Below are 53,870 nucleotides of genomic sequence, written 5' to 3'. Positions count from 1 at the left end.
ATCGATTGTCCGACGCCGACGCCAGCGTGCAGTCGATGGCCGATGCCAGCCCGGCGAAATGGCATCTGGCGCACACGACCTGGTTCTTCGAAACGTTCGTGCTGCGCGACCACGTGGCCGGTTACGCGCTCCACGACGAACGTTTCCCATTCCTGTTCAACAGCTATTACGAGGCAGAAGGGCGGCGCCACGCGCGCGACCGGCGCGGCATGGTGACGCGGCCGACGCTGGACGAGGTCCGCGCCTATCGCGCGCACGTCGACGCGAGCGTTGAGGCGGCATGGCCGACGCTGCCCGCCGCGGCGCGCGAGCTGGTGGCGCTCGGCTGCCATCATGAGGAGCAGCATCAGGAACTGCTCGTCACCGACCTGCTGCACCTCTTCTCCGAGAACCCGCTGGAGCCGGCGCTGTTTCCGGCCGAGCGCAAGGTGCCGGTGGCGATGCCGGGGCCGATCGGCTGGATCGAGCGCGGCGAGGAGATCGTCGAGATCGGCCATGCGGGCGACGGGCCCTCGACCGGGCTCGGGACAGGCTTTGCCTTCGACTGCGAGGGGCCGCGGCACCGCGCGCTGCTGTCCCCCCACGGGATCGCCGACCGCACCGTCACCAACGGCGAATGGGCCGCGTTCATCGCCGATGGCGGCTATCGCGAGCCGCGCTGGTGGCTGGCGGACGGCTGGGCCTGGGTAAAGGCGGGCGCGATCGGGGCGCCGCTCTACTGGGAAGAGCAGGGTGGCGGCTGGACGCGTTTCGGCCTGGACGGGCGGCGGCCGATCGATCCGGCGGCGCCGGTGACGCATGTCAGCTTCTTCGAGGCGGATGCCTATGCCGCCTGGGCGGGCGCCAGGCTGCCGACCGAGTTCGAGTGGGAGGCGGCGGCGAGCGCGTTCGAGGCGGCTGACGGCAACCAGCTCGACGCCGCGGGCGCGGTCGAGCCGCGACCGGCGGAGGGTGGCGCGGCGTTCTTCGGCGACGTGTGGGAGTGGACGGGGAGCGCGTACCGCCCCTATCCCGGCTTCCGACCGCAGGAGGGCGCGGTGGGCGAGTATAACGGCAAGTTCATGAGCGGCCAGTTCGTGCTGCGCGGCGGATCGTGCGCCACGCCGCGCGGGCACGTGCGGGCGAGTTATCGCAATTTCTTCTACCCGCACCAGCGCTGGCAGTTCACCGGCGTGCGGCTGGCCAAGGACCTTTGATGCTGAAGGGGGAGGGTGACATACCAAGCGGGCTGGTCGATCCGGCATTCCGGGCGGACGTGCTCGCCGGACTGGCGCGGCGCCCGCGCGCGATCCCGGCGCGCTGGTTCTACGACCGGCGTGGGTCGGAACTGTTCGAGGCGATCACCGAGCTGCCCGAATATTACCCGACCCGGACGGAGATCGGCATCCTCGAACGGATCGGCGCGGAGGTGCGCGATCTGGTCGGCGAGGGGCGGGCGGTGGTCGAGTTCGGGTCGGGATCGTCGACCAAGACGCCGATCCTGCTGCGCGCGGTGGCGCCGTCGGCGTACGTGCCGATCGACATTTCCGGCGATTTCCTGCGTGAATCCTCGCGCGTGCTGGCGGCGCAATTCCCCGACCTGCCGGTGCTGCCGTTCGAGGCGGACTTCATGCGGCCGCTGGCGCTGCCCGGCGCGATCGGCGGGTCGGCCAAGCTGGGCTTCTTTCCCGGATCGACGATCGGCAACATGACACCGCTCGCCGCGATCGACCTGCTGCGCGCGATGCGGGCGTCGCTGGCGGAAGGGGCGATGCTGCTGATCGGCATGGACCGGATCAAGGATGCGGCCGTGCTGGAACCCGCGTACGACGATGCGGCCGGCGTCACCGCGGCGTTCAACCTGAACCTGCTGGCGCGGATCAACCGGGAGCTGGACGGGACGGTGCCGCTCGACGCCTTCGCGCACGTCGCGCGCTGGAACGACGATCGGGCACGGATCGAGATGCATCTGGCAGCGACGCGGGACGTCGACTTCACCGTCGACGGCCGTCCCTTCGCGATGGCGACGGGGGAGACGATCCACACCGAGAACAGCCACAAATACGGCCCCCGCGACGCGCGCATCCTGCTGCGCGGCGGCGGCTGGACGCCGGTGGCCGAATGGACCGACCCCGCCGGGCTGTTCGCGGTGATCCTGGCCGAGGCGCAGGCGGAGCGGCCGGCGCCTTAATCCATCCCGGCCCGGATCGCGGCACCCGCCGCGAACGGCGCGCCGGCGACGAGCAGCAAGCTGGCGGCGGCGAGGAGTTTCAGCGCGCCGCTGCCGCTCTCCACCGCGCCGGCGCCGAAGATCAGCAACGGCAGCGCGAGCGGCAGCATGACGAGGCCCGCGACGGCGCCGGCGCCGCGCAGCCCGGCGGTGAGCGCGCCGGTGGCGACCGCGAGCGCGGCGAGGCCGGGTGTGCCGAGCAGCAGGCTGAGCTCGACCAGCATCAGCGTTCGCGACGGCAGGCCGAGCAGCGCGGCGGCGATGACGCTCGCCGCCATCAGCGGTGGTGCGAAGGAGAGCCAGTGCGCCAGCGTCCTGGTCGCGGCGACCGCGGCGAGCGAGTGCCCCCGCACCGCGAACTGGTCGATCACCCCCGCCTCCAGATCGGGCGCGACGAGCCGCTCGACGGGCAACAGCGCGGCGAGCAGCGCGGCGGCCCACACCACCCCGCCGCCGACCCGCGCCAGCAGCGCCGCATCGGGGCCGACCGCGAAGGGAAACAAGGTCGCGACGAGCAGGAAGAACGCGACCACCAGCGTCGGCGAGCCGCCGGCATAGGCGCGGCGGACGTCGCGGAGCAGGAGTGCGATCACGCCGCCCCCCCTAGCGCGATCGTCGCGCCACCCGGCAATGCAAGCGGCAGGTGCGTCGCGACCAGCACCGCGCCACCCGCCGCGCGATGGTCGGCGACCAGCGCCTCCAGCCGGGCGATGGAGGCGGTGTCGAGGCCGTTCGCCGGCTCGTCGAGCAGCCACAGCGCCGCGCCGCTCGCGACCACGCGAGCGAGCCCGGCGCGGCGGCGCTGGCCGGTGGAGAGCAGGCGGACGGGCACGTCGGCGAGGGGAAGGAGGTCCACCGCGGCGAGGGCCGGCTCGACCCGGTCGCGCGTGCCGTCGAGCGTCGCCCAGAATGCCAGCGCCGCGGCCAGCGCCCGCTCGCCGTCGAGCGCGCATTGTTCGCCGAGCAGCGCGCGCGATCCCGTCTCGATCCGGCCCTCGAACGGGCGGAGCAGGCCGGCGCACAGGCGCAGCAGGCTGGACTTGCCGGCGCCGTTCGGGCCGGTGACCACGCCCGCGTCGCCGCGACCGAGGGTCAGGTCCAGGTTCGCGAACAACAGCCGGCCGCCGCGCGCGCAGGCGACCTGGTCGAGCCGGAGGATCAATCGGTCCCCATATCGTCTTGGGAATCTTCGAGCGCGTGCATGTCGTCGTCGGACAGGCCGAAATGATGGCCGATCTCGTGAATGGTGACGTGGGCGACGAGGTCGTCGAGGCGCACGCCCGTCTCGCACCATTCGGCGAGGATCGCCTGGCGGTAGAGGTGGATGCGGTCGGGCAGCGTGCCGAAATCGCCGACGGAGCGGTCGCCGATCGGGCGGCCGTGATAAAGGCCGGTGAGGTCGAGCGGGTGGTCGAGGCCGAGGGCGGCGAGCGTCTCGGCATCCGCCTCCTCGTCGACGGTCAGCACGACGTCGCCGAGGTGCCGCGCGAACTGCGCCGGCAGCCGGGCGATCGTCGCGCGGGCGATCGCCTCGATCGCGGCGGCGTCCGGGGCGGTGCCGAGGTCTTGCCGTTCCATCCCGCCCGCCATAGTCCGCTGCGGGAGAGAACGGCAAGCAGGGGGCGAGGATGATCGAGGCGCTGAACGAGACCGACCGGACCGAGGCGCTGGCCGACCTGCCCGAATGGGACCATGACGAGGCGCGCGACGCGATCACCCGGCGGATCGTGTTCGCCGACTTCATCGAGGCGTTCGGCTTCATGACGCAGGTGGCGCTGATCGCCGAGCGGATGAACCACCATCCCGAATGGTCCAACGTCTACAACCGGGTCGACGTGCTGCTGACCACCCACGACGCCGGCGGCCTGTCGGCGCGCGACATCGACATGGCGCAGGCGATCGACGCGATCGTGGGGGAGGATTGAGGAGCTAGGGCGGATTGACATTCAACGCTGGGCCTCATCGTCCACCCCGGCGAAGGCCGGGGTCCAGCTGGGAGACGCGAACGGTCGGTCGTCGTACCTCTTCCACGACCTTCCCGACTGGACCCCGGCTTTCGCCGGGGTGGAAAAATGCCGCATGTCGATCCGGCCTAACCCTCGCCGAAGCCGCGCCGCATGCGCTTGCGCAGGGCGCCGGGGAACCAGCGGGCGGCGAATTTCAGCTTGTGCGCGGTGCGGCCGACATAGGTATGGACCGCGTCGCCGTGCACCGCGTCCCACGCGGCTTGCGCGACCGCCTCGACCGGGGTCAGTTCCATGCCGGCCTCCGTCACCCGTTCGCGGATGGTGCGGTTGCCGCCGCCGGCCATGCCGGACAGGAGCGGCGTCTCGACGAAGCTGGGGACGATCGAGCGGACCTTGATACCGGCTGACGCCCATTCGCCGTCGAGCGCCTCGGTGAGTGCGCGGACGCCGAACTTGGTCGCCGAATAGGGCGCGAGGCCGGCCGAGCCGTAGATCGCCGAGGCGGAGGCGGTGTTGAGCAGGCACGATCCCGGCGTCTTCGCGAGATAGGCGTAGCCGATCCGCGCGCCGTTGAGCACGCCCACCAGGTTGATCGCGACCGTGCGGTCGATATCGTCGAAGCTCATCGTGGCGAGCGGGCCGCCGGTGCCGATGCCGGCATTGTTGTGGAGCACGTCGAGCCGCCCGCCGCTGCCCGCGGTGAAGCCGTCGAGCGAGGCGACCCAGGCGTCGCGATCGCGCACGTCCATGTGGAAGGTGTCGACCATGCCGACCGGCAGCATCGCCGCCGTCTCGGCCAGGCCGGCGGCGTCGACGTCGGCGAGCCCGACGCGCCAGCCGCGGGCGGCGAAGAGCTGCGCGGTGGCACGGCCGATGCCCGACCCACCGCCGGTGATGAAGATCGATCGTACCGTCGCCATGGCTCCCCTCCGTTTGACGGGTGTCGGCGCATCCCGCATGTCGTGTCCATGCCAGCCGCCGCCCCCGCCGTCACCTTCGAAGACGTCGCCCGGCGATACGGCGCGGTGGCGGCGGTCGACGGCGTGTCGTGCCGGATCGAACCGGGCAGTTTCGTCGCGCTGGTCGGCGCGTCGGGATCGGGCAAGTCCACGCTGCTGAAGACGGTGAACCGGCTGGTGAGCCCGAGTGCGGGCCGCGTGCTGATCGACGAACAGGACGTGCGCGACGAGCCGGCCCCGGCGCTGCGGCGGCGGATCGGCTACGTCTTCCAGTCGATCGGGCTGTTCCCGCACTGGACGGTGGCGGAGAATATCGGCGTCGGCCCGCGCATCGCGAGGCAGGCGCCGGCCGACGTGGCGCGGCTGCTCGACATGGTCGACCTGCCGGCAGGCCTGGCCGGGCGGATGCCCGACGAACTGTCGGGCGGGCAGCGGCAGCGCGTCGCCATCGCCCGCGCGCTGGCGCCGGGGGCGCGGCTGCTGCTGCTCGACGAGGCGTTGGGCGCGCTCGACCCGGTGACGCGCGACGCGTTGGGCAGGCGGCTGCGCGCCTTGCACGACGAACTGGCGCTGACCACCATCCTGGTGACGCACGACATGGCGGAGGCGCTGCTGCTGGCAACGCGGGTGCTGGTGATGAAGGCGGGGCGGATCGTCGCCGACGCGAGCCCGGCGGAGCTGGTGAACGGCGGCGGCGGCGCGGACGCGCAGGCGCTGGTGCGGGTGCCGCGCGATCAGGCCGAGCGGCTGCGCGAGTTGGTCGGTTGAGCGCCTTCGCCGACGCTCTGTCGCGCGTGCCGCCGCTGCTCGCCGCGCACGTGCTGCTGTCGGTCGCGGCGCTGGCGCTGGCGGTGGCGATCGCGCTGCCGCTGGCGGTGTGGTCGGCCCGGCGGCCGCGCGTCGCGCGGGTCGCGCTGGGCTTCGCCAGCCTGGTGCAGACGATCCCGTCGCTGGCGCTGCTCGCGCTGTTCTTTCCGCTGTTGCTCAGCCTGCAATGGCTGCTGCCCGTCTCGCCGCTGGGCTTCGCGCCGGCGCTGTTCGCGCTGACGCTCTACGCATTGCTCCCGCTGCTTCGCAACGGCGTCGCCGGGCTCAACGGCATCGATCGCGGCGTTGGCGAGGCGGCGGACGCGGTGGGGATGACGACGTGGCAGAAGCTCGCGCTGGTCGAGGCGCCGCTCGCCGGGCCGGTCGCCATCGCAGGGCTGCGCACCGCGGCGACGTGGACGATCGGCGCGGCGACGCTGTCGACCACGGTGGGGCAGGCGAGCCTGGGCGACCTGATCTTCGCGGGCCTCCAGACGCAGAGCTGGTCGCTGGTGCTCGCCGGCTGCCTGGGCGCGGCGGTGCTGGCGCTGTCGGTCGACGCCGGGATCGGGCTGGTCGAGCGCGGGCTGGCGACGCGGCGGCGGCGCCTGTGGCTGGGAGCGAGCGTGGCGCTCGCCGCCGGCCTCGCCTTGGCGACGATGCCGCTGTGGCGCCAAGCCTTGCGAAGTGGCGGCGAGCGGCCGGTGGTGGTCGGCGCCAAGAACTTCGCCGAGCAGTATATCCTGGCGCGGCTGATCGGCGATCGGTTGGAGCGTGCCGGATACCGCGTCGAGTACCGCGACGGGCTGGGATCGGCGGTGATCTTCGGCGCAGTGGCGAGCGGGGCGGTCGACGTCTACGTCGATTATGCCGGCACGATCTGGACCAACGAGATGCGGCGCACCGACGTGCCCGACCGCCTCGCGATGCTGCGCGCGATCGGCGACTGGACGATGCGCACCAAGGGCGTGCGGATGGTGGGGGCGCTGGGGTTCGAGAACGCCTACGCCTTCGCGATGAAGGAAGGTGAGGCGCAACGGCTGGGGATCGCGACGCTGTCCGACCTGGCGGCACGGTCGCCGACACTGCGGCTGGGCAGCGACCTGGAGTTCCTAGAGCGGCCCGAGTGGGCGGCGGTGCGGCGTGCATACCGCATGCGCTTCGCCGCGGCGACGCCGTACAGCCCGACCTTCATGTACCAGGCGCTGGCGAGCGGGCGGGTCGACGTGATCTCCGCCTTCTCGTCGGACGGGCGGATCGCGGCGGATCGGCTGCGGGTGCTGAGCGATCCCGAGCGGGCGATCCCGGGATACGACGCGATGCTGCTGGTGGCACCGGCACGGGCGAGGGACGCGCGCTTCCTGAGGGCGCTCGCACCGCTGGTCGGGCGGGTACCGGTGGCGGCGATGCGCGCGGCCAATTACCGGGTGGATCGGGCGGAGGCGAAGGAGACGCCGAAGCAGGCGGCGCGGTGGCTGGCGGCGCGGGTCGGGCTGTAGTCTACTACCTCGTCACCCCGGCGGGGGCCGGGGTGGGCGATGGGCTGTGCGGAGCGGTCGGCGAATCTTCCTTATTTGCTGAACCAGTGCTGGCGGACGAACCAGATTACCACGCCCGCCGCGATCAGCGCGCAGGCACCGGCGATCGCGTCGAAGGCCCAGGGTTCCTGCGCGTAGGGCAGGTTGGCGACGTTCATGCCGTAGAGGCCGGTCAGGAAGGTCAGCGGCAGGAACACCAGCGCGGCGATCGAGATGACCAGCGAGCGGGTGTCGAGCTGCTCGGCGCGCAGGTCCGACAGCGTCTCATGCATCAGCGCCGATCGTTCACGGATCGATTCCAGCTCCTCCGCCATGCGCGCGGCGCGATCGGCGGCGGCGGCGATGTGGAGGCGGTCGTCGTCGCCCAGCCAGTCGCCCGGCAGCGCCGCGAGCTTCTCCAGCGCGGCGCGCTGCGGCGTCAGGAAGCGGCGATAGGCGATGGCGGCGATGCGCACCTTGCTGACGGTGCGGCGCAGCTCGAAGACGCGGCTGGCGTCCAGCTGCTCCTCGCAATCGTCGAGCTGGTCGCCGAGATCGGCGACGTCGGGGTCCAGGTCGGTGGTGATGGCCGCGGCGAAGGCGGTGATGAGGTCGCCGGGATCGGCGACGTGGCCCGCGGCCACCTCCGCCTTGACGGTGGAGACGGCGATCATCGGCTTCCTCGTCACCGAGATGACGCGGCCTTTCTGCGCCCAGATGCGGACGGAGGCGAGCAGGTCCGAATTGTCGAGCTCCTCCTTCGACCGGCCGCGCAGGTTAAGGAAGGCGCCCTGGTCGATCTTCTCGCAGCGGGGCCGCGTCTCGGTGGCGGTGAGGGCATCGACGACGTACCCGTCCAGTTGCGCGCGGTCGCGCAGCCATTCCTTGGTTTCGTCGTCGATCTGCGGAAGGTGGACCCAGACCATGTCCGGCCCCGCGGCGAGCGCGTCGGCCAGATCGATCGGGGTGCCGCGACCGGCGGCGACGCGGAAGCAATAAGCCTTCATGACGCGCGCAGAACGATCGACAGGCCGGGCATGATCCTTGGGCTTCCCACGATCCGCGCGGCGTCAGCACGGGCGCGGTCGAGGATGGCGGGGGGAACGTCGGCGTCGTGGAAGACGCGGTCGGCCGAGGCGAGCAGGCGCGCCTCGCGCAGCGTCAAATCGTCGGGATCGGCGGAGCGGAGGACGATCGTCTCCGTGCGGTCGCCGGCGGGTGCGGCGGGGTCGGCGAGCCAGGCGGCGGGGTCGCCATCGCCAAGCGGATCAAGCGAACCGCCGGGGGCGAGCGCGGCGGCGATGGCGCGGCGGCGCTCGCCGGCGTCGGGGAAGCGGGCGCGCAGCGTCCCGCGCCCGGCCTGGAGCGCGTGGGCGAGCGCGCCGAGCGTCGATGGCAGCAGCGCCTCGAGCCGCTGGCGCAGCGCCGCGGCGAGACCGGCGGACACACCGCCGGTGCCGATCGCAACGATCACCGGATCGCGGTCGACGATCGCCGGCAGGGTGAAGTCGCAATGATCGGGGCGGTCGACGGCGTTGACGAGCAGCCCGCGCGCCTTGAACCGGGCGACGGCGGCGAGGGCCTCTGCCTCGTCGTCGATCGCGACGATCGCGAGCGCGGCGGGCGCGTCCTCGCCGACGATGGCGGCACCGGCTCGGGCGAGCAGGCGGCGCTTGGCGTCGGCGGCGTCGCCCTCACCCAGCAGGATCACGGGGCGGCCGTGGAGGCGGACGAAGAGGGGGAGGCTGTGGAGGAACGGCATCACGCGTCGCCTCGGCCTAAGCCGGGACTTTTCTGAAACGCCGTCGTGCCTGCTTCTTCCGTCATGCCGGGCTCGTCCCGGCATCCAAGGCCACGATCGGCAGCGCTGCTTGGCCCTGGATGCCGGGACGAGCCCGGCATAACGACGGGTTTGTCGCGAAGGTTCTGCCTTGCGCTGAAGTTCATGGCGCCGCGGGTGTGGGCGCAAGAGGCTCGAAACGCTCGCCTCGCCGCGGGATAGGCCCCGGATCAAGTGGGGGGTGACGGGGAGCGGGCGTCACCCGCCCAGCCATTCGGGCACGCGTTCCGCCGCGATCAGCGCCTCCGCCGCGACGCGGTCGGCGACCACGGCGTAGCGGTTGCCGTCGACCAGCACCTCGGGCACCAGCGGGCGGCTGTTGTAGGTCGACGCCATGGTCGCGCCGTACGCGCCGGCGGTGCGGAACACGGCGAGGTCGCCGCTCTCCACCCGGTCGATGTCGCGGCCCATCGCGAAAGTGTCGCCACTCTCGCACACCGGACCGGCGACATTGGCGGTCATCCGCTCGCCGCTGGGCTCGACCGCAGCGAAGTCATGCCACGCGTCGTAGAGCGCGGGCCGCGCGAGGTCGTTCATCGCCGCGTCGACGATCACGTAAGGGTGGACGACGCCGGGTTTCACCCACACCACCTCCGTCATCAGCACGCCCGCGTTGCCGGCGATGACGCGGCCAGGCTCGAACATCAGTTCCGCGTCCCAGTCGGCGGTGACGCGCGCGACCATGGCGCCGTAGTCGGCCGGGCTCGGCGGCGCGTCGCCGGCCTTGTAGGGGACGCCGAGGCCGCCGCCCAGGTCGACGTGGGTGATGTGGTGCCCGGCGGCGCGTAGCTCGCCCACCAGTTCGCCGATGCGGACATAGGCGGCCTCCAGGGGAGCGAGGTCGAACAGCTGGCTGCCGATATGGACGGCAATCCCGCGCAGGTTCAGGCCGCGCAGCGCGGCGAGGCGATCGAACATGGCGGGTGCCTGGTCGATCGGCACGCCGAACTTGTTCTCGCGCCGGCCCGTCGAGATCTTGGCGTGGGTGCCGGCGTCGACGTCCGGGTTGACGCGCAGGGTGGCGGGGGCGGCCAGGCCGCGCTCGGCGGCGAGGGCGGCTAGGACGACGCCTTCCTCCTCCAGCTCCAGGTTGAACTGGCCGATGCCGGCGTCGAGGGCGGCGGCCAGCTCCGCCCTGGTCTTGCCGACGCCGGAGAAGACGATGTCGGCGGGCGCCATGCCGGCGGCGAGCGCGCGCTTCATCTCGCCCACCGACACCACGTCGGCACCGTAGCCCTCGTCGGCGAGGACGCGGAGCACGGCGAGATTGGGGTTGGCCTTGATCGCGTAGGCGAGATGCTTGCGCGGCACGCCGGCCAGCCCCTCGCGGAACACGCGCGCGTGACGGCGCAGCGTGGCGGCGGAGTAGACGTAGACGGGGGTGCCGACCTCGCGCGCGACCGTCGGCAGGGCGACGTCCTCGGCATGCATCACGCCGTCACGGTAATCGAAATGGTTCATGGTCAGCCCGGTGGCAGGTCGAACTCGTCCGACCGGCGCTCGTCGGAGCGGCGGAGGAGTTCGTCGGAACGTTGTGGCCGCTGCTGTGGCGTCGGGGTGAGCAGCTCGGCGGGGGTCGGCGTGGCGTTGGCGCCGCGCGGCGCGACGGGCAGCGACTGGCCGGGCGCGGGCTGGAGCCCGGCGGCCGAGCCGCAGCCGGCGAGCAGCAGCGCGCCCGAGAGGACGAAGCGCTTCACGCGGTTTCCCCGCGTGCGGCGGCAATGGCGGCGCGGACGTTGGCGGGGGCGGTGCCGCCGAAGCTGGTCCGGCTGGCGACAGAGGCGTCGACCGACAGCACGTCGTAGACACGATCGTCGATGCGCGGATCGATCGCGCGCAGGTCGGCGAGCGGCAGCTGGTCGAGCCGGACGCCCTCCGCTTCCGCGCGCGCCACCGCGCGGCCGGTGATGTGATGCGCCTCGCGAAACGGCACGCCGCCCTCGCGCACCAGCCAGTCGGCGAGGTCGGTGGCGGTGGAGAAGCCCGATTCGGCCAGGGCACGCATCCGGTCGGGGCGGAAGGTCGCGCTCTCGACCATGCCGGTCATCGCCGCGAGCGACAGGGCGAGCAGGTCGTGTGCCTCGAACACCGGTGGCTTGTCGTCCTGCATGTCCTTGGAATAGGCGAGCGGCAGGCCCTTCATCGTCACCGTCAGCGACACGAGGCAGCCGGTGATGCGGCCGGCATGGCCGCGGACCAGCTCGGCCGCGTCGGGGTTGCGCTTCTGCGGCATGATCGAGCTGCCGGTCGACCATTGGTCGGAGAGCGCGACGAAGCCGAAGGGCTGCGACGCCCACAGCACGAACTCCTCGGCGAGGCGCGACAGGTGAAGCGAGCATTGCGTCGCGGCTTGCAGATAATCGAGCGCGAAGTCCCGGTCGCTGACCGCGTCGAGCGAGTTGCGCGTGGGGCCGTCAAAACCGAGCGCGGCGGCGGTCGCGTCGCGGTCGATCGGGAAGCCTGTGCCGGCGAGCGCGGCGGAGCCGAGCGGACAGCGGTTCATCCGCGCGCGCGCGTCGGCGAACCGAGACACGTCGCGCGCGGCCATCTCGTAATAGGCCATCAGATGGTGGCCGAGCGTGACGGGCTGTGCCGATTGCAGGTGGGTGAAGCCGGGCATGACGCTGGCGGCGTGTTCCTCGGCGCGGGCGAGCAGTGCCTGCTGGAAGGCGGTCAGTGCCGCCAGCACCTGGTCGATCGCCGCGCGCACCCACAGGCGGAAGTCGGTCGCGACCTGATCGTTGCGGCTGCGCGCGGTGTGGAGGCGGCCGGCGGCGGGGCCGATCGCCTCGGCCAGCCGCGCCTCCGTCAGCATGTGGATGTCCTCCAGCGACAGGTCGTCGGGCACGCCGTCCGCCTGATAGCCGGCGGCGACCTGCTCCAGTCCGGCCGCGATCGCGTCGGCGTCGGCGGGCGAGACAATGCCGGCGGCGCCCAGCATTGCCACGTGCGCGCGGCTGCCGGCGACGTCCTCGCGCCACATCCGCTTGTCGAAGGGCAGGCTGGCGTTTATCTCCCGCATCACCGCGGCAGGCCCTTCGGCGAAGCGCCCGCCCCACATCGCGTTCGAGGTACCGTTCATGTCGTCGCGCGTCGCGATCGCCTGTCTCCTGGCCGTATTGACCGCCGCCTGCGATAGGCAAAGCGCCGGTGGGGAGCAAGCCAACGTCGCGGCTCCCTCCACCGACGAGGCGGCGCCGGCGCCCGACGAGGCCGCACCCGCTGCGCCGGCGACCGCGCCCGCCGGCAAGATCGATCGCAGCCACAAGGGCGAGGCGGCGCCGACCGCGTCGTTCGCCGATCCGTCAGGCAAGCCGGTGACGCTGGCGGCCTTCCGCGGCAAGCCGGTGCTGGTCAATCTGTGGGCGACGTGGTGCGCGCCGTGCATAGCCGAGATGCCGACGCTCGACGCGCTTGCCGGGTCGGGCGCGGTGCGCGTCCTCGCGGTCGCGCAGGACTTGCAGCCGGAGAAGGTGGCGCCGTTCTTCGCGACGAGGAAGTTCGCGCATCTGCAACCGTATCAGGACCCCAAGCTGGGGTTGAGCACGGGACTGGGCGCCAATCTGCCGACCACGATCCTCTACGACGCGCAAGGGCGCGAGGTGTGGCGGGTGACGGGCGGGTTCGACTGGGCGTCGGCGGAGGCCAAGGCGTTGGTGGGCGAGGGGTAGGAGGGGCGGAAACCCGCCGCTGACGATCCTGCTTGCAAGGAGATTCTTTGCGAAACTCCTCTCAGCCTCCCCGGCGAAGGCCGGCGCCCAGTTGGGAAAGGCTCGTAAGTAGTTCGAACCGTTGCCCAACTGGGCCCCGGCCTTCGCCGGGGAGGCAAGAGGGCACAGGCTACGTAACGCTCCCCCGCAAGAAGAGGATTATCCCGTCGCGGTGGCCCAGGCGGCGGCGATCTCGGCCATGGTGTCGGCGGTGGAGCGGAAGGGGGCGGGATCGTCGCCGATCGAGGCGGACACCACCTCGCTCCGCGCGCCGGCGTAGAGGCGGGCGAGCGTCTTCGACACCTCGCCGCCCTGCTCGAAATCGAGATTCGCCTCCAGCGCGAACAGGATCGCCGTGGCGCGGGTCACACGCTCGCTCTTCACGCGAAACGCCCTGGCTTCGACCGCGCAGGCCGCCGCGCGGAGCGCCGCGACCAGCTCGGCGTAGAGCAGCTGGACCAGCGCCGGGCCGGTCGCGGCCTGCGCGGTGCGGCCAGCGATGTCGATCTCGCGATAGGTCGCCCACGGATCGCGCAGCAGGGTGGAGGCGTAGGCCATCAGCTGTCGCTCTTGTTCCAGGCGGCGATCTGATTGGTCAGGAACGTCTGGGTCGATTTATAGGCCGCCACCCGCGAGTCCATGCTGGCGAACTGCCGCGTCATCCGCTCGGTCGTCGCGGCGGTCGCGTCGGCGAGCTTCGCCTTGGCGGTGGCGAGGTCGCTCTGCTGCCTGGTGTAGCGCGTGGTCGCCGCATCGAGGCCGAAAGTCTTGTCGGTCAGCCGCGTCGCGATGCTCGACATCGCCGCGGACAGGCCGCCGCCGCTCGCGCCGGTGCCGTCGGCGAACAACGCCTCCACCGCCGCCGGATCGCCGGCGAGCGTGCGGGTGAGGCGGGCCGTGTCGACCGACAGCGTGCCATCGCGGTTGGTGGCGACGCCGATGTCCGCCAGCGTCTGCACCGTGCCGGCGCCGGTCAGCTTGGTGGTCGTCAGCGTAGACAACGCGCGCGCGATGCCGGTCGCGGCGGCGTCGCTGCGGAGCACGCCCGTGGTGGCGTTGGTCGCCTCCTTCAGCACGGCCTGGAGCTCGTTATAGGTGGCGACGAAGTCCGACACCGCCTGCGACAGCGCCGCGGTCGGCCGCGTCGCCGCGATCGTGGTGGTGCCGGTGCCGGTCAGATCCAGCTTCACGCCCGGCACCAGATTGTTGATGCTGTTGCTGGCGCGGGTGTAGCGGGCGCCGTCGACGGTGACCTGCGCGTCCTGCGCGACCGTGCCGATCTTCAATCCCGCATCGCCGGTCGCGAAGACCGACAGGCCGGTGCCCGCGGCGGTGCCGTCTGTGTCGGTGGCGGCGATCTCGAACGCCTGGGAGGCGCCGGTGGCGCTCTTCACCGTCAGCCGCGTGCCGTCGCCATCGGCGACCAGCGCGGTGGAGAAGCCGGTCTCCTTCTTGATGAGCGCGGCGACGTCGGCCAGGGTCGCGCCCTGCGGCACGGTGATCGACTTGGTGACCTTGGTGTCGGAGCCGGTCGTCACGTCGAGCGTGCCGCCGCGGAACGTCTCGCCCGGCACGACGATGCGCGAGGTGGCGGCCTGAGCCTGCGCGATCCTGTCCACCGTCAGCGTGGTCGCCGCGGTCGGTGCGGTCGCGCCGGCGATCAGCGAGGCGCCGAGCACGGCGGCGTTGGAACTGGTCGGCTGCGTCGCCAGCGAGCCGCTCTTGACCAGCGACTTCAGCGCCGAGTCGAAGCCGGTGATCGCGCTCTTCAGCTTGGCCACGCCGGAGATCTGCGCGGTGAGCGTGTCGGACTTGGTGGTGAACTGCTTCGTCTTGGCGGCATATTGCGCGTCGACCAGGCTGGTGACCAGCGCCTTGAGGTCGATGCCCGATCCCGATCCGAGCGTCTTGGTGATCGAGTCGACGGCCATCGTGTATCCTCGTGCTTGCCCCCGTAAACGGCCACATGGGCGCGAATTTTAGGATTGTTTCGCGCCGTTCTCGTCGAAGCGCGCGCCCGGCGGCACGTCGACCGGCGGCAGCGCGGCGGGGAAGGGCGGGGTGCCGGTGCCGCCCGCCGCGGCGTTGAGGCCGAAGACGAAGGCGAGCACGGTGGCGATGGCGACGTAGAGGTCGTCCCGCACCTCCTGCCCCTCGCGGCTGGTATAGTAGACGGCGCGAGCGAGCTGCGGATATTCGAGCACGGGCACCGCAACCTCGGCCGCGATCTCGCGGATGGCGAGCGCGGTCGCGCCGCGACCCTTGGCCACCACCACCGGCACCTGGTCGCGGCCCCGGTCGTAGCGGAGCGCGACCGCGAAATGCGTCGGGTTGGTGAGCACCACGTGCGCCTCCGCCACCGCCTTGCGCGCGCCGCCCGATAGCATGGCGCGAGCGCGGGCGCGCATATGGCCCTTCATCTCGGCATTGCCCTCGCCCTCCTTGTGCTCGTCCTTTACCTCCTGCTTGGTCATGCGCAGCTTGCTCAGGCGCTGGATGATCTGGAGCGGCACGTCGATGCCGGCGATAACGACCAGCCCGAAGCTCATCGCGAAGAGAATGCCGGTGAAGGTGCCGCCGATCTCGTCCAACGCGACTGTCAGGTTGGACGACGACAGGCCGAGGGTGGCGCGCGACGCCTTCCACAGCATCCAGCCGCCGATCGTGCCGAGCAGCACGACCTTCAGGATCGACTTGGCGAGTTCGATCCAGCCGTTGGTGCCGAAGATGCGCTTCAGGCCGGAGGCGGGATTGATGCGACTGGCCTTGGGCGCGAACAGGCCGGCGTTGAAGCCGACGTTGCCGAGCATCATGCCCGACACGATCGCGGCGGCAAGGCTGATCGCGAGGAGCGAGCCGACCGGCATCGCCAGCCGCCACCCGGCTTCCGCGAGCGGGCGCCAGGGGGAGAATTCCTCCACGTCGCCGCGCCCGAACTGGAAGCTCGCCGCCATGACGTCGCGGCATGCGGCGAGCAGCGCCGGCCCCATGAACACCAGCCAGGCGACGCCGACCAGGACGACCAGCGCCGTCGCCAGGTCGCGCGAGCGGAGGACATTGCCGTCCTCGGCCGCCTTGTCGCGGCGCTTCTGGGTTGGGGCTTCTGTCTTTTCGCCACCCTCCGACATCCTGCCAGCCCCTCAGCCGAGCACGATGGTCTGCGCGGCGCCGAGCGCCTCGCGGATGATGACGAGCATATAGTCGCCCATCGCCGGAAAGCCGATCGCCAGCGCGATCACGCCGACCGCAAGACTGGCGGGCAGGCCGACCGAGAACAGGTTCAGCGACGGGGCCGCGCGGCTCATCATGCCGACGACGATGTTGAGGCACAGCAGCAGGAAACCGACCGGCAGCGCCAGCAGCAGCCCCGCCAGGAAGGCGTAGCCGCCGAAAAAGGCGATCGCCTTCAGCCGGTCCGGCCCCATCCAGGCGGCGCCGGGGGGCAGCGCGTCGTAGCTCTTCACCAGCATGTCGACCAGGACGAGGTGCCCGTCGACCGACAGGAACAGCAGCGTCAGCATGATCGACATGAACTGGCCGAGCGCCGGGGACGAGCGGCCGTTCTGCGGATCGATCGACGAGGCGAAGCCGATCCCCATCGATCCGCCGATCAGCTCGGACGCGATCAGCGGCGCGGCAAAGGCGGTCTGGAGGATGAAGCCCATCGCGAACCCGACCAGTGCCTCCGCGGCGATGGCGATAAAGGTGGTGACGGCGAACACGGTCGGCGGCGGCACCACGGGGTGCGCGGCGAGGACCAGCACGCCGATCGCGCCGGACAGCGACACGCGCACGATCACCGGCAGCGACACCGCGCCGAACACGGGCGCCGCCACGAACGCCGCGCCGATCCGGACCATGACGAAGATCAGGGCCCAGAGCTGCGGTTCGATGGAGAGGCCGAAGCCGAGCACTAGACGTCACCCCGGGCTTGTCCCGGGGTCCAGGGCCACGAACGATGGCGCTGCTTGGCTCTGGATGCCGGGACGAGCCCGGCATGACGGTGATTCACTTCACCAAGTCCGGGATCCGCTCGAACATCGCGGTGGTGAAATCGGTCAGCAGCCCCAGGATCAGGCTGCCGAAGATCAGGATGGAGAACGCGACCACGACGAGCTTCGGCACGAAGGTCAGCGTCTGCTCGTTGATCGAGGTTGCGGCCTGCACCATGCCCAGGATCAGCCCGGCCAGCAGCGCGGGCACCAGGATCGGCGCGGCGGCGAGCGCCAGCACCCACATCGTCTGGTTGGCGATGGTCAGGAAATAATCGGCGTCCATCGGGGCTTTCTCTCAACCGTTCGTCCCGGGCGATGTCGAAGGACATGCCAGGGCAGAACCGTTCGGGGCTTGTGCTTCGACTGCGCTCAGCACGAACGGGGTGGGGAGCGACCGGGTTCAGGTCGCGAACGAGTTCGCCAGGCTGCCCATCGTCAGCGCCCAGCCGTCGACCAGCACGAACAGGAGGAGCTTGAAGGGCAGCGAGATGATCGTCGGCGACAGCATCGCCATGCCGAGCGACATCAGCACCGTCGCGACGACCAGGTCGATGACGATGAAGGGCAGGAAGATCAGGAAGCCGATCTGGAACGCCGTCTTCAGCTCGGAGGTGATGAAGGCGGGGAGCAGCACCGCGAAGGGCACGTCCTGCGGCCGGGCGAACGGGCCGGTCTTCGCCAGGTCGGCGAACATCGTCAGGTCCTTTACCCGCGTCTGCTTGGTCATGAAGGCGTGCAAGGGGGCGCCGGCGGTCTGGATCATCTGCGTGCCGGCGAGCTGCCCGGCGGCATAGGGCTGGATCGCGGTGGCGTTGATCTGCGAGATCGTCGGCGCCATCACGAACAGCGACAGGAACAAGGACAGGCCGATCAGCACCTGGTTGGGCGGCGTCTGCTGGAGGCCCAGCGCCTGGCGCAGCACGGCCAGCACGATGATGATCCGCGTGAAGCTGGTCATCATCAGGAGGATGCCCGGCAGGATCGTCAGCAGGCCCATGATGATGAGGACCTGGAGCGACAGCGACAGCGGCGCGGATTGCCCGCCCGCCTGCCCGCCGAGCTGCCCCAGCGCGCGGTCGACCGCGTCGCCGACGCCGGGGGCGGGTGCGGCCGGCGCGCCCTGCGCGAAGGCGGGCGCGGCGACGACGATCGCCAGCAGCAGCGCGAGCAGCACCCAGAGGAACTTGTACGGCGCGCCCGACGGCGCCGCGACCGGCGCGGCGTGGCCGCGGATCAGCGCGGGGCCGTGGCCCCTGCGGGTGACGGACACGTTCACGCGAGCGGCCCTTCCACCTTGTCGACCAGGTTGACGCCGCCGCGCCCGACCGAGACGAGCAGGCGCTTGCCCTCGAAATCGAGCACCGCGAGGCGCAGGCCCGGCGAGATCATCATGGTCTCGCGCACGGCGATCAGCCGCGTCGTGGTCTTGCCCGGCATCCGGCTCTCCAGCTTGCGCCACAGATACAGGCAGCCGATCATCAGGCCGCAGACGAGCGGCAGCAGCACGACCAGTTTCAGGATGTACGACCAGAGCATGTCAGCGAGCCCCGCCCGCCTTGTCGGGCGAGACCAGCTCGGTCATCTTGACGCCGAAGCGGTCGCCGACCGTCACCACCTCGCCGCGGCCGATCAGCGTGCCGTTAACGAACACGTCGAGCAGTTCGTCCGCCTGGCGGTCGAGTTCGATCACGCTGCCCTCGCCGAGCGCGAGCAGTTCGCGCAGGCTCAGCGAGGTCGAGCCGATCTCGACCGTCAGCTTGACGTCGACGTCCTGGAGCAGCCGGAAATTGGCGGCCACGGCCGTATCCACCGGAAAGGCGCCGGTCATCTGGTTCATTCGTCGAGTCCTTCGGGAACGCTGAGAGAGGTGAGGCGGATCGCGGCGCGGCCGTTGGCGGTGCCGACGGTGCCGTGCCCAAGCCGGTCGCGGCCGACCATGACCGGCACGTTGGCGTCGATCGAGATCGGGATCACATCGCCCGCCTTCAGGTCCATCAGCGTCGCCAGCGGCACGATCGGCTCGGCCAGAACGGAGCGGACGGGAAAGCGGACCTGCATGGTGGCGCGGGTCAGGTTGTTGCGCCAAACGGGATCGGGCTCGGCCTTGTCGAGCACCTTGCCGGTGAGCGACGCGCCGTGGGCTTTAAGCGCCGCGACCGAGTAGACGAGATCGACGAACACCGGCGCGGCGGTGCCCGCGGCGATGCCGAAGCGGGTGACGATCACCGCGTCGTCGCCGTCGATGTCGGCGCCCGTCTCCACCGTGCCGGGCACGAAGGAGGCGTGGGTCAGCGGTTCCCAAGCGGCGCCCAGCGGCCCCGCCACCTGCTGGCCGATGCGCGCGGCCATCGCCTCGGCCGCGGGCGAGAACTCGGCCGGCAGCGGGCTCGGCACCGCGCCGGTGCCGCCGAAGAACAGGTCGAGCAGCTCCAGCACCAGCGCGGCATCGATCACCAGCCAGGCGGTGCCGTTGGCGGGGCTCATCGCGAGCGGCACCCAGGCGGCGAGCGTGTCGCCGCGCTCGATCCGATAGTCGCCGAAGCGCTGCACGCCGAGCGGTTCGGCGAAGGAGCGCACGTCCTGGCGGAACAGCGGCTCCCACACCGCGCGCAGCGAGCGGGCGAGGCGCGCACAGACGTGTTGCAGCGTGTGGAGATCGCCGAACGGGTTCAGCTTGGTGGTGCCAAGCGTCGCCGCCTGCGCGACGGCGGGCTCGCGCTCGCGACGGCGGCGATCTCCTCCGGCAGTGTTTCGCGGCGCGTTAACCATGCCTCACTGAACAACGAAACTGGTAAAGTAAACGTTACCGATGCCGCCGAATCCCTCCTTCTGCTGGAGCGTGTCGTTGATCGCCTTGACCAGCCGGCGCTGGAGCTGCTGCTTGCCCTGGCTGGTGAAGACCTGCTCCTCCGGCGTGTCGCCGAGCGCCATCAGGATCGCCGAGCGGACCGCGATGTCGTTGGTTTTCAGGTGCTCGATCACCTTCTCGTCGTAGGGCGTCGACACCGCCACGCCGACCTGGAGGAAGTGCGCCGAATTCTGGAGGTTGGAGGTGAAATCCTTCTCCATCGGATAGTAGGTGGAGGCGTATTTGTCGCCGCCCTCGCCCTCCGGCGTCGGCTTGCCGCCGTGCGAGGCGGTTTCCTCGCCGCCACCTTCGCCGCCGCCGTGGCCGCCGCCCTCGCCACCCTCGGCAGCCGGCTTTTGCTCGCTCTTGGGGACGAGCTTGGGGGTGTCCGGGTCCTCCGTCCCGGCATGGCCGCCCATCATGCCCGACTGCGCGGCGTAGACGCCGGCGCCAACGCCGCCGCCGATCAGCACGAACAGCGCGACGGCGCCGATCATCAGTTTCTTCTTGCCGCCCTTCTTGGCGGGGGCGGGATCTTCCTTGGCGTCGCTCATTCAATTGTTCCTTCAGGCGAGGCGGGTGTCATCATCGTCGGCGAGGCCGGCGGCGGTAGGGGAAAGGGGCGCGCGGGGCGGTGCCGTGGGCACGGGCGAGCGCTGCTGCTGCTGGCCCTGGCCGGCGGTGCCGTCACCCTGGCCGCCGCCGACGCTCGACTGGCCGAGACGCAGGCCGCGCGCCTCCGCCGCCTCGGCGAGGCGGGGGGCGGCGTCGGCGAGCAGCGCGCGGGTCTGCGGCTGGTCGGCCTGGAAGCGGACGTGCAGCGTGTCGCCGTCGCGCCGCACGTCGACGTCGATCGCGCCCAGCGCGTCGGGGACGAGGCGGATGCGCGTGTCGACCTCGTTCGCGGCGTCGCGGATCATCTCGATTCGCTCGATCATCGTGTGGGGCCAGCGTTCCTGCGTCACGTCGATCGGCGCCTGGGGTGGCGGGGCAGCGGCGGCGGGGCGCTCCAGCGGCGCCGCGGCGAGCGGCGCGAGGCCGATCGGCAGCGCCGGCTCGTCGCGATCGTCCGCGGTCTGCGCCGCGAAGCGCGCGGCACCGAAGACGATCCCGGCGGGCGCCGCGGTCGGGATCGGCGCGGGCGCCGGGAGAGGTGCGACGGCGGGCGCGCTACGGGTGGGGACCGGCGCCACGTCCTGTTCCGCGGGCGAGGCGTTCGCCGACGTGGTCGCGGATTGCGGCGGCTCGGCCGGCAGCGCCGGGGCGGCGATTGCTCCGACCGGCGGCGGGGTGGTGATCGCCGTCGGAGCAGGGGCGATCGGCGGGAGTTCGCGCCGGGTAGCCGTGTCGGGTGCGACGGGCGGGGCGGCGGCGGCGGGCCAGGTCGATGCGAAACGACGCGGGATCGAGATCACGGCCGGTGTGGTCACCGCCCTGACGGCCGAGCTCGTGCCGGTGGCGAGCGACGTCGTGACGGCAGGGGGCGACACGATGACCGGTGGGATGGGACTCGCATCGGCCGGCGGTGACACCGCCGGGGCGATCGTCCGGGTCGAAGCCTTGGGCACGAAAGTTGTCGTTTGCGGTGCGGCCATCGGCGATGCGGGTGCGATCGCCTGTTCCGGCACGACCACCTCTTCCGGTGTGGCCGCCTGTTCCGTTGCGACCGCCGGCACCTCGGCCGCGGTCGTCATGACGGGCGACGTGACGGGGGCTGCGAGCGGCGTGCTTGGCGTGGTCGCGGTTTCCATCGCCGCGGCAGGAACGATGCGCGGCGCCGTCGCCGTCGTTTCCGCACGCGAGGGGGAGCGGGCAGGCGAGATGCCTGACGGCGTCCGCTCGGCAGCGGGGATGTTCGGCGGGGACGGCGGATCGATCGGCCGGTCGGCGGCGGTGATCGCGGAAGCGGGCATGACACCCGCCGGCAGCGATGCCGTTTCGATGGCGGGCGGGGTATCCTGCGCTGGTCCGTCGTCGGTCGTCGCGTCGTTCTCGGGCAACGGCGTCGCGTGGCTGGACCAGGTCGACGAGAAGCGACGCGGCACGGAGATCGCGGCGGAACGGACGGTCTCGGCAGCGACGGAGCGGGTGTCATCCCGCTGTGTCGGCTGCGTCGGCTGCGTCGGCTGCGTCGGCTGCGTCGGTGGTGGCGGCATGACGGCAGTCGGCGGAGCGGCGACGGGAGTGGTCGGGAGCGTCTGCGATGGTGCCGAACCGGACGGCGTGATCGTGGGTGTCGGCGAGCGATCCGCGGGAACGTCGATCGGCAGCGCCGGGTCCGGCAGGACAGGGGTGACCTCGCGTTCCGGCGTCCCGCTCGCGTGTGCGGTTGCCAGGGGCACGACGGAGGACGCGACCGGCTTGATCGGTGCAGCCGCGGTCTGCGCGTCGGCGATGGGAACAGCGGTACGCAGCGGCCTCGCTCCCGGCGCCGCCATCGTCGGCATGGTCGAGGGCGAGCGGGTGGGCAACGTATCGTGCGGCTTCCGTTCGGTACCGGTGATGCGCGGCGGCGTCGGGGCCGTGCTCGGCGAGGGGGCAGGCTCGATGGCGGAAGCGATGTTCCCGGCCGGTTCGTCGCTCGGGGCGGCCTCGTCCACGAGCGGCTGCTCGCCGACGAGCGCGATTGAGGCGGCCCCGACCGGGGCAGGAGCGGTGCGGGTGGGCGCGATCGGTGCGGACGGCCGCGCGTGCCCCGCCGGCGGTATCGGAGGACTGGCCGAAGGAACCGGCGCGGGCATGGGCGCCACCGGCGGGAGGAGCGGCGACGGCGCGAGCGGCGTCGCGGCGGTGGTCGGCAAGGCATTGCCGGGGGCGGCATCGTCGTGCCGCTCGCCGGTGCCATACTCGCCGCCGGCGCCGGCAAGGAGCATCGCGGCCGCCTCGCCGTCACCCGGCAGCGCGAACGCGGTGCTCTCGCCCGTCGCGCGCGGCGCGGCGCGACCGACGGGTGGGGTGAGCAGGGACGGGGCGACGGGCTGGATCATGAAGCGGGCGGTTCTCTCGAAAGGTCCGCCCGACGATTAGCAAGGATCGTGCCGGTTTCTCTTCGGCCGCGGCGGTGCATCCTCCAGCGCGCGCATCTCGCGGACCAGCGCGGTGGCGCGGGCGCGGGCGAGCAGCTTCTCGACGGCGCTCTGGTCGCGCTTGGCGGCGCGGCTCGCCTCGGCGGCGGCGTCGACGCGCGCGCTGGCCGCCTCGACACGGGCGGCGGCGGCGAAGGCGGATTGCTGGAGCCGGTCGCGGTAATGGGCGCTGGCGGCGAGGTTGTGCGCGCCGAGCAGTTCGGCGGTCGGCGCTACCGCGTCGACCAGCCCGGCGATGCGGTGGTTGAGCGCCGTCTCCTGCCCGAGCGCGTCGTGGCGGCGCATCTCCTCGGCGCGGGCGAGGCCGAGCTGGAGCGTGCGGACGCGGTGGATGCGGCCCAGCGTCCGCTCCTTGTTCACGGCTCAGGCGCTCACTGGCCGAACACCGCGACTAGTTCGGCGGTGGCGGTGTCGAGCGACACCACCTCGTCATGGTCCTGGCGGACGTAATCGGTGATCGCGCCGTGATGCGCGATGGCGGCGTCGATCGCCGCGTCGGCACCGGCGCGGTAGGCGCCCATCAGGACGAGGTCGCGATTCTCCTCGTAGGTGGCGAGGTGGCGGCGCAGCTGGCGGGCGGCGAGCTGGTGGCCCTTGGGCACGATGTCGGTCATCACGCGGCTGACCGAGGGGCCGACGTCGATCGCGGGATAGACGCCGCGCTCCGCCAGCGCGCGGCTGAGGACGATATGGCCGTCGAGGATCGAGCGGGCCGAGTCGACGACGGGGTCGTTGCCGTCGTCGCCGTCGGCGAGCACCGTGTAAATGGCGGTGATCGATCCGGTGCCGTGCGCGTCGGCGCCGGCGCGCTCGATCAGGTTGGGCAGCATGGCGATGGCGGACGGCGGATAGCCGCGGGCGGAGGCGGGTTCGCCCAGCGCCAGGCCGATCTCGCGCCCGGCGTGCGCGACGCGGGTGAGCGAGTCCATGATGAGGAGCACGCGTTTCCCTTGCGCGCGGAACGCCTCGGCGATGGCGTGGGTGCGCAGCGCGCCGCGGATGCGCAGCACGGGCGAGTGGTTGGCGGGGACGGCGACGACGACGGAGCGCGCACGCGCCTCGCCCGCCACCTTGGTGTCGAGGAAGTCGGCGACCTCTCTGGAACGCTCGCCGATCAGGCCGATTACCACCACGTCGGCCTTGGCGGCGCGGACCATCATGCCGAGCAGCACCGACTTGCCGACGCCCGAGCCCGCCATGATGCCGATCCGCTGCCCTTGGCCGACCGTCAGCAGCCCGTTGATCGCGCGCACGCCGACGTCGAGCGGCTCCAGCACGCGACCGCGGTCGAGCGGCCCTTGCAGCTTGCCGGCGAGCGGCCAGCGGTCGGCGCCGCGGATCGGGCCGAGGCCGTCGATCGGCTTGCCGGCGCCGTCGACCACGCGGCCGAGCAGCGCCTCGCCCACCTCCGCCTCGCCCGGAGGGCCGACCGGGCGGACGCAGGTCTTGGGCAGCAGCGGCGCGGGGCCGCCGAGGTTCATCAGGATGGTGCGGCCGTTGCGGAAGCCGATCACCTCCGCCTCGACTTGGTCGCCGACGCGGCAGACGGTGCCGACCGGCAGGGTGAGGCCGATCGCCTCCATCAGCAGGCCGTCATAGGAGGACAGGCGGCCGGCGACCTTGGGGGTCGGGCGGAAATCGGCGTTGGCCAGCGTGTCGAGATAGTCGGCGGTGAAGCGGTTCAGCATGGGGTGCGATCGATCTCGAAAAGTTCGTCATGCCGGACTTGATCCGGCATCCATGGAGCCGCGAATGCAGGTGTTCGTGGAGGGATGGACCCCGGATCAAGTCCGGGGTGACGACGGGGCATCACGCCGGGAGCGGCACGCGGTCGATCGCGGCGGCGAGCTGTTCCATCCACAGCGCGGGGCCGTCCTCGACGACGGTGGACGCGCTCTCCAGCACGAAGCTGCCGCGCGACACGCTGGCGTCACCGACCGCGAAGATCGTCGCGGGCAGGCGGTCGTCGAGCAGCGCCACGTCGTCGGGATGGACGCGCAGCATCGCCGATTCGGCCGCGTCGGCGAGCAGATCCGCCGCCACGTCGACGCGCGCCGCCAGCCGGTCGGCGGCGACGCCGACATCGCCGACGATGCGGGTGACGAGGAGCAGCACCGTTTGCCGCAGCTGCGCGGCCATCGCCTCGCGGTCGATACGGCCCTCGCCGAGCGCGGCGCCGATGCCGGTGAGGAGCGCGGCGTCGCGGTTGGTGCTCACCTGCGCGGCGGCGACGGCGGCGGCGAGCCCCTCGGCATAGCCCGCGGCATGTGCCGCCTCGATCGGGTCGACCGCGGGCAGCGGGTCGACGAAGGGGGAGGGCGGCGCGGCCGCGTCGAGCGGGTCCCAGCCGGCGGTGGGGTTCGCGGTGGGATCGGCGGGGCTGAAGTGCCTCGGCCCCCCGCCCGATCCGCCCCGCGGCTCGCCGACGCTGCGCGGCGCGAAGCCGGAGGGCGGCGCGAACGCCTGCTGGAGCAGCGAGGCGGCGACCGCGTGGCGCGCCGCGAAACCGGCGACGAACCCGTCAGACATAATCGTCCTCGCCCCCGCCCATCTGGATCGTGCCGTCCTTGGCGAGGGTGCGGGCGATGGCGATCATCGCCTTCTGCGCCTCCAGCACCTCGGCCATCTTCATCGGCCCGCGCGCCTCCATCTCGTCGCGAATGCCGTCGGCGGCGCGCGCCGACATGCAGCCCAGGAAGCGGGCGCGGGCGGCCTCGTCGACGCCCTTCAGCGACTTGACCAGGATCTCGCCGTCGACGTTGCGGATCAACGCGCCCAGGTTCTTGTCGTCCATCTCTAGGAGGTTGTCGAAGACGAACAACGCTTCCTCGATCGCCTTGGCCACGTCCTTGTCGATCTTGAACAGCTTGGGCATCACCCGCGCCTCGGTCGCCTTGCGCGCGCCCGACAGGATCTTGGCCGCCTCGCGCGTGCCGCCCAGCGTCACGCCGCCCTGCGGCCCGCCGCTGCGACTGGCGAGCAGGCCACGCAGCGTGTCGACGGCCTCCGGCGTGATCGGCCCCAGCTTGGCGATGCGGTGGAGGATGTCGGGCTGCGCCGCGTCGGGCAGCAGTTCGAGCACCTGGCCGCCGATCGCGGGGTCGAGATTGGCGATCAGCACGGCGGCGATCTGCGGATGCTCCTTCTCGACCATCGCGGCGATCTCGGGCGCGTCGAGCCAGTCGAGCAGTTCCAGCTCGCACGCGGCCTCCGGCGGGGTGATGCGGGCGAGCACGCTTTCCGCCTTTTCCGGGCCCAGCGCGCGGTTCATCACCGCCTCGACCTGCGGGCGCGGGTCGAAGGTGATGCCGGTCCGCTCGCGGGCGCGGCCGACGAAGTCGTCGAGGACGTCCTCGACCTCCTGTTCGGAGACGTCGGCGACGTTGAACATCGCGGCGCCCAGTTCGCGCACCTCGTCGGGCTCCAGCTTCTGGAGGATGGCGGCGGCCTCCTCCTCGCCGACCACCATCATCAGCACGGCGGCGCGCTCGATCCCGGTATAGCTGCGGGGGGAAAGCTCGCTCACTTCTCGGCCTTGATCATGTCGCGCACGGCCAGGGCGGCGCGGGCAGGATTGTCACGGGTGAAGCCGCGCACCGCGCCGATCCGCTCGTCATAGCCGCGGCTCTGCTCGAGCTGGTCGAGGCTGACGGGGGCGGCGACCTGCGGCATGCCGGGCTCTCCCCCGGCGAGCGCGGCTCCCTCCCCGTTCAGGGCGGCGTTCGCGGTCGTGCCGAGTTCGCCGGGGCTCGCCTCCTCGCGCTTCTTCATCAGCGCCTTGGCGAGCGGGCGCACGCCCAGCAGCAGGACGAGGAGCGCGATCACGATGGCGGTGGCGTTGCGCGCCAGCACGGGCAGCCAGCTGTTGTCGTACCAGGCGGGGCCGGCCTCCGCGTCCGGTGCGGCGCCGGCGAACTTGCGCGAGATCACCGTCACCTGATCCTGACGATTGGCGTCGAAGCCGACCGCGCTCTTCACCAGGTCGGTGATCTGGTTGACCTCCATCGCGGTGCGGCGACCCTTGTCGGGTTCGCGCAGCACGACGGCGACCGACAGCCGCTTGACCGATCCCGGCGCGGCGCGCGTCACCGACACCTCGCGGCCCAGATCGTAGGCGCGCTGATAGGCGTCCGACTGTTTCTGCGGATCGGGCGGGGCGGCGCCGGCGACCGGCTGCGGCGAGCCGGAGGCGCCGACCGCGGGCGTCGGCACCTGCAGCATCGAGGCGGGGGGCGGCGTGTTGGACAGCGCGCCGGGGATGCCGCCGGGGGTCGTTCCGCCGCCCTGGTTGCCGGTCCAATTGCCCTGCTCGGCACGGAGCGACCCCTGCTTGTCGTAGCTCTCGCGCGTCGCCTGAGTCTCATCGAGATTGACGTCGGCTTGCACCTCGGCGGAGAAATTGCCGGCGCCGAGCAGGGGGGTGAGCAGCTGCTGGAGCTGCTGGCGATATTTCTCCTCGACGCGGTTCTGCACGTCGAGCCGCTCGTCGCTCGCCGCACCGGCGGCGTCGCGGCCGCCGGGCTTGGTGAGGAGCGCGCCCGCCTGGTCGACGATGGTGACCGCGTCGGGCTTCATTCCCGGCACCGACGAGGCGACGAGGTTGATGATCGACTGCACCTGCGCGTCGCTCAAGCTGCGCCCGGCGTTGAGCTTGACGATGACGCTGGCCGACGGCTCCGCCTTGTCGCGCACGAACACCGATGCCTCGGGCGTGGCGAGGTGGACGCGCGCCTCGGCGACGGCGTCGATCTCCTGGATCGAGCGCGACAGCTCGCTCTCGCGCGCCTGGCGCAGGCGTTCGCCCTCCACCGCGCGGCTGACGCCCATGGGCAGCTGGTCGAGGATTGCGTAGCCGCCGGGCGCCGCCTTGGGCAGGCCTTGGCTCGCCAGCAGCATCCGCGCGCGGCTGTACTGGTCCTCGTCCACCGTGATCGAGTCGGTGGCGTCGTCGACATGGCCCGCGATGTTCGCCTGTTCCAGGCTCTGCATCACCGCCGCCTTGTCGGCGTCGGCCATGCCGGTGAACAGCGTCTTCTGCGTCGGCGTCGACAGCGTCGCATAGGCGAGGCCGGCGGCGGCGACCAGGCCGACCATCAGCGCCATGGGTGCCGAGCGGCGCACCGCCGGCTGCGCCATGACGCCGCGGATCTGCTGGAGGGGGTTGGCGAACCGCTCGGGGATCGCGCCGCCTGTGGTGGTGAGGGCTGTGCTCATGATCGATTAAACCGGCATGCTCATGATGTCCTTGTAGGCGGACAGCAGCTTGTTCCTGACCTGCAACGTCGCCTCGAAGCCGACGGAGGCCTGCTGGCGGGCGAGCATCACCTTGGCGATGTCCACCGTCTCGCCGCGCTCGTAGCTCTCGGACAGCTTGGACGCGGCGTCCTGCCCCTCGTTGACCGACTTCAGCGCGGTGTCGAGCGTGTCGGCGAAGCTGGACGGCCCCTTGGCCTCGGCCGCCGGCGTCGGTGCGGCGGAAGCGCGGGCGAGGGCCTGGTTCTTCTCCAGGATCTGCGCGCGCAGCTGCATCACGCGGTCGATGCCGCCCGCGCCACCGATGCTACCCACGCCGATCACGACGCGATCGCCCGGACGAGGTCTTCACCCTGCTCGCGCGCCTTGGCGAGGCGGTAGCGCAGCGTGCGCTCGGAGATGCCGAGGCGGCGCGCCGTCTCGATCCGGCTGCCGCCGCACGCGGCCAGCGTCTCGCGGATCGCCTGGAATTCGCTCATCTGCACGACGTTGCCCAGGGTCTGCGGCTCGACCGGCTGGGCGGCGGCCGGCGCGGGGAAGGGGACCACGGAGCGTGCGCGGGCAGAGCCCGCGTGGCCGGGCTCGAAGCGCAGCGTGACGGGGCGGTCGAAGACGATGTGGCTCGCCTCGACGCGCTCGCCGCCCGCGAACAGCAGCGCGCGCTGGATCACGTTCTCCAGCTCGCGCACGTTGCCGGGCCATTCGTGGCGCTGGAGCACCTCCACCGCCTCGCGCGTCGGCCATGGCACGATCGCCCGGTTGCCGGCGTGGCGCAGGATCATGGTGGCGGCGAGCGCGGCGATATCCTGCGGCCGGTCGGCGAGGCTGCGCGTCTCCAGCGGGAAGACGGCGAGGCGGTAGTAGAGATCGGCGCGGAAGCGACCGGCGGCAACCTCCCCTTGCAGGTCGCGGTTGGCGCAGGCGACGACGCGCACGTCGATCGGCTGCGGCACGGAAGCACCGATCGGCACCACCTCGCGCTCCTGGAGGACGCGGAGCAGCTTGGCCTGGAGTGGCAGCGGCATCTCGGCGATCTCGTCGAGCAGGATGGTGCCGCCATCGGCCGCGCGGAAGAACCCCTCGCCGCCCGACGAGGCGCCGGTGAAGGCGCCCTTCTGGTGGCCGAACAGCAGCGCCTCCAGCATCGTCTCGGGCAGCGCGGCGCAGTTGATCGCGATGAACGGCTTGGTCGCCCGCGCGGAGCCGTGGTGGATCGCGCGGGCGAGCACTTCCTTGCCGGTGCCGGTGGGGCCGTTGACGAGGACGGTGATGTCGGCCTGCGCGACGCGGTCGGCGAGGGCGAACAGCGCCAGCGTCTCCGGATCGGCGGCTGTCGGCATCGCCTCGCCGCCGAGCAGCTTGGCGACGAAGGCATTGCCGACGGCGGCATCCTCCGGCGCGAACGACACGCGATGCGGCGATCCGTCGCGGCCCGGCACGACGCGCGCGCCCTCCGCCCCGACGATCAGCGTGCGGGCGGGGGCGGCCACCGCCTCGCCCTCGGCGATCAGGAACAGGTCGCCCGACGCCGGCTTCGCGTCCTCGGCGGCGATCGTGAAACCTTGCGCGCGCAGGGACGACAGCAGCGCGTAGCGATGGCTGCGGATGGAAGAGGAGGCGTGGATGGTGCGCATCGGTGAGCAGGAACCCCGTTGAGGATTCGGGCAATGCGGCCAGGCTGGTAAACGCGCGGTTAAACCCTGCCGCCTTCCGGCAACGTTTTTCCGGGCGCGCGTTCGAGCGCGCGCGGGCGTTGCACGCGCGCCACACGGGCGGGGCGTTCCCCGCGCGCACGAGGGCGGCGGCCCCCTCGATTTTTCGCTTAAGCCACGGGCCGCATGGCCGTTCCTTGTGCTGACGGCTCGGCCCTCCGCTCCGGGGGCGGCGGGGAAGCCGTAGTTTCGGAAAGGATTTCCACCATGACCGTGATCGGAAGCAACACCTCTGCGATGCGCGCCGCCAACGCGTCGATGAGCGCCACCTCGGCGCTGTCGACCGCGATGGAGCGCCTGTCGACCGGCAAGCGCATCAACTCCGCCAAGGACGACGCCGCCGGCCTGGCGATCTCCAGCCGCATGACCAGCCAGATCAAGTCGATGGGCGTCGCGATCCGCAACGCCAACGACGGCATCTCGATGGCGCAGACCGCGGAAGGCGCGCTGGGCGAGGTCACCTCGATGCTCCAGCGCATGAAGGAGCTGGCGACCCAGTCGGCCAATGGCACGCTCGGCACGTCGGAGCGCAAGGCGCTTCAGTCGGAGGTCACCCAGCTGACGAGCCAGATTGATGACATCGCCAAAAATACAAACTTTAACGGGCAGAACCTGCTCGACGGGTCGGTCAAGAACCTGAAGCTTCAGACAGGAAGCAGTGCTAACGATACGATCAGCGTTACGGTCGGCAGCATGTCCACGTCCGCGTTGAAGCTCTCGTCTGGCGGCGCACCGGGCCAGATCACCACGGGGCGTGTCGGCGATCTCAGCAACGTCGGTGCCTCCTATGTTCAGTTGAACGGCGTCAATGCGATCGCCAAGAATTTTGATGCCGGGGTAACGACCGACACCGCAAGCAAGCTCGCCGCTGCAATCAACGAGAACAGCGACAAGTCCGGCGTGACGGCGACCGCCTCTAACAATGTTTCCAGCTCCAAGTTGACACAGGAAACCTTCAAGGCAGGTGACCTGAACATCAATGGCAAGAACGTGGCGGCTGCTGGATCAGCCGAGCAGCTCGTCGCAAATATCAATAATAACGACTACGGCGTGACCGCTGTTCTGAATGACGACAAGACGATCACGCTGTCAAACAGTGATGGCAAGGACATTACCGCCACCGGCCTCGGCTTCTCGGGCACTGCCCAGAAAGGCTTTGTATCTCTTAACCAGAAGGACGGAAAGAACATCGCCGTCTCCGTGTCCGACTTCACACCGGACGACGGCGATGCCGCAACGCCCGCGGCAGCGGGCGTGGACGATGTTGATCGTGCTGCAGTCAAGAAGTTCGGCCTCAACATCTCGGATGGAACGAGCTTCTCCGGCACAGACGTCACCGCGGCGACCGCATTGGCGGCCGGTGACCTCAAGATCAACGGCGTGGCGGTTCCCGCCACCACGGGCAAGGATGCTGGCGGCACCAATTTGACCACTGCCGCCTTGACGGCCAGTCAGATGGCGGATGCGATCAACTCCGTAAAGGATCAGAGCAAGGTCGAGGCGAGCGTTACGGGCGGGAAACTCACGCTCAAGTCGATGGACGGTTCGTTGGTTCGTCTGGAAGGCGCCAGCGTCGCAAAGACCGGTTTGACCGGCCAGGGTGGCTCACCGAACATGAATACCGGTGTCGACATCTCCAGCCAGACCTCGGCGTCGCAGGCGATGAGCGTGATCGATAAGGCGCTGGATCAGATCTCCGCCACCCGCGGCGACCTCGGTGCCGTCCAGAACCGCCTGCAGGTGACGGTCAACAACCTGACTACCACCACGACCAACCTGTCCGACGCGCGCAGCCGGATCGAGGATGCGGACTTCTCCGCCGAATCGACGGCGCTCGCCAAGGCGCAGATCCTGAGCCAGGCGTCGACCGCGATGCTGGCCCAGGCGAACCAGTCGCAGCAGTCGGTGATGAAGCTGCTCGGTTAATCAGTTCGGCGCCGGCATCGGCCCCCGAAGAGGGTGCCGGCGCCGGCCCTCCTCCTGCCTTCAGGCGGAGGGCGACGAGGACCCCGGTGGCTCTGCGAAGGGTCGCCGGGGTTTTTCGTGCGTGGTCACCATGGCGGTGGCGGATTGTCGCGCCACCGTTCGTACCGAGACCGACCCATATTCACCGATCGTCTCCGTCATGCCGGGCTCGTCCCGGCATGACGGGAGATGGAGGTCTCGGAAACCCTTGACCCGCGCACGCCGCAAGCGCGCGGCAGTGAGAGCAAGCGATCGTCGGGCTCTTCGTTTGGACCGGGCTCCATGAGAAAGGGCGCCGTGCGGGTAGTACGACGCCCTTTCTCATGGGATGGTGATGACTGGAGGTTCCTGTCTCGTCGGCATTGCCCTCACCCTTCCGCGCCCTCGGTGCTCCCTTCCTCTCCCGGTGGGAGAGGGACAAAGGGCTAGCCCGCGCGCATCGCCTTTTTCAGCCGCGCGTGCGCTGCGGCCTTGATCTGGCACACGCGCGCGGCGCCGATGCCGAAGACTTGGCCGATCTCCTCCAGGTTGAGTTCCTCGACATAGTAGAGCTGGATCACCTGCGCCTCGCGCTCGGGTAGCGAGCCGATCGCGGCGATCAGGCGGGCGCGCGTCTCGCCCTCGGCCAGTTGCGCGAAGGCGTCGGGCCCGTCGTCGGCGAACCAGGGCGCGTCGTCGGCGTAGACCTCGTCGATCGAGTCGAAGCGGATCGCCTCCGCCGACTGATAGTCGGTGCGCAGCACGGTGACGGTGACGCCGAGATGGGTGGCGAGCATGTGATCCTCCGGGGCGCGCCCGAGCTGTTGCGTCAGGGTGCGGACCGCGTCGGCGTACTGGCGGCGGCGGCGCATCGCGCCGCGCGTCGTCGTCGCCTGGCGGCGCAGTTCGTCGATCATCGCGCCGCGCAGGCGGGTGACGGCATATTGCTTGAAGCTGACCGCCCCGCGATCCTCGAACGCGGTGGCGGCCTCGACTAGCGCGACGAGGCCGACCTGGATCAGGTCCTCCACCTCGACCAGCGTGCTCATCGATCCGTGGACGTGCCAGGCGATCCGGCGGACGAGCGGCAAATGCTGGCGGACCAGCGCGTCGCGGTCGCGGCGAACGGCGGGGGAGTAGGTGAGGGGGGTGGCGTCGGCGAAGGCGGCGCGCATCGGCTCGGCGCTCATGCGGCGAGTGCCGGCTGCTGGCCGCCGATGATCGCGACGACCTCGACCGCCTTCTCTTCCGGCACCTCGAAGAAGGACAGGACCGGCGTGTCGGGCAGGCAGGTGCGCACCAGCTTCCTGATCGCGACGCGGATGCCGGGCTGGACGACCAGCGCGAAGGGCTTGGCCTCGGCGATCAGCGGTTGTGCCGCCTGTTGCAGCGCGTCGACGATGCGGCGGCCGAGGTCGGGTTCGATGACGTGGCGGCGGCCGTGATCGGCGCGCATCGCTTGCCCGAGCAATCCTTCCAATTGTCCCTCCAGGGTCATGACGCGCAGCGGCTCGCGTACGCCGCACAGTTTCTGGATGATGAGCGGCCCCAGCGTCGGACGGATCAGTTCCATGATCTCCTCGGCGTCCTGCGACCGTTGCGCGGCGACCGCGATGGCGGAGGCGATGCGGCGGAATTCCTTGAGCGGCACGTTCTCGGCGAGCAGACCTTTGAGCACCTGCGTCAGCGTGGTGAGCGGCAGCGGCTGGGGCGAGAGCGAGGCGACGAGGTGCGCGGCGCGCTCCTTCAGCCCGTCGAGCAGCGACTGGACCTCGTCGGGGCCGAGCAGTTCGGCCGCGTTGGCGCCGAGCAGGTGATTGAGGTGCGTCGCCATCACCGTGCCGGCATCGACGACGAGATAGCCCGCGCCGGTCGCGGCATCCGCGTCGCCCGAATGGATCCACGTCGCGTCGAGGCCGAAGGTCGGGTCCTTGGTGCGCTTGCCGGCGAGCGCGCCGAATGCCTGCCCGGTGTCGAGCGCCAGCATCTCGTCGGGCGAGACCTGATCCTCGCCGACGCAGACGCCGTTCACCATGATGCGATAGGTGTAGGGGTCGAGCGAGATGTCGTCGCGGACGCGGCATTGCGGCACGACGAAGCCGAGCTCCTTGGACAGTTGGCGTCGGACGCCGGTGATCCGGCCCATCAGCGGCGCACCGCGACGCTCGTCGACCAGGGGGACGAGGCCGTAGCCGATGTCGAGATTGACCTGGACCGCGTCGGTCACCTCCTCCCAGCCGATCCGCGACGGGTCGACCAGCTCGGCGGGCTCGGCGGGGGCGGCGGCGATCACCGGGCGTCGCTCGATCTGGCGCAGCTTCCAGGCGGTGAAGCCGGCGACGGCGGCGAAGCCGAGGATGATGAGGTGCGGCATCCCCGGCAGCAGGCCGAGCAGGCCGAGGATGACGGCGACCGGCGTCCAGGTGCGCGGCGACCCGAACTGGCCGCCGATCTGGCCGGCGAGATCCTTGTCGGACGACACGCGGGTGACGATCGCGGCGGCGGCGATCGACAGCATCAGGCTGGGCAGCTGCGCGACGAGCGCGTCGCCGATCGCGAGCAGGATATATCCCTTGGCCGCCGCGGCGATCGTCATGCCGTGGCTGACCGGGCCCAAAATGAGCCCGCCGATGATGTTGGCGGCGAGGATCAGCAGCGCGGCGACCGCGTCGCCCTTCACGAACTTGGACGAGCCGTCCATCGAGCCGTAGAAATCGGCCTCAGTGGACACCTCGACGCGGCGCTTCTTGGCCTCGTCCGGCGTGATGAGGCCGGCGTTGAGGTCGGCATCGATCGCCATCTGCTTGCCGGGCAGCGCATCGAGGGTGAAGCGCGCCGACACTTCCGACACGCGGCCGGCGCCCTTGGTGACGACGATCAGGTTGATAATCATCAGGATGGCGAAGACGAAGATGCCGACGACGTAATCGCCGCCGATCAGGAAGGTGCCGAACGCCTCGATCACGTGGCCCGCCGCGCTCTCGCCCTCATGGCCGTGGACCAGCACGATGCGGGTGGAGGCGACATTGAGGCCGAGGCGGAACAGCGTCGCGAACAGGAGGACGGTTGGGAAGGAGGAGAAGTCGAGCGGCTTCTGCGCGTTGAGCGCGACCATCAGCACCGCGAGGCTGATCGCGATGTTGGCGACGAAGAAGATGTCGAGCAGCGGCGCCGGGATCGGCACCACCATGACCACGACGAGGAGCAGGATGGCGAGCGGCAGCGCGGCGCCGCGCCCTTGCGCGAGGAGCTTGCCCATCTCAGCCACCCATCCGGCTGAGCATCATATAAGCGAGGCGCGCATTGTCCGGCGTCGGCCGGTAGAGCTGCTGGAGCCCGGCCCTTTGCCCAAGCTGCTGTTTCGCCCAGGCGAGCGCGTCGGTGGCGCTCTCGTTCGAACCGGTGACGACGGTGGTGTCGTCACCCATGTCCAGGGCCTGCGCGGCGAAGGAGAGGTTGGCGGCGCGTGTTTCCGACACGCTGTCGGCGCCGTTGCCGAGCTTGGCGGCGAAGCGCTGGTAGACTTGGTTGACCGAGCGGGCGTTGCCGGCGCCGTCGTAGAAGACGTTGCGGTTGGCACGCGCGGCGGAGGGAAAGAGCGCGGCGGCGCTGGTATCCGGATTGTTCTTCAGCGCCGACAGGAACTTGGTCGCGCCGCCCAGCCCCAGGAAATGCGCCATGTACAGGTCGGTGCCGGTCGCGGCGCGGCCCATCGCGCCCTCGATCGCGTCCTTGTTGTCGCTGGCGTGCTCGGCCGCCATCAGCGAGGCGGCGGCGGGATCGTTGCGCAGCGCCAGGATCGCCTGGCGCGTGCCGGCGTCCGACACCCGGTTGCCGGGACCGATCGCGTTCGCCGCCCAGCCCAGGCCGTGCTCGGCGCCGTGCTTCTTGACGACCGCGAGCCAGCTCGATTCGATGAACTGGTACAGGCCGGTCGCCGACGAGGTGCCCGCGCGCGCGGCGGCGTTGAGGCCGCTCTCCGCCTTGGCCTGACCCATCAGGTAATCGAAATCGATGCCGGTCGCCGACGACGCGTGCGCGATCGCCTGCTGGATGCGGCCGGTGGAGATGGCGTTGACGGTCACGTGATCTTCCCTGTTCGGGTCGGATCACAGCAAGGGTCGTGCCATTTTAGGAGGAGGTCCTATCGATCCCGTCACCCCGGACTTGATCCGGGGTCCATTTCGCGGCGAGGAGTGCGGCTTGAGCCTCTTGCCGCGCGCTTGCGGCACCATGGACCCCGGATCAAGTCCGGGGTGACGCAGAGTTACACCGGCACGACGACGTAGAGTTACGCGTACGCCGTCATCATCGGGCGGTGGCCGGCAAAGCCGTCGCCGGTCAGGGTTTGCAGGCGGCGGCGGGTATTTGCCGCCATCAGGTTGACGTAGATGCGGCAGGTCTCGTTCAGGCGGTTCGCCTCGTCGGCCAGCTCGCGCAGCTCGGGGCCGGCGGGACCGGTGCCGAGCTGGCTGAGCAGGTCGATACCGCCCAGCTTGTCGGCGGTGGCGCGTTCCAGCGCGGCGACGTCGTTGTCCTTCAGCGCGGCGATCTCCGCGTGCAGCGCGTCGATCACGCGGACGAGTGCGTCGCGCCTACTCATTGCCGTTCCACTCCAGCTTGAAGGCGAGCAGCCGGTCGGCGATGGTCGACGGCAGGATGGGGAACTTGCCGGCGGCGATCGCCGCCTTGATCCGCGCCACGCGCTCCCCGTCGACGGGCGCCTCGGCGGACATCTGCTGCGCCACGCTGGCGCTGGCGCTGGCGCTGGCGCCGGTACTGGCCGGGTCGATCTCCGCGGCGCGGATCGGCGTCGCGATCGATGCACCCGTTGTCGGGGCAGTCGACACGCTGCTTCGCGCCAGGGGCGCCGTTGCCTTCCATCCGATCGGGTCCACCATGGTCCGCACCTTTCGGTTCCTCGCTGACACAGGCGGAAACGACCGGCACGGAGAAGCCTTTAGGAATTTTTATTCGCCCCATCCGGGCAGGGTGGCGCGGCCCTGCGCGACCGCCACCGCCTGAACCGGCGCCCTGGCATCCTCGACCCGCACGGTGAAGCGCGCGCCCGGCGCGGCGTCGGTCAGGGCCACGCCCTCGCGGCTGATCGAGAAACCGGCGGAACCCGCCTCGATCACCACCGGGTCGCCGCGGCGGATCACCGGCTCGGCCTTCACCGCCGCGGCGAGACGGGGGGCCGTGGCGGCGGTCGGTGCTGCGACGGGTGCGAGCACGGGGACGAACAGCCGCCAGTCGGGGCCGGTGCAGCTCACCACCACCGCGTCGTGCGCGTCGGAGCGCCACGACAGCGCCACCGTCGCGCAGGTGCGCAGGCGCAGGCGCGCGTCGATCGCGGTGCGCGCGCCGCCCTCGGCCCCCTGCGGGCGGCCGGTAAAGGCGGCGACGGCGCGGTCGAGCGCGGCGATGTCCTGGAACTGCGGCACCGCCGCGGCGGCGAGAAGAAGGGCGATCATGAGCTGGTCCTTTCGCCGGCGAAGCCGAGCGTGACGGTGACCGCGCGCGCCATGGCGGCATGGGGGTCGGTCGCGGTGGCGACGCGGACGCGCGACGGGGAGAGGGGAGCGATGGTCGCGGCGACGGCGCGCGCGCGGTCGGCGGCGAGGAGCACGCCCGATCGGGTGAGGGGGTCGACGTCGCCGGCCGAGCCGTCGACGGTGCCGGTGACGGTGAGCACGACGCGCGGGTCGCGAAACTGCTCGGCGGCCCAGCGACGCAGCTGGGCGGGGTCGGCGGGGAGGGTGGCGCTGCCTGTCGCGAAGCCGGCGACGCGCTCGGCGGCGAGGGGGATCGCCTCCTCTGCGGACGCGGGGTCGCCGAACCGGGCGTGGAGCGCCTGGGCGAGGGCGCGGTGGTCGCCGCGGACCTGCAACAGCACGAAGAAGCCGACCAGCAGCAGCGCCAGGTCGGCGAGCGTCACCAGCCAGAGCGGGCGGGAGGGGTTCACGCGACGCTCTGCAACGGCCGGCGCGGCGCCTCGCGCCGGGCGAGCGCGACCAGCGGAGCGACGAGCGTCGCCCGCTCGGCCGCCTCCACCCGTGCCGCGGCGCGCAGGCGCGCGGCGATCGGCATCAGCAGCAGATTGGCGGCGAGCGCGCCGTAGAGCGTCGCGAGCAGCGCCACGCCCATGCCGGCACCGACCGCGGCGGTCGACTCCATCTCGGCGAACATCCGCGCCAGGCCGACCAGCGTGCCGACCATGCCCATGGCGGGCGCGGTCTCCGCGGCGGCGGCCCACACGTCGGCGGCGACGGCGTGGCGCGCGGCCCGCTCGGCCTGCGCGGTGTGGAGGCGCGCCTCCACCTCCTCCGGCGCGGCCCCGTCGACCACCGCGTCGACGCCTGCGCGCAGGTCGGGATCGGCGACGACGCTGCGATCGAGGGCGATCACGCCGTGGCGCTGCGCGATCCGCGACAGCGCGGTGAGCTGCGCCAGCGCGGGCGCGGCGGCGAACAGCGTGCGCGGCAGCACCTTCAGCGCCTTTCCCGCTCGTGCCAGGTCGCGCGCGGGCGTGCGCAGCGCCGCGGCGAGCAGTGTGCCGCCGCCGACGATGGCGAGTGCCGCGGGGTCGATAAAGGCGGTCGGGTCCATGCGCGGACGTTGTGCAAGAGGCGGGCCAGTTGGTTTGGGGAGCGGAGAAGGGAGGTGTTCGCGCGAGGACGCGAAGAAGATGACCTTCCATCAAACCGTTCGTGCTGAGGAGGCATTGAGCTTGTCGAAATGCCGTCTCGAAGCACCTGTCCTTCGAGACGAGGCTTCGACTTCGCTCAGCCTCTCCTCAGGACGAACGGCAGTGGGTCGACCTCACGTCATCCATCTCTAGAGTCTTCGTGCGAATGGACGTCCTCCCGGCAACCACCTTGCCGCGAACCCGGCAACGGTTTGCCGCCTCCCTTGCCGCCACCCGGCAATCGACGCCTTCGCGCCGGTCGCGACGAAACTGGCACGCCGGTTGCTTATCCCGAACCGAGCGCAATGGGGCGCATCGGAGGCCTGCCATGGCGGGAGACAGTCTGTTCGGGGTTCACGGCGCGGCACTGGCGGTGCGCTCGCAGCGCATGGGCGTGCTGGCGTCGAACATCGCCAACGCGTCAACCCCCGGCTTCAAGGCGCGCGACGTGGATTTCCAGGCGGCGCTCCAGTCGATGGAGGGCGGCGCCGACGGCGGCATCGCCGCCGCCACCAAGTACCGCGTGCCGACGCAGACATCGATGGACGGCAACACCGTCGAGCTCAGCGCCGAGCAGACCGCCTTCGCCGAGAACGCCGTCCAGTACCAGACGACGCTCTCCTTCCTGAACGGCCGCATCGGCCAGATCACCCGCGCGCTGAAGGGCGAATGATGTCCACCCCGATGACGATCTTCCAGGTGGCCGGCCGCGCGATGAGCGCGCAGCTGGTCCGCATGAACACCACCGCGTCGAACCTCGCCAACGCCGGCAACTCGGCCGGCTCGGCGGAGGCGGCGTACAAGACGATGAAGCCCGTCTTCCGCACCGCGTTCGACCAGGCGTCGGGCATGGCGACCGTCGACGTGGAGCGCGTCGTCGCCGCCGGCGAGGCGCCGGTGAAGCGCTACGACCCCGCCAATCCGATGGCCGACAAGGACGGCAACGTCTTCGACGCCGCGGTCGACGAGAGCCGCGAGCTGGTCGACATGATCGAGACAGCGCGCGGATACCAGAACAACGTCGAGGTGATGCAGACCGCCAAGTCGCTCATCATCGACACCCTCAAGATGGGGCGCTGATCCATGTCCGTCATCGACACCACCTACGCGACGCAGCCGGGCATCGACGCCTACTCGGCCAAGATGGCCTCCAAGGTCTCGTCGGCGGGCGCCAAGTCGTCGCTCGACCAGTCCGATTTCCTGAAGCTGATGACCGCGCAGCTCAACAACCAGGACCCGTTCAACCCCGTCGACAACACGCAGATGGTCGCCCAGATGGCCCAGTTCTCGTCCGTCGCCGGCATCAGCGAGATGAACGTCACGCTGAAGGGCTTGGCGACCAAGCTGGGATCGACCAGCGCCACGGATGCGATGGGCTTCGTCGGCAAGACCGTGCTGACCGAGGGCGACACCGCCTACGAGCGCGCGTCCGGCGGCATCACCGGCGCCGTCGAGCTGGACGGCGAGGCGACCGACGTCAACGTGACGATCGCCGACAAGAACGGCAACGTCGTCCGCTCCATGCAGCTCGGCAGGCAGGCCCAGGGTGCCGCGACCTACGACTGGGACGGCACCGACGGCGCCGGCAACAAGCTGAACGCCGGACCCTACACGGTCACCGTCGACGCCGCCAACGCCGGCAAGACGGTGACCGCGCGCGGCCTGGTCTGGGCGCCGGTCGACTCCGTCTCCGTCCCCGCCAGCGGCGACGCCACGCTCAACGTGACCGGCATCGGCACCGTCAAGACCTCCGCGATCCGCTCGATCGCCTGACCCCCTTCACGCAGGAGTTTCCCCAATGTCCTTCTACACCGCGCTCTCCGGCCTCCAGGCCTCGCAGACCGACATGGCGACGATCAGCCACAACCTGGCCAACGTCTCCACCACCGGCTTCAAGCGCAGCCGCACCGAATTCGCCGACGTGATCGCGTCCAGCGTGTCGACCGACCCGCGCAAGATGGTCGGCTCCGGCGTCGTGGTGAAGGGCAACACGCAGCAGTTCAAGGAGGGCAACCTCCAGACGACCAGCAACGCGCTCGACCTGGCGCTGGTCGGCGAGGGCTTCTTCATCATGAAGGGCACCGGCACCAGCGACTCGGTCAACTACACCCGCAACGGCAGCTTCTCGGTCGATTCGAACAACAACGTCGTCGACGCGCAGGGCAGCTACCTGATGGTCTACCCGGTCGACAGCGACGGCAACGTCACCGCGACCGGCAAGACCGGCCTGACCAACCTGCAGATCCAGCAGACCAGCGGCACGCCCAAGGCGACCAGCAAGGTGGAGACCGCGGTGCAGCTGTCGTCGACCTCGACCGTCAAGGGCGACGCGGCCGACTACAAGTTCGACCGCACCGACACGACGACGTACAACAATTCGGTCGCGCAGCGCGTCTACGACGCCAACGGCAACCCGATGACGATGACCAGCTACTATGTCCGCACCAAGGGCGGCACCTCGGCGGTGCCCGAGTCGGCGGGGCCGCCGCCGGTGGCGGCGCAGGCGGCGACGACCGGCACCTGGGACGTCTACACCTTCATCGGCGACCAGCAGATGTCGGTGGGCGCGGGCAAGGACCAGAAGGTCGAGCTGGTCTACGACGACAAGGGCAGCCTGAAGACGCCCGCGGCCGCCATCACCTTCAACGAATTCGCGCCGACCTCCGGCGCGGCGGCGCAGACGGTGTCGCTCAACCTCGCCGGCTCGACGCAGCTGTCGTCGGCCTTCGCGGTCAACGCCAAGAAGCAGGACGGCATCGCGGTGGGCCAGCTCGCCGGCGTCACCGTGACCGACGGCGGCCTGATCCGCGCCAGCTTCTCCAACGGCGACATCGTGCCGCTGGGCAAGGTGGCGCTGGCCAAGTTCTCCACCCCGACCGGCCTGCGCCAGACCGGCGCCGCCTACTGGGAGGCGACCGGCGTGTCGGGCGAGGCCTCGCTCGGCTCGGCGGCGGCGGACGGCTTCGGCAAGCTGATGTCGGGCACCATCGAGGGCTCCAACGTCGACATCACCGAGGAGCTGGTCAACCTGATCGCGGCGCAGCGCAACTTCCAGGCGAACGCCAAGGCGCTCGATACCGCCAGCCAGGTCTCGCAGACCATCTTTAATATTCGCAGCTGACGCTGCTGGGCTTCAACATCCGCAGCTGATGATCCTCCCCTCCCTGCAAGGGAGGGGGCGGGGGTGGGTGCCGGCGCGTCAGCGCCGGCCCGACGCCCGGAACAAGCGGTGGAGGCTCGGCTTCGCCTCGCACCCACCCCCAGCCCCTCCCTTGCAGGGAGGGGAGCCAGGAAGGACCGATGGACAAACTCGTCTATACCGCGGCGACCGGCCTGCGCGCGCACATGGCGGCGCAGGCGGCGATCGCCAACAACATGGCGAACGCGTCCACCACGGGCTTTCGCGCCGACCGCGTCGTGTTCGACCGAATCGAGCTGAAGGGCGGGGGCGCGCGCATCGAGGCGCGCTCGCCGACCTCGGAAGAGGTGACCGACGCCGACCGGACACCCGGCGCGATGCAGCAGACCGGCCGTCCGCTCGACGTGGCGGTGGCGGGGCGCGACGACTGGCTGGCGGTGCAGGCCGCCGACGGGCAGGAGGCGTATACCCGCCGCGGCGACCTGGAGGTCGCGGCATCGGGCGTGTTGCAGACGGGCGACGGCCATATCGTGATGGGCGAGGGCGGGCCGATCACCCTGCCGCCGTATCGCTCGGTGACGATCGCCGGCGACGGCACGATCTCGGTCGTGCCCGCCAGCGGCGACGCGACGCCGCAGGTGGTCGACCGGCTGAAGCTCGCCTCCGCCAAGGGGACCGACACGGTCAAGGGGCTGGACAACCTCCTCTACGTGCGCGGCGGCGGCACGCTGCCGGCGAACCTGGACGCGCGCGTCGCGGGCGGCGCGCTGGAGGGCTCCAACGTCAACATGACGCAGTCGCTGATCGACATGATCGAGAACCAGCGATCCTACGAGATCGCGACCAACATGATGAAGTCCGCCAAGGACATGGACGAGAGCGGCGCATCGGTGATGCGCCTGCCGAGCTGACCCCACCCCCGCCGTTCGTCCCGAGCCAAGGCGAGGGACGTGCCACGAACAATGGGCTGCGACTTCGCTCGGCCCGAACGGAAACAAGGAATAGACCATGAGCTATTCGGCCATGCACATCGCGCGCACCGGGCTCGACGCCCAGGACACGCGCATGCGGGTGATCTCCAACAACCTCGCCAACGTCAACACGACGGGGTTCAAGCGCGACCGTGCCAATTTCGAGACGCTGTCGTACCAGGTGGTCACCGCCGCCGGCGCGCAGTCGACCAGCGAGACCAAGTACGCGACCGGCCTGAATCTGGGCACCGGCGTCAAGGTGCAGGGCACCTCGCGCGTCGAGACGCAAGGGTCGATGCAGCAGACCAACAACTCGCTCGACCTGGCGCTCGACGGCGACGGCATGTTCCAGGTGCAGATGCCAGGCGGGACGCTGGGTTATACCCGCGCGGGCAATTTCTCGCGCTCCGCGGAAGGCCTGCTGGTGACCAGCGAAGGCTATCAGGTGATGCCCGGCATCACCGTGCCGGCGAACGCGACGCAGATCACGGTCGGCGGCGACGGCACCGTCTCCGCCACGGTGCCGGGCCAGACCGAGGCGACGCAGCTCGGCCAGATCCAGGTGGCGAGCTTTCCCAACCCCGCCGGGCTCCAGTCGGTCGGCGACAACTACCTGACCGAGACCGCCGCGTCCGGCGCCGCCAATCTGGGCGTTCCCGGCGAGGACGGTCGCGCCCGCGTGCGCCAAGGCATGTTGGAGGCGTCCAACGTCAACGTCGTCCAGGAGCTGGTCGACATGATCGAGACGCAGCGCGCCTACGAGGTCAATTCCAAGATGATCTCGGCGACCGACGACATGCTCAAATACATCAACCAGAACGTCTGAAGCGGATCATGGCCTCCAAAGCTCCCCGATCGGCCCCCTATTGGGTCGAGATCGCCCTCGCCGCGACGACCGCCGCGCTGGTCTTCGCCGCGGTGGCGCCGACCGCCGCCCATGCCGGGCTGTTCGGCAAGAAGCAGCCGGTGGAGGATTATTCCGCCGCCCGCGCCGTGCCGGCAGCACCGCGCCCGGCGCCCGCCACGGGATCGATCTTCGACGCCGGTCAGGGATATGGCGCGCTCTACGAGGGCTGGCGCGCGCGCCGGGTCGGCGATCCGCTGACCATCGTGCTGGTGGAGCGGACGGCGGCGTCGAAATCCGCCTCGTCCAAGCTCGACAGCCAGGGCAGCCTAGGCATCACCCCGCCCGCGATGGGGCCGCTGGCGCTGTTCAACCGCGTCGAGGCGACGGCGAGCGGCGACCGCGGGTTCGACGGCAAGGGCTCGACCGACCAGGCCAATTCACTGTCCGGCGAGGTGTCGGTGACGGTGGCGGAGGTCTACCCCAACGGCACCATGCTGGTGCAGGGGCAGAAGCGCGTGACGCTGAACCGCGGCGACGAGTTCGTGCGGATCAAGGGGATCGTGCGCACCGCCGACGTCGACCTCAACAACCGCGTCGCCTCGACGCGGGTGGCCGACGCGCAGATCGCCTATACCGGCAAGGGCGACGTGGCGCGGGCGAGCCGGCAGGGGTGGCTCAGCCGGTTCTTCTCGGTGGTGAGTCCGTTCTGATGGGCCGCCCTCTCGGGGAAGTTAGCGCTTCGGTAACCATGGCGCGGGTAGCAGGGGATATGCTCCGCTTTCTCATCGTCTGCCTCGCCGCGCTCGTGCTGGCGACCCCCGCCTCGGCGGACCGCATCAAGGACCTGGGCGGGTTCCAAGGAATCCGTACCAACCAGCTGACCGGCTACGGCGTGGTGGTCGGCCTGCCGGGTACGGGGGACGACAATCTCGAATACACCGTCCAGTCGCTCAAGGCGGTGGCGAGCCGGTTCGGGTTGCAACTGCCGCCGGGGGTCAATCCGGGGATGAAGAACGCCGCGGTGGTGCTCATCACCGCCGAGCTGCCGCCCTTCGCCAAGCCCGGTCAGAAACTCGACATCACCGTCGCGTCGATGGGCAAGGCCAAGTCGCTTCGCGGCGGCAGCCTGATCCTCACGCCGCTGCTCGGCGCCGACGGGCAGATCTACGCGATGGCGCAGGGCAATCTCGCGGTCGGCGGGCTGGGTGCGGAAGGGGCCGACGGCAGCCGTATCGTCGTCAACGTCCCCTCCACCGGTCGCATTCCCGAAGGCGCCACGGTGGAGCGCGCGGTCGCCACCGGGTTCGACCAGACCCCGACCCTGACCTTCAACCTCGCCCGTGCCGATTTCACCACCGCGCAGAACGTGGCGGGCGCGATCAACAAGGCGCTGGGCTTCGGCACCGCCGAGGCGACCGACGGCGTGTCGATCGCGGTGCGCGCGCCCGTCGGCGCCGACCGCCGCGCGACGCTGATGTCGACCATCGAGAATCTCGACGTCGTCTCCGCCGAGCCGCCCGCCAAGGTGATCGTCAACGCGCGCACCGGCACCGTCGTCATCAACTCCGCGGTGCGGGTCAGTGCGGCGGCGGTGACGCACGGCAAGCTGACGGTGCGGATCGACGAGAACCAGCGGATCAGCCAGCCCGCACCCTTCTCGAACGGCCAGACCGTGGTGGAGCAGCGCTCCGGCGTCGCGATCGACGAGGAGAAGAAGCCGATGTTCCTGCTCGCCCCCGGTCCCAAGCTCGCCGACGTGGTCAAGGCGGTGAACGCGATCGGCGCGTCGCCCGCGGACCTGGTCGCGATCCTGGAGGCACTGAAGGAGGCCGGCAGCCTCAAGGCGGAGCTGATCGTCCTGTGACCGAGCTTTCCGCGATCTCGTCCACGCAAGGTGTCTCGACCGACACCAGCCGGCTCGCCACCAAGGAGAATCTGGACAAGGCGGGCAAGCAGTTCGAGGCGGTGTTCACCGGCATGATGCTGAAGAGCATGCGCGCCGCCAAGCTGGCCGAGCCGCTGTTCGATTCAAAGGCGCTCGACACGTTCAAGGACATGCAGGACCAGAAGCTGGTCCAGCAGATGGCCGAGCACACGCCGCTGGGCATCGGCAAGGCGATGACCGACTTCCTCGGTCGCTCGCAAGCGCTTGCTTCGGCAGGATCGGGCGATTCATCAAACGTTGACGACTCCACCGGATAACGGCCGGTCATGAGTGACCTCCTCTCGATCGGCGCTTCCGGCGTGCGCGCGTATCAGACCGCGCTGTCGACGGTGGGCGAGAACATCGCCAACACCGGCGTCGCGGGGTACGTGCGCCGCACCACGGAGCTGCGCGAGGTCGCGGTCACCGGCGGCTCGGCGCGGTCGGTGGAGGGCAACGGCGTGATCGTCGGCGGCGTCGTCCGCCAGGGCGACGTGTACCGATCGCAGGCGGTGCGCCAGTCGAGCGCCGATCTGGGCCGCACGGAGACCAGCGCCACCTGGCTGGGCGAGATCGAGTCGGCGATGACCGGCAACAAGCTGGGCGACCGGATCACCGACTTCTTCACCGCAGGCCGGTCGCTCGCCGCCGATCCCACCTCCGTGCCGTCGCGCGCGGTGCTGCTGGAAAAGGCGCAGGGCGCGGCCACCGCGTTCCGCCAGACCGGCCAGGCGCTCGCCCGCGCGACGGAGGAACTGAACGCGAGTGCGGAGCGGTCGGTGTCGACGCTGAACTCGCTCGGCACCGCGCTCGCGCAGGTCAATGACGGGCTGGGGCGCGCGCAACCGGGGTCGAGCCAGGCCGCGCAGCTCGCCGATCAGCGCGACCAGCTGCTCGACCAGATGAGCGCGATCACCGACGTGTCGACGCAGTTCGACGCGCTGGGCCGGGTACAGGTCAAGCTGGGCGACACGTCCGGCCCCGTCTTCGTCGCTGGTACGGAGGCCGGCCGCGTGTCGTTCAACCGCAACGAGGACGGTGCGGTGTCGTTCGCGGTGCAGCGCAGCGGCGAGCCCGACGTGCTCACCCCCGGCGGCGGTGCGCTCGCCGGCGTGGTCGAGGGAGCCGCCCGGCTGGTCGCCGCGACCAAGCGGCTGGACGAGATCGCCACGAGTTTCGTGACGCAGGTCAACGCGGTGCAGCAGAACGGCGCCGACCTGGACGGCGTCAAGGGCGAAAAGCTGTTCGAGCCGGGCGATCCGCCGACCGCGATGACGCTGGCGACCACCGACCCGCGCAAGCTCGCCGCGGCGGCGCTCGGCTCCCCCGCGGGCAGCCGCGACGCCTCCAACCTTGCCGCGTTGGAGACGGCGCGGAACAGCGGCGGCTGGGAAGCCGGCATCACCGCGGTGGTCACCGACAACGCCGCCGCGCTGGAGCAGAAGAAGCTGGTCGCCGACGCGCAGGGCGCGATCCGCGACAATGCTGTGGCGGCGCGCGACTCGGCATCGGGGGTCGACCTCGACGTCGAGGCGGTGGAGCTGATGCGCTTCCAGCAGGCCTATCAGGCGTCGAGCCGCGTCATCCAGGCCGCGCGCGACATCTTCCAGACCATAATCGAGATCCGCTGATGACCTACTCGCTGGGCAACATCTCGACCACGCAGTTCTACGACCGCAACAAGGCGCGGATGGGAGCGCTGTCGTCCAGGGTGGACGAGCTGCAGACGCAGCTGGCGACCGGCAAGAAGCTGGCCGCGCCGTCGTCCGACTCGGCCGCCTATCAGCGGCTGCGCTCGATGGCGAAGGACGCCGCCAGCGACTCCGCCTATGCCGGCAACCTCAAGCTGGCGGCAAGCGGCCTCGACCAGGCCGACACCACGCTGACCGCGATCAACACCCAGATCCAGCGCGCGAGCGAGCTGGCGATCCAGGCCAGGAACGGAACCCAGAGCGACCAGACCCGCGCCGTCATCGCCGCGGAGATCGACGCGATCGGCGAGAGCCTCGCCAGCCTCGCCAACCGGCGCGACGCGCGCGGCCAGTATCTGTTCGGCGGCATCAACGGCGAGGCGGGGGCTACGCCCGAGCCCGGCGGCGGCTACACGCTGGCGACGACCACCGGCGCGTCGATCCCGATCGGCGACGGCGAGGCGGTGCAGACCGGCGAGGCGGCGGCGCGCGTGTTCAAGGTGGGCGACGGCGACGTCTTTCAGCTGCTCGCGACGCTGTCGGCCGCGCTCAAGGAGCCCGGCACCGACGACGCTGCGATGGGCACCGCGATCGACGATCTCGCCGCGGCGGGCACGCAGGTCTCGACCGTCCAGGCTTCGCTCGGCGCGCGTGCCGCGCGCGTCGAGATGGAGCAGACCCGCCTCGCCGACACGGGCGTCGAGCGCGAGGCCGACCGCATCGGCATCGAGGGAATGGACGAGAAGGACATCGCCGCCGCGGTGGTGGAGATGCAGAAGACGATGACGATCCTGTCGGCGACGCAGGCGAGCTTCAGCAAGCTCCAGGCGCTGTCGCTCTTCTCCTACCTGCGCTGACGCCGGGCGCCGCTCACCACCGTCAAGCCGGGCCCTTCGGCGAAGCTCAGGAGAGCCTCGTCCCGGCATCCAGGGCAACGAGCGCCGACGCTGCTTGACCCTGGACCCCGGGACGAGCTCGGGGTGACGAAGCGAGGGGGCGGGCCGCCAGCCCAACAATCTTCCTCCGCCGGTAACCAGTTGGCGAGGAAATCCGGTTAACCACGCAGCATAGCAGTCCGGCACCCGTGCCGGCGCGACCGGGATAGTTTCATGTTTCCTGCCATCGGCCTCGTCGTCCTGTTCGTCATGGTGTTCGGCGGTTTCGCCGTCACCGGCGGCGCGCTCGGCCCCGTCATGCACGCCATTCCGCACGAGATGCTCATCATCGGCGGCGCCGCCGCGGGCGCGCTCATCATCGGCAATTCGGGCAAGGAGCTGAAGGCGATGGGCGGCGGCCTGGCCAAGGTGTTCAAGGGGCCGAAGTACAAGAAGCAGGATTATCTCGACACGATCTTCCTCGTCTCCAAGCTGATGAAGATGCTGCGCATGGAAGGCCCGATCGCGCTGGAGCCGCACGTCGAGGACCCGCAATCCTCCGCCGTGTTCGCCGAATATCCCAAGCTGCTGAAGGACCACACGCTGATCGCGCTGATCGCCGACACGCTGCGCCTCGTCGTCGTGTCGTCGGGCACGCTGGACGTGCACGCGGTCGAGGAGGTGATGGATCACTCGATCAAGTCGCACCACCACGAGGTGGAGGGGCCGCACACCACACTGAACTCGCTCGCCGATTCGCTGCCCGCGCTCGGCATCGTCGCGGCGGTGCTCGGCATCGTCAAGACGATGGGCTCGATCGACAAGCCGCCCGCGATCCTGGGCGGCATGATCGGCTCGGCGCTGGTCGGCACCTTCATGGGCGTGCTGCTCGCCTACGGCATCGTCTCGCCGCTCGCCGGCCGGCTGAAGCAGGTGATCGACGCCGACGGCGCGATCTACGACGTGGTGAAGCAGATCATCATCGCCTCGCTCCACGGCCATCCGCAGCCGCTCGTCATCGAGGCGGCGCGCGCCGGCATCGCCCACAAGAACCAGCCTGGCTTCGCCGAAGTGTTCGACGGGCTGAGGGGCAAGTGATGTTCGATCGGTGCCGCCGCTCCGAAGGAGCACGGTAAATGGCCAAGGCCGCGCCGCACGGGGCCAACGTCCCGCCCAAGGTGATCGTCAAGAAGGTCTATATCGAGGGGCACGGCGGCCATCACGGCGGCGCGTGGAAGGTGGCCTATGCCGACTTCGTCACCGCGATGATGGCGTTCTTCCTGCTGCTGTGGCTGCTCGGCGCGACCGACGAGAACAAGCGCAAGGGCATCGCCGATTACTTCGCGCCGACCCTGATCGATTCGCATTCCAAGGGGATCGGCGGGTCGGGGCCGATGGGCGGCGAGTCGATCATGTCCAACAACAAGACCGGGCCGCAGGCGGCGGCGGCGCGCCTAGCCTCGATGGGCGTCAGCGCCTCCCGCGAGACGCAGGGGCCGCAGAGCGGTTTCGGCAAGAAGGGCTCGGTGCGTTCCACCCCCGCCAGCCGCGCGGAGGATGCCAAGTCGTTCGAGGCGATGCGCCGGCAGGTGATGGCGCAGATCGCGGGCTCCGCCCAGCTGGCCAAGCTTGCCAGCCACGTCCGCTTCGTGCGCACGGAGGACGGCATGCGCATCGACCTGGTCGACAGCGCCGATTACTCGATGTTCGCGATGGGCACGACCGCGCTCGATCCGCGCGCGGCGGAGCTGATCGGCCTGATCGCCGCGTCGATCCGCGCCACCCCCAACCCGATCATGATCCGCGGCCACACCGACAGCGTGCCGTACGGCGACCCGCGCGCGATGAACAACTGGACGCTCGGCACCGGCCGCGCCGAGGCGACCCGCCGCCGCCTGGCGCTGGGCGGCATTCCCGAAGGCCGGTTCGAGCGGATCGAGGGCGTCGCCGACCGCGAGCCGATGATCGGCGACGCGCCGATGGACCCCCGCAATCGGCGCGTGGCGATCACGCTGTTGTACCGTCGCGGCGCGTTCGGGAGCTGAGTGGGCGGGGCTCCCTCGAAACCGTTCGTGCCCGGCCATTCGACGTTGCTCGGGGCGAATGGATCGACATCACGTCATCTTGCTACGGCGATCACCGTCGCATCGGCCGTCCATACGAGAACGCCCGCGCGGTGACCCGCGCGGGCGCTGTTCCGGGTGGAAGGTCACTCTTCCCATCCGCCGTCGTGCCGACGATTACTCCGCCGTCGGCTCCGCCACCTTGCGGCTGTGCTTGCCACCGCCAGCGCCGGGCTTGCGGCCGAGGCCGATCTTCTTGGCCATCGCGCGGCGGCTCTCCGAGTAATTCTCGGCGACCATGGGATAATCGGGCTTCAGGCCGTAACGCTCGCGATATTCGGCGGGCGTCATGCCGTTGGTGGCGAGATGGCGGCGCAGCGTCTTGTAGGGCTTGCCGTCGATCATCGAGATGATGTGGTCCTTCGACGCCAGCGATTTGCGCGCGCTGACGGCGGGCGTGTATTCTTCGGTCGGCTGCGACGCGGCGGGCTGTTCACCGCTGCCGAGCAGCGCCGACACCGTCTCGTGCATCTTGCCGAGGAACGCCGGAACTTCTTCGGCCGAGATACGGGTATTGGGATTGCCCAACCACGCAATTGTCAGCTCGGTCGCCAGTTCGACTGCGTTGGTGTCGGTATCGGTATCGCTCACGCTTATTCTCCTTCTGAGCCTTTCCTACCCGTCATTACTCTCCCGTCAACAGCCAAAATGGACATAAACTGGGACAGTTCGAGGAAAGAGCTCTTCAGTGCGACGATCGAACCAGTAACGATCTTCGTTGTCAGCTGTATCGATGCCGTGATGTCCACGTGATCGTCAACGGTCGAGCCGATCGTACCGGATGTGCTGGGTAAAATGATCATTCGCGATTCTTGCATCTCTGCGCGCAGCAAGACGACGACATGGACCGGCAAATGTTCGTTTGCATTACAAAGCACCGATCAAATGAGAGCGGGTCGCAATTACCTTGTGCCGAACCGCGGGCGGCCTGATTACTGATCCGTGTTATGACTTTTCAGCAGCGCGCCGAGGCCGGCAAGTGCGCCGGCGGGACGCACCTCCTCGTCGGAGACCACGCCTGCCGCCTTCAACGTCGCGGCGGCGCCGTGCGAGCGGGGAAAGGGGTCGATCGCCAGCGCCATCGTCTCCGCCGCGGCCTCGCCCAGGTCGATCGCGCCGCCCTCGATCTCGATCGTGTCGAGCGCGTCGCCGCCCAGCTCGATCTCCTCGTCCGGATCGCCGCCCGTCTGCGGCTCGACGAAGCGCAGCGATACGGGTTCGTCGAACGCCGTCTCGACCGGTTCGGCGGTGGCGACGCAGGGCTGCACCACCCGCGCCTCGACACGGCCGGTGGCGGTGATCCCCGCCCCGTCGCGCCGGATCGCGAAGCGCGCGGCGAGGTGCTCGATGGCGGACAGGCCGAAGCGCGCGGCCAGGGCGGCGCGTTCGTCCGCGTCCGCCTCGATCGCGACGTGCCGCTCGTCGACGCCGATCGCGTCCAGCCGCTCGCGCCGGCTCCATTCGGGGGTCATCGCAGCACTCCCTGTTCCAGTTGCGCGACGGGGGTCGCGGTCGCGGCGGCGTGAACGGCGCGCAGTTGCGCGGCGACGTGGGCCAGCGCGGCGGGGGCGGGGGCGGTGCCGCGGTACAGGTTGCGGACCAGCGCTTCCTCCAGCCGGCCCGTCGCCAGGCCGTCGCGATAGGCGCCCAGCCGCCCGCCCAGCGCGGCCATCATCCGCCCCATCTGCTTGCCGACGACGATGTCGCCGATGCCGATCTGGCGCAGCTGCGGGTCCATGTCGTCGACGAACCGCTCCGCCAGGTGCACCGCCGGCTGCGCGCCCGCGGGCTCCGTCTCGAGGCGCAGCATCACCATCGACAGCACCGCGGCGATGGTGTCGAAGCGGCCGTCGAGCGTGTCGGGCACCGCCCCCTCGACGTACCAGTGCGGCTGGCGCGCGCGCGCGACCACCGCGTTGTAGAGAGGCAGCGCCTCGTCGCGCGTGTCGCGCCCCAACAGCCTGTCGATCCAGCCCAATCCGTCGCTTCCCGCCACTTGTGATAGGTGGGCGGCTTGTGCGCCGCCGCGCCCTCGCATATCGAGCCGAATGGCGGCCGATGCAATCGCGGGCGGGCCGCCCCGGTGTGACCGGTCGACCAGCGTTTCCGCGAGGAGTTCACCGTATCATGCGTCATGCTGCCCTCTGCCTCGCGCTGATCGCGGGTATCGGCGCCGCGGGCTGCGCGCCGCTCCGCTCGCACCAGGGCTATATCGTCGACGCGGATCTGGTGAATTCCGTCCAGCCGGGTGTCGACACGCGCCAGTCGGTGCAGCAGGTGCTGGGCACGCCCACCCTCGCCAGCCAGTTCGGCGCGGGCGGCGGCGACTGGTATTACGTCGCGCGCGACAACCGCAACTACGGCTTCCAGACCCCGCGCGTGCGCGAGCAGATCACGTTGCAGATCAGCTTCGACCCGGCCGGCACGGTGACGGCGGTCAGGCGATCGGGCGTCGACCAGGTCGCGCGGGTCTCACCATATGGCAAGACGACACCGACGCTGGGTCGCCAGCGCGGTTTCTTCGAAGATCTGTTCGGCAATATCGGCACGGTCGGCGCGGCCGGCGGGCCGGCGGGCGGCGCGGGCGGCCGCACCGGCCCTTGACCGGTCGTGCGGCGGATTAGGACGGATCGACGTTCAGCATTTTTTCACCCCGGCGAAGGCCGGGGTCCAGTCGGGAAGGTTGTGAAAGAGGCGCAACGACCGACCGTTCGCGTCTCCCCGCTGGCCCCCGGCCTTCGCCGGGGTGGATGATGAGGCGTAGCGTTGAATACCAACCCGGCGAGACGCGGCGGCGTCGCATCGACGGATTTGGCCGCGCCGCGTGCTACGCATCGGCGCGGCCGGGCCGTGCTTGGGTCGGCTCCGATCCCGAAAGGGGAAAGGGATCGGCGGTCAAACGCATGACCGTCCCATTGGGTTCGCTGCCAAAGTGGACCTAATTCCACCCGGTTTCGACGAGAATTTTTAATGTGAAACCCTTCATTTCGGACGCGAAAGGGGAGGGGCATGCTGGCAATCGTGGATGTGCTCGCGTTCGAGGCGATGTTGTTCGCCGCGGTGGGACTGCTGATCGGCGGGCTGGACGATCTCGGCATCGACCTGCTGTTCCTGATGCGACACGTCCATCGGCGCGGCATGGGGCGCTGGAGCGTCGCGAACCTGCCGAACTGGACCAACAGGGGCACGGTGGCGGTGTTCGTACCCGCCTGGGACGAGGCGGCGGTGATCGGCGGCATGCTGCGCGCGGCGCTCGCTCGCTTCGACCATGCCGATTACCGCATCTATGTCGGTCTGTATCCCAACGACCCCGATTGTATCGCCGCCGCCCGCGCCGTCGCCGACGGCGACCCGCGTGTCCGGCTGGTGATCGGCCCGCGCGATGGCCCGACCACCAAGGCGGATTGTCTCAACACGCTGTGGCGCAGTGAACCGCGCCGGGTTTGTCGGAGGTCCCAACTCCTGAGAGGAAGGGGCTATGACGAGCAAGACGACGAATAAGTTTTCGCCTGAGGTGCGCGCCCGGGCGGTACGGATGGTGCTGGATCACGAGAAGGATCACCCCTCCCGCTGGGCAGCGGTCGTGTCGATCGCGGCGAAGATCGGGTGTGCGGGCCAGACGCTGCACGAGTGGGTGAAGAAGGCTGAGGTCGACAGCGGCACGCGTGCCGGGGTGCCGAGCGATGTCGCCGATCGGATGAAGGCGCTGGAGCGGGAGAACCGCGAGTTGCGCCAGGCCAACGAGATCCTGCGCAAGGCGTCGGC

General features: G+C 70.4%; 60 protein-coding genes and 3 pseudogenes (1 of these 63 running past the window's edge). 25 read left to right on the top strand and 38 right to left on the bottom strand.

Annotated features, from left to right (window positions below):
* Both egtB and egtD read left to right on the top strand, forming a co-directional pair.
* Window positions 1-1,196, top strand: partial view of an ergothioneine biosynthesis protein EgtB gene (egtB, locus tag BM145_RS14470; protein WP_093334385.1) — the 3' portion only. Its footprint begins 85 nt before the window's first position; only the last 1,196 of its 1,281 coding nucleotides appear in the window; the start codon falls outside the window, past its left edge; the stop codon is at window positions 1,194-1,196.
* Window positions 1,196-2,170 (top strand): L-histidine N(alpha)-methyltransferase, encoded by a 975-nt coding sequence (gene egtD, locus BM145_RS14465; RefSeq protein WP_093334384.1) that lies wholly within the window; start codon window positions 1,196-1,198, stop codon window positions 2,168-2,170. Before egtB ends, egtD begins: the two co-directional genes overlap by 1 nt.
* On the opposite strand, the gene BM145_RS14460 is transcribed toward egtD, so the two are convergent.
* From BM145_RS14460 to BM145_RS14450, 3 genes are read right to left on the bottom strand one after another with little or no spacing between them, the layout of a single operon-like run.
* Window positions 2,167-2,802 carry a heme exporter protein CcmB gene (locus BM145_RS14460; RefSeq protein WP_093334383.1) on the bottom strand — a complete coding sequence of 212 codons (636 nt, stop codon included), beginning with the start codon at window positions 2,800-2,802 and terminating at the stop codon, window positions 2,167-2,169. The genes egtD and BM145_RS14460 overlap by 4 nt on opposite strands.
* Window positions 2,799-3,371 (bottom strand): heme ABC exporter ATP-binding protein CcmA, encoded by a 573-nt coding sequence (ccmA, locus tag BM145_RS14455; protein ID WP_093334382.1) that lies wholly within the window; start codon window positions 3,369-3,371, stop codon window positions 2,799-2,801. The genes BM145_RS14460 and ccmA overlap by 4 nt, the downstream gene beginning before the upstream one ends.
* Window positions 3,368-3,787 (bottom strand): metallopeptidase family protein, encoded by a 420-nt coding sequence (locus BM145_RS14450; RefSeq protein ID WP_245739366.1) that lies wholly within the window; start codon window positions 3,785-3,787, stop codon window positions 3,368-3,370. Before BM145_RS14450 ends, ccmA begins: the two co-directional genes overlap by 4 nt.
* 47 nt (window positions 3,788-3,834) lie before the next feature.
* Between BM145_RS14450 and BM145_RS14445 the strand changes: the two are divergent.
* Window positions 3,835-4,134, top strand: a pseudogene (locus BM145_RS14445) (4a-hydroxytetrahydrobiopterin dehydratase); the annotation flags it as partial.
* Between the two features lie 167 nt (window positions 4,135-4,301).
* Here the strand turns inward: BM145_RS14445 and BM145_RS14440 are convergent.
* Window positions 4,302-5,096: an SDR family oxidoreductase gene (locus tag BM145_RS14440; RefSeq protein WP_093334379.1), complete on the bottom strand. Its 795-nt coding sequence runs from the start codon at window positions 5,094-5,096 to the stop codon at window positions 4,302-4,304.
* Window positions 5,097-5,144: 48 nt separating this feature from the next.
* Between BM145_RS14440 and BM145_RS14435 the strand changes: the two genes are divergently transcribed.
* Together BM145_RS14435 and BM145_RS14430 are read left to right on the top strand one after the other, a co-directional pair.
* A complete protein-coding gene (locus tag BM145_RS14435) occupies window positions 5,145-5,903 on the top strand; it encodes an ATP-binding cassette domain-containing protein (RefSeq protein ID WP_093334378.1) in 759 nt (252 codons plus the stop codon).
* Entirely contained in the window at window positions 5,900-7,441 is a 1,542-nt protein-coding gene (locus BM145_RS14430) for an ABC transporter permease/substrate-binding protein (RefSeq protein ID WP_093334377.1), read from the top strand. Before BM145_RS14435 ends, BM145_RS14430 begins: the two co-directional genes overlap by 4 nt.
* A 71-nt stretch (window positions 7,442-7,512) precedes the next feature.
* Here the strand turns inward: BM145_RS14430 and BM145_RS14425 are convergent, their stop codons facing one another.
* The 5 genes from BM145_RS14425 to argH form a co-directional block, all read right to left on the bottom strand.
* The gene (locus BM145_RS14425) at window positions 7,513-8,466 is read right to left on the bottom strand and encodes a zinc transporter ZntB (protein ID WP_093334376.1); all 954 of its coding nucleotides are present in this window, start codon (window positions 8,464-8,466) and stop codon (window positions 7,513-7,515) included.
* Window positions 8,463-9,221: a precorrin-2 dehydrogenase/sirohydrochlorin ferrochelatase family protein gene (locus tag BM145_RS14420; RefSeq protein ID WP_093334375.1), complete on the bottom strand. Its 759-nt coding sequence runs from the start codon at window positions 9,219-9,221 to the stop codon at window positions 8,463-8,465. Before BM145_RS14420 ends, BM145_RS14425 begins: the two co-directional genes overlap by 4 nt.
* A gap of 276 nt (window positions 9,222-9,497) precedes the next feature.
* Window positions 9,498-10,760 carry a diaminopimelate decarboxylase gene (gene lysA / locus BM145_RS14415; protein ID WP_093334374.1) on the bottom strand — a complete coding sequence of 421 codons (1,263 nt, stop codon included), beginning with the start codon at window positions 10,758-10,760 and terminating at the stop codon, window positions 9,498-9,500.
* Between the two features lie 2 nt (window positions 10,761-10,762).
* The gene (locus BM145_RS14410) at window positions 10,763-10,996 is read right to left on the bottom strand and encodes a hypothetical protein (protein ID WP_093334373.1); all 234 of its coding nucleotides are present in this window, start codon (window positions 10,994-10,996) and stop codon (window positions 10,763-10,765) included.
* On the bottom strand, window positions 10,993-12,360 hold the full coding sequence (argH, locus tag BM145_RS14405) for an argininosuccinate lyase (RefSeq protein WP_177200229.1): 1,368 nt from the start codon (window positions 12,358-12,360) through the stop codon (window positions 10,993-10,995). Before argH ends, BM145_RS14410 begins: the two co-directional genes overlap by 4 nt.
* Window positions 12,361-12,379: 19 nt before the next feature.
* Between argH and BM145_RS14400 the strand changes: the two genes are divergently transcribed.
* Entirely contained in the window at window positions 12,380-12,970 is a 591-nt protein-coding gene (locus BM145_RS14400; RefSeq protein WP_093334371.1) for a TlpA family protein disulfide reductase, read from the top strand.
* A gap of 198 nt (window positions 12,971-13,168) precedes the next feature.
* Here BM145_RS14400 and BM145_RS14395 read toward each other — a convergent pair whose 3' ends face one another.
* The 11 genes from BM145_RS14395 to BM145_RS16125 form a co-directional block, all read right to left on the bottom strand.
* Entirely contained in the window at window positions 13,169-13,567 is a 399-nt protein-coding gene (locus tag BM145_RS14395) for a flagellar protein FliS (RefSeq protein WP_093334370.1), read from the bottom strand.
* A complete protein-coding gene (gene fliD, locus BM145_RS14390; protein WP_093334369.1) occupies window positions 13,567-14,940 on the bottom strand; it encodes a flagellar filament capping protein FliD in 1,374 nt (457 codons plus the stop codon). Before fliD ends, BM145_RS14395 begins: the two co-directional genes overlap by 1 nt.
* 48 nt (window positions 14,941-14,988) lie before the next feature.
* Window positions 14,989-16,137: an EscU/YscU/HrcU family type III secretion system export apparatus switch protein gene (locus BM145_RS14385; protein ID WP_093334368.1), complete on the bottom strand. Its 1,149-nt coding sequence runs from the start codon at window positions 16,135-16,137 to the stop codon at window positions 14,989-14,991.
* A 12-nt stretch (window positions 16,138-16,149) separates the two neighbouring features.
* Entirely contained in the window at window positions 16,150-16,923 is a 774-nt protein-coding gene (gene fliR, locus BM145_RS14380; protein WP_093334367.1) for a flagellar biosynthetic protein FliR, read from the bottom strand.
* A gap of 94 nt (window positions 16,924-17,017) precedes the next feature.
* On the bottom strand, window positions 17,018-17,287 hold the full coding sequence (fliQ, locus tag BM145_RS14375; RefSeq protein WP_093334366.1) for a flagellar biosynthesis protein FliQ: 270 nt from the start codon (window positions 17,285-17,287) through the stop codon (window positions 17,018-17,020).
* A 117-nt stretch (window positions 17,288-17,404) separates the two neighbouring features.
* Window positions 17,405-18,280 carry a flagellar type III secretion system pore protein FliP gene (fliP, locus tag BM145_RS14370; RefSeq protein ID WP_093334365.1) on the bottom strand — a complete coding sequence of 292 codons (876 nt, stop codon included), beginning with the start codon at window positions 18,278-18,280 and terminating at the stop codon, window positions 17,405-17,407.
* On the bottom strand, window positions 18,277-18,540 hold the full coding sequence (locus tag BM145_RS14365) for a flagellar biosynthetic protein FliO (protein ID WP_093334364.1): 264 nt from the start codon (window positions 18,538-18,540) through the stop codon (window positions 18,277-18,279). The genes fliP and BM145_RS14365 overlap by 4 nt, the downstream gene beginning before the upstream one ends.
* 1 nt (window position 18,541) lies before the next feature.
* On the bottom strand, window positions 18,542-18,841 hold the full coding sequence (gene fliN, locus BM145_RS14360; RefSeq protein ID WP_093334363.1) for a flagellar motor switch protein FliN: 300 nt from the start codon (window positions 18,839-18,841) through the stop codon (window positions 18,542-18,544).
* Entirely contained in the window at window positions 18,838-19,773 is a 936-nt protein-coding gene (locus BM145_RS14355; RefSeq protein WP_093334362.1) for a FliM/FliN family flagellar motor switch protein, read from the bottom strand. The genes fliN and BM145_RS14355 overlap by 4 nt, the downstream gene beginning before the upstream one ends.
* Before the next feature lie 3 nt (window positions 19,774-19,776).
* Window positions 19,777-20,406, bottom strand: a complete 630-nt coding sequence (locus tag BM145_RS14350; RefSeq protein ID WP_093334361.1) for a flagellar basal body-associated FliL family protein — start codon at window positions 20,404-20,406, stop codon at window positions 19,777-19,779.
* A 12-nt stretch (window positions 20,407-20,418) separates the two neighbouring features.
* Window positions 20,419-21,045: a flagellar hook-length control protein FliK gene (locus BM145_RS16125; RefSeq protein WP_177200227.1), complete on the bottom strand. Its 627-nt coding sequence runs from the start codon at window positions 21,043-21,045 to the stop codon at window positions 20,419-20,421.
* Here BM145_RS16125 and BM145_RS16545 point away from each other — a divergent pair.
* Entirely contained in the window at window positions 21,029-22,879 is a 1,851-nt protein-coding gene (locus BM145_RS16545; protein ID WP_177200226.1) for a hypothetical protein, read from the top strand. The genes BM145_RS16125 and BM145_RS16545 overlap by 17 nt on opposite strands.
* Here the strand turns inward: BM145_RS16545 and BM145_RS14340 are convergent.
* The 7 genes from BM145_RS14340 to BM145_RS14310 form a co-directional block, all read right to left on the bottom strand.
* Window positions 22,876-23,298, bottom strand: coding sequence for a hypothetical protein (locus tag BM145_RS14340; protein WP_093334359.1), 423 nt, complete (start codon window positions 23,296-23,298; stop codon window positions 22,876-22,878). The genes BM145_RS16545 and BM145_RS14340 overlap by 4 nt on opposite strands.
* Before the next feature lie 11 nt (window positions 23,299-23,309).
* On the bottom strand, window positions 23,310-24,626 hold the full coding sequence (locus BM145_RS14335) for a FliI/YscN family ATPase (RefSeq protein WP_093334358.1): 1,317 nt from the start codon (window positions 24,624-24,626) through the stop codon (window positions 23,310-23,312).
* Between the two features lie 121 nt (window positions 24,627-24,747).
* The gene (locus BM145_RS14330; RefSeq protein WP_093334357.1) at window positions 24,748-25,467 is read right to left on the bottom strand and encodes a FliH/SctL family protein; all 720 of its coding nucleotides are present in this window, start codon (window positions 25,465-25,467) and stop codon (window positions 24,748-24,750) included.
* Window positions 25,460-26,464: a flagellar motor switch protein FliG gene (gene fliG, locus BM145_RS14325; RefSeq protein ID WP_093334356.1), complete on the bottom strand. Its 1,005-nt coding sequence runs from the start codon at window positions 26,462-26,464 to the stop codon at window positions 25,460-25,462. Before fliG ends, BM145_RS14330 begins: the two co-directional genes overlap by 8 nt.
* Entirely contained in the window at window positions 26,461-28,152 is a 1,692-nt protein-coding gene (gene fliF, locus BM145_RS14320; RefSeq protein ID WP_093334355.1) for a flagellar basal-body MS-ring/collar protein FliF, read from the bottom strand. The genes fliG and fliF overlap by 4 nt, the downstream gene beginning before the upstream one ends.
* Window positions 28,153-28,158: 6 nt before the next feature.
* Window positions 28,159-28,467 (bottom strand): flagellar hook-basal body complex protein FliE, encoded by a 309-nt coding sequence (gene fliE / locus BM145_RS14315; RefSeq protein WP_177200228.1) that lies wholly within the window; start codon window positions 28,465-28,467, stop codon window positions 28,159-28,161.
* A gap of 44 nt (window positions 28,468-28,511) precedes the next feature.
* Entirely contained in the window at window positions 28,512-29,825 is a 1,314-nt protein-coding gene (locus BM145_RS14310) for a sigma-54 interaction domain-containing protein (RefSeq protein WP_093334353.1), read from the bottom strand.
* Window positions 29,826-30,029: 204 nt separating this feature from the next.
* Between BM145_RS14310 and BM145_RS16585 the strand changes: the two are divergent.
* Window positions 30,030-31,427, top strand: a pseudogene (locus BM145_RS16585) (flagellin N-terminal helical domain-containing protein); the annotation flags it as partial.
* A gap of 150 nt (window positions 31,428-31,577) precedes the next feature.
* Window positions 31,578-31,829 (top strand): annotated as a pseudogene (locus BM145_RS16435) (flagellin); the annotation flags it as partial.
* A gap of 464 nt (window positions 31,830-32,293) precedes the next feature.
* Here BM145_RS16435 and BM145_RS14300 read toward each other — a convergent pair.
* The 8 genes from BM145_RS14300 to BM145_RS14265 form a co-directional block, all read right to left on the bottom strand.
* Window positions 32,294-33,037, bottom strand: a complete 744-nt coding sequence (locus tag BM145_RS14300) for a sigma-70 family RNA polymerase sigma factor (protein WP_093334351.1) — start codon at window positions 33,035-33,037, stop codon at window positions 32,294-32,296.
* On the bottom strand, window positions 33,034-35,106 hold the full coding sequence (flhA, locus tag BM145_RS14295) for a flagellar biosynthesis protein FlhA (RefSeq protein ID WP_093334350.1): 2,073 nt from the start codon (window positions 35,104-35,106) through the stop codon (window positions 33,034-33,036). The genes BM145_RS14300 and flhA overlap by 4 nt, the downstream gene beginning before the upstream one ends.
* A gap of 1 nt (window position 35,107) precedes the next feature.
* On the bottom strand, window positions 35,108-35,932 hold the full coding sequence (locus tag BM145_RS14290) for a flagellar biosynthesis protein FlgJ (protein ID WP_093334349.1): 825 nt from the start codon (window positions 35,930-35,932) through the stop codon (window positions 35,108-35,110).
* A 206-nt stretch (window positions 35,933-36,138) separates the two neighbouring features.
* A complete protein-coding gene (locus BM145_RS14285) occupies window positions 36,139-36,450 on the bottom strand; it encodes a flagellar protein FlgN (protein ID WP_093334348.1) in 312 nt (103 codons plus the stop codon).
* Entirely contained in the window at window positions 36,443-36,748 is a 306-nt protein-coding gene (flgM, locus tag BM145_RS14280; protein WP_093334347.1) for a flagellar biosynthesis anti-sigma factor FlgM, read from the bottom strand. The genes BM145_RS14285 and flgM overlap by 8 nt, the downstream gene beginning before the upstream one ends.
* A gap of 69 nt (window positions 36,749-36,817) precedes the next feature.
* Window positions 36,818-37,321 (bottom strand): flagella basal body P-ring formation protein FlgA, encoded by a 504-nt coding sequence (locus BM145_RS14275; RefSeq protein ID WP_093334346.1) that lies wholly within the window; start codon window positions 37,319-37,321, stop codon window positions 36,818-36,820.
* Window positions 37,318-37,812 carry a hypothetical protein gene (locus BM145_RS14270; RefSeq protein ID WP_093334345.1) on the bottom strand — a complete coding sequence of 165 codons (495 nt, stop codon included), beginning with the start codon at window positions 37,810-37,812 and terminating at the stop codon, window positions 37,318-37,320. The genes BM145_RS14275 and BM145_RS14270 overlap by 4 nt, the downstream gene beginning before the upstream one ends.
* The gene (locus BM145_RS14265) at window positions 37,809-38,456 is read right to left on the bottom strand and encodes a MotA/TolQ/ExbB proton channel family protein (protein WP_093334344.1); all 648 of its coding nucleotides are present in this window, start codon (window positions 38,454-38,456) and stop codon (window positions 37,809-37,811) included. Before BM145_RS14265 ends, BM145_RS14270 begins: the two co-directional genes overlap by 4 nt.
* A gap of 407 nt (window positions 38,457-38,863) precedes the next feature.
* On the opposite strand from BM145_RS14265, the gene flgB reads away from it, so the two are divergent.
* From flgB to BM145_RS14200, 13 genes are all read left to right on the top strand, one after another.
* Complete coding sequence (gene flgB / locus BM145_RS14260; protein ID WP_093334343.1) at window positions 38,864-39,208, top strand: flagellar basal body rod protein FlgB; 345 nt, start codon at window positions 38,864-38,866, stop codon at window positions 39,206-39,208.
* A complete protein-coding gene (flgC, locus tag BM145_RS14255; RefSeq protein WP_093334392.1) occupies window positions 39,208-39,615 on the top strand; it encodes a flagellar basal body rod protein FlgC in 408 nt (135 codons plus the stop codon). The genes flgB and flgC overlap by 1 nt, the downstream gene beginning before the upstream one ends.
* 3 nt (window positions 39,616-39,618) lie before the next feature.
* Window positions 39,619-40,308 carry a flagellar hook assembly protein FlgD gene (locus BM145_RS14250; protein ID WP_093334342.1) on the top strand — a complete coding sequence of 230 codons (690 nt, stop codon included), beginning with the start codon at window positions 39,619-39,621 and terminating at the stop codon, window positions 40,306-40,308.
* Between the two features lie 25 nt (window positions 40,309-40,333).
* A complete protein-coding gene (locus tag BM145_RS14245; protein ID WP_093334341.1) occupies window positions 40,334-41,656 on the top strand; it encodes a flagellar hook protein FlgE in 1,323 nt (440 codons plus the stop codon).
* Between the two features lie 179 nt (window positions 41,657-41,835).
* Window positions 41,836-42,585 carry a flagellar basal body rod protein FlgF gene (locus BM145_RS14240; RefSeq protein ID WP_093334340.1) on the top strand — a complete coding sequence of 250 codons (750 nt, stop codon included), beginning with the start codon at window positions 41,836-41,838 and terminating at the stop codon, window positions 42,583-42,585.
* 97 nt (window positions 42,586-42,682) lie between these two features.
* The gene (gene flgG, locus BM145_RS14235) at window positions 42,683-43,471 is read left to right on the top strand and encodes a flagellar basal-body rod protein FlgG (protein ID WP_093334339.1); all 789 of its coding nucleotides are present in this window, start codon (window positions 42,683-42,685) and stop codon (window positions 43,469-43,471) included.
* 8 nt (window positions 43,472-43,479) lie between these two features.
* The gene (locus BM145_RS14230) at window positions 43,480-44,202 is read left to right on the top strand and encodes a flagellar basal body L-ring protein FlgH (protein ID WP_093334338.1); all 723 of its coding nucleotides are present in this window, start codon (window positions 43,480-43,482) and stop codon (window positions 44,200-44,202) included.
* A gap of 59 nt (window positions 44,203-44,261) precedes the next feature.
* Complete coding sequence (locus BM145_RS14225; RefSeq protein WP_093334337.1) at window positions 44,262-45,356, top strand: flagellar basal body P-ring protein FlgI; 1,095 nt, start codon at window positions 44,262-44,264, stop codon at window positions 45,354-45,356.
* Complete coding sequence (locus BM145_RS14220; RefSeq protein WP_093334336.1) at window positions 45,353-45,694, top strand: rod-binding protein; 342 nt, start codon at window positions 45,353-45,355, stop codon at window positions 45,692-45,694. The genes BM145_RS14225 and BM145_RS14220 overlap by 4 nt, the downstream gene beginning before the upstream one ends.
* A 9-nt stretch (window positions 45,695-45,703) precedes the next feature.
* Window positions 45,704-47,047, top strand: coding sequence for a flagellar hook-associated protein FlgK (gene flgK / locus BM145_RS14215; protein ID WP_093334335.1), 1,344 nt, complete (start codon window positions 45,704-45,706; stop codon window positions 47,045-47,047).
* Complete coding sequence (locus BM145_RS14210) at window positions 47,047-47,964, top strand: flagellin N-terminal helical domain-containing protein (RefSeq protein ID WP_093334334.1); 918 nt, start codon at window positions 47,047-47,049, stop codon at window positions 47,962-47,964. The genes flgK and BM145_RS14210 overlap by 1 nt, the downstream gene beginning before the upstream one ends.
* 252 nt (window positions 47,965-48,216) lie before the next feature.
* Complete coding sequence (gene motA / locus BM145_RS14205; RefSeq protein ID WP_093334333.1) at window positions 48,217-49,080, top strand: flagellar motor stator protein MotA; 864 nt, start codon at window positions 48,217-48,219, stop codon at window positions 49,078-49,080.
* Window positions 49,081-49,118: 38 nt separating this feature from the next.
* On the top strand, window positions 49,119-50,027 hold the full coding sequence (locus BM145_RS14200; RefSeq protein WP_093334332.1) for a flagellar motor protein MotB: 909 nt from the start codon (window positions 49,119-49,121) through the stop codon (window positions 50,025-50,027).
* A gap of 195 nt (window positions 50,028-50,222) precedes the next feature.
* Here the strand turns inward: BM145_RS14200 and BM145_RS14195 are convergent, their stop codons facing one another.
* The 3 genes from BM145_RS14195 to BM145_RS14180 form a co-directional block, all read right to left on the bottom strand.
* Entirely contained in the window at window positions 50,223-50,696 is a 474-nt protein-coding gene (locus tag BM145_RS14195) for a Ros/MucR family transcriptional regulator (RefSeq protein ID WP_093334331.1), read from the bottom strand.
* 341 nt (window positions 50,697-51,037) lie between these two features.
* Window positions 51,038-51,577: a YceD family protein gene (locus BM145_RS14185; RefSeq protein WP_093334329.1), complete on the bottom strand. Its 540-nt coding sequence runs from the start codon at window positions 51,575-51,577 to the stop codon at window positions 51,038-51,040.
* Entirely contained in the window at window positions 51,574-52,101 is a 528-nt protein-coding gene (locus BM145_RS14180) for a ubiquinol-cytochrome C chaperone family protein (protein WP_425441102.1), read from the bottom strand. The genes BM145_RS14185 and BM145_RS14180 overlap by 4 nt, the downstream gene beginning before the upstream one ends.
* A 131-nt stretch (window positions 52,102-52,232) precedes the next feature.
* Here BM145_RS14180 and BM145_RS14175 point away from each other — a divergent pair, with 131 nt between their 5' ends.
* From BM145_RS14175 to BM145_RS14165, 3 genes are all read left to right on the top strand, one after another.
* Entirely contained in the window at window positions 52,233-52,709 is a 477-nt protein-coding gene (locus tag BM145_RS14175) for an outer membrane protein assembly factor BamE (protein WP_177200224.1), read from the top strand.
* 405 nt (window positions 52,710-53,114) lie between these two features.
* The gene (locus tag BM145_RS14170) at window positions 53,115-53,606 is read left to right on the top strand and encodes a glycosyltransferase (protein ID WP_093334327.1); all 492 of its coding nucleotides are present in this window, start codon (window positions 53,115-53,117) and stop codon (window positions 53,604-53,606) included.
* Window positions 53,584-53,870, top strand: a 287-nt coding sequence (locus tag BM145_RS14165) for a transposase (RefSeq protein WP_143090197.1), incomplete at its 3' end; no start/stop codon positions are given. The genes BM145_RS14170 and BM145_RS14165, both read left to right, overlap by 23 nt.

Origin of the sequence: Sphingomonas rubra (genome assembly GCF_900115745.1) — a bacterium.
GTDB lineage: Bacteria > Pseudomonadota > Alphaproteobacteria > Sphingomonadales > Sphingomonadaceae > Sphingomonas > Sphingomonas rubra.
This window is presented reverse-complemented; position numbering and strand designations above follow the sequence as displayed.

Bases quoted from the DNA above. Each gene is read 5' to 3' on its own strand.
- egtD (WP_093334384.1), top strand. From the start codon at position 1,196: ATGCTGAAGGGGGAGGGTGACATACCAAGCGGGCTGGTCGATCCGGCA.
- BM145_RS14450 (WP_245739366.1), bottom strand. From the start codon at position 3,787: ATGGAACGGCAAGACCTCGGCACCGCCCCGGACGCCGCCGCGATCGAG.
- BM145_RS14440 (WP_093334379.1), bottom strand. From the start codon at position 5,096: ATGGCGACGGTACGATCGATCTTCATCACCGGCGGTGGGTCGGGCATC.
- BM145_RS14435 (WP_093334378.1), top strand. From the start codon at position 5,145: ATGCCAGCCGCCGCCCCCGCCGTCACCTTCGAAGACGTCGCCCGGCGA.
- BM145_RS14425 (WP_093334376.1), bottom strand. From the start codon at position 8,466: ATGAAGGCTTATTGCTTCCGCGTCGCCGCCGGTCGCGGCACCCCGATC.
- BM145_RS14420 (WP_093334375.1), bottom strand. From the start codon at position 9,221: ATGCCGTTCCTCCACAGCCTCCCCCTCTTCGTCCGCCTCCACGGCCGC.
- lysA (WP_093334374.1), bottom strand. From the start codon at position 10,760: ATGAACCATTTCGATTACCGTGACGGCGTGATGCATGCCGAGGACGTC.
- argH (WP_177200229.1), bottom strand. From the start codon at position 12,360: ATGTGGGGCGGGCGCTTCGCCGAAGGGCCTGCCGCGGTGATGCGGGAG.
- BM145_RS14400 (WP_093334371.1), top strand. From the start codon at position 12,380: ATGTCGTCGCGCGTCGCGATCGCCTGTCTCCTGGCCGTATTGACCGCC.
- BM145_RS14395 (WP_093334370.1), bottom strand. From the start codon at position 13,567: ATGGCCTACGCCTCCACCCTGCTGCGCGATCCGTGGGCGACCTATCGC.
- fliD (WP_093334369.1), bottom strand. From the start codon at position 14,940: ATGGCCGTCGACTCGATCACCAAGACGCTCGGATCGGGATCGGGCATC.
- BM145_RS14385 (WP_093334368.1), bottom strand. From the start codon at position 16,137: ATGTCGGAGGGTGGCGAAAAGACAGAAGCCCCAACCCAGAAGCGCCGC.
- fliQ (WP_093334366.1), bottom strand. From the start codon at position 17,287: ATGGACGCCGATTATTTCCTGACCATCGCCAACCAGACGATGTGGGTG.
- BM145_RS14365 (WP_093334364.1), bottom strand. From the start codon at position 18,540: ATGCTCTGGTCGTACATCCTGAAACTGGTCGTGCTGCTGCCGCTCGTC.
- fliN (WP_093334363.1), bottom strand. From the start codon at position 18,841: ATGAACCAGATGACCGGCGCCTTTCCGGTGGATACGGCCGTGGCCGCC.
- BM145_RS14355 (WP_093334362.1), bottom strand. From the start codon at position 19,773: ATGGTTAACGCGCCGCGAAACACTGCCGGAGGAGATCGCCGCCGTCGC.
- BM145_RS14350 (WP_093334361.1), bottom strand. From the start codon at position 20,406: ATGAGCGACGCCAAGGAAGATCCCGCCCCCGCCAAGAAGGGCGGCAAG.
- BM145_RS14335 (WP_093334358.1), bottom strand. From the start codon at position 24,626: ATGCTGAACCGCTTCACCGCCGACTATCTCGACACGCTGGCCAACGCC.
- BM145_RS14330 (WP_093334357.1), bottom strand. From the start codon at position 25,467: ATGTCTGACGGGTTCGTCGCCGGTTTCGCGGCGCGCCACGCGGTCGCC.
- fliF (WP_093334355.1), bottom strand. From the start codon at position 28,152: ATGAGCACAGCCCTCACCACCACAGGCGGCGCGATCCCCGAGCGGTTC.
- fliE (WP_177200228.1), bottom strand. From the start codon at position 28,467: ATGCAGCTGCGCGCGCAGATCCTGGAGAAGAACCAGGCCCTCGCCCGC.
- BM145_RS14310 (WP_093334353.1), bottom strand. From the start codon at position 29,825: ATGCGCACCATCCACGCCTCCTCTTCCATCCGCAGCCATCGCTACGCG.
- BM145_RS14300 (WP_093334351.1), bottom strand. From the start codon at position 33,037: ATGAGCGCCGAGCCGATGCGCGCCGCCTTCGCCGACGCCACCCCCCTC.
- flhA (WP_093334350.1), bottom strand. From the start codon at position 35,106: ATGGGCAAGCTCCTCGCGCAAGGGCGCGGCGCCGCGCTGCCGCTCGCC.
- BM145_RS14285 (WP_093334348.1), bottom strand. From the start codon at position 36,450: ATGAGTAGGCGCGACGCACTCGTCCGCGTGATCGACGCGCTGCACGCG.
- flgM (WP_093334347.1), bottom strand. From the start codon at position 36,748: ATGGTGGACCCGATCGGATGGAAGGCAACGGCGCCCCTGGCGCGAAGC.
- BM145_RS14275 (WP_093334346.1), bottom strand. From the start codon at position 37,321: ATGATCGCCCTTCTTCTCGCCGCCGCGGCGGTGCCGCAGTTCCAGGAC.
- BM145_RS14265 (WP_093334344.1), bottom strand. From the start codon at position 38,456: ATGGACCCGACCGCCTTTATCGACCCCGCGGCACTCGCCATCGTCGGC.
- flgB (WP_093334343.1), top strand. From the start codon at position 38,864: ATGGCGGGAGACAGTCTGTTCGGGGTTCACGGCGCGGCACTGGCGGTG.
- flgC (WP_093334392.1), top strand. From the start codon at position 39,208: ATGTCCACCCCGATGACGATCTTCCAGGTGGCCGGCCGCGCGATGAGC.
- BM145_RS14250 (WP_093334342.1), top strand. From the start codon at position 39,619: ATGTCCGTCATCGACACCACCTACGCGACGCAGCCGGGCATCGACGCC.
- BM145_RS14245 (WP_093334341.1), top strand. From the start codon at position 40,334: ATGTCCTTCTACACCGCGCTCTCCGGCCTCCAGGCCTCGCAGACCGAC.
- BM145_RS14240 (WP_093334340.1), top strand. From the start codon at position 41,836: ATGGACAAACTCGTCTATACCGCGGCGACCGGCCTGCGCGCGCACATG.
- flgG (WP_093334339.1), top strand. From the start codon at position 42,683: ATGAGCTATTCGGCCATGCACATCGCGCGCACCGGGCTCGACGCCCAG.
- BM145_RS14230 (WP_093334338.1), top strand. From the start codon at position 43,480: ATGGCCTCCAAAGCTCCCCGATCGGCCCCCTATTGGGTCGAGATCGCC.
- BM145_RS14225 (WP_093334337.1), top strand. From the start codon at position 44,262: ATGCTCCGCTTTCTCATCGTCTGCCTCGCCGCGCTCGTGCTGGCGACC.
- flgK (WP_093334335.1), top strand. From the start codon at position 45,704: ATGAGTGACCTCCTCTCGATCGGCGCTTCCGGCGTGCGCGCGTATCAG.
- BM145_RS14210 (WP_093334334.1), top strand. From the start codon at position 47,047: ATGACCTACTCGCTGGGCAACATCTCGACCACGCAGTTCTACGACCGC.
- motA (WP_093334333.1), top strand. From the start codon at position 48,217: ATGTTTCCTGCCATCGGCCTCGTCGTCCTGTTCGTCATGGTGTTCGGC.
- BM145_RS14200 (WP_093334332.1), top strand. From the start codon at position 49,119: ATGGCCAAGGCCGCGCCGCACGGGGCCAACGTCCCGCCCAAGGTGATC.
- BM145_RS14185 (WP_093334329.1), bottom strand. From the start codon at position 51,577: ATGACCCCCGAATGGAGCCGGCGCGAGCGGCTGGACGCGATCGGCGTC.
- BM145_RS14175 (WP_177200224.1), top strand. From the start codon at position 52,233: ATGCGTCATGCTGCCCTCTGCCTCGCGCTGATCGCGGGTATCGGCGCC.
- BM145_RS14170 (WP_093334327.1), top strand. From the start codon at position 53,115: ATGCTGGCAATCGTGGATGTGCTCGCGTTCGAGGCGATGTTGTTCGCC.